Genomic DNA, 56926 nt, shown 5'->3' on the forward strand with positions numbered 1-56926 from the left:
CCGCTTGACCCGGCCATCGGCCTCGAGACGGTAAACAAAGCGCTGCTCACCGGCGTACTCCACCGACTGGGCGGGGATCAGGGTAAGCTGCTGGGCGGGCAGTGCCAGCTCCACATTGAGCAGCATGCCCGGGCGCAACTGGCCGTTGCCATTGGGGATCATCACCCGCGCCTTGATGTTCTGGGTATCGTTGGAGACGCGGCTGTCGAGAGTGGTGAGAGTGCCGTTGAATTGCTGATCCGGCCAGGCAGTGCTGGTGGCGGTAACCGCCATGCCCGGGCGCAGCAGGGAGAGATAACGCTCCGGCACCGCCAGATCGAGGCGCAATTTGTCGAGTTCGTCCAGATGCAGCAGGGTGTCGCCGCTGTTGACCAGCGCCCCTTCGCTGAGATCAATCAGGCTCACGGTACCGGCAAAGGGCGCCTGCAGGGTACGCAGGGAGAGCTCGTAGCGGGCGGCATCGAGGCGTGCCTGCACCTGGGCCACGGTGGCCTCCTGCCCCTCCAGCTCGGATTGGGTCACGGCGCCACGGGCCACCAGCTTGCGCATATCCCCCAGCTTGCGGTTCTCGTCGCGCAGACTGGCGCTCTGCTCGGCCAGCTCCGCCTGCTGCTTGCCCGCATCGAGCGCGATCAGGGTCTCCCCCTTCGCCACGCTCTGACCAGATTGCACCGCAATCTTGACGATGCGGCCGGTCACTTCGGGGCTGATGATGACGGAACGATTGGCCGCCAGCTTGCCCACCAGCTTGAGGGTCGGCTCGGCCAGACTCTGTTTGACGGTTTGAGTGCGGATATTGACCTGTCTGGTCGGTGCTTTGGCGGCGGGTTCGCTGTGACGCAGCGCCCAGACGCCGGCAACCACGATTAGAAGAAGGCCCAAGCCGAGCCAGATACGCATTTTCATCGAACAGTCCATGAAGAGTGAGAGGGTAAATCCAGATTGGGGCCATTTTAGCCCCAGACTATGCCGTGACTATGTATAAATGTGACAAAACGTAACAAGAGCGGGATAAGCTCACTCTGTTTCAGGTCGCGCCGTTTGTTTTCACGCCACATCGCATACACTAACGACAATTTCCTTCGCAACCCGACTGACTGCCTATGCCCAAAATGTCTGACCACCGCTTTCTCACACGCCTGACCTGGCTCCTGTTTGCCGTGGTCATCCTGCTGATTGGTCTGACCTTGCGGCAAAGCCTGAAACAGATAGAACGCCTCTACCAGAGCGATACCCTCAACAGCGCCATCTACCTGCGGGATCGGTTCAAACAGACCGAAGTGTTTCTGGAGGCGATGCGCGGTCAGGCCGAAGAGCGACTGCGCAGCGACCCCCAGTCGGTGCTCACCCGCCAGCTCTATGGCCATATCGAGGCGCTGCCAGAGGGGCTGGCCCTCAACAAGCTCCCCGGGGATTTACCGGCCGGACTGGCGGGCAACCTCACCGGTGACGGTCCGCTGCCGCCCCCCGGCAGTGCGCGGGAGGCGCAACTTCATTTGGCCCTGAGCCTCTCTCCCTTGCTGTCCACCGCAAGCCAGCGCCTGGGCAGCGAGATCGCCTGGGCCTACTTCACCGGCGTGGACAATTTTATCTACCTCTATCCCTGGATCCCCTCCAGCCAGTTTCGCTTTGCCCGCAGCATCTATGACAAGCACTACTGGCAGGATGCGCTGATGTCACCCAACCCCAGCCGGGACACCATTCTCTCCCGCCCCTACGAAGATTTTGCCGGACTGGGCACCATGGTCACCATGTCCCAACCTCTCTACAAGGACGGCTCGCTGGTAGGAATGATCAGCATGGACATCCTGCTCTCACGCTTGCAATCGCAGCTCAACCAGCTGGCGCCGGCGCTGGGTGAGTATCTGCTGCTCAATCAGTACCATCAGGTGCTGGCCAGCAGCGCACACCAGCCCGTGGTGCCGCAAGACCCCGAGCCGACCGACGAATACCAGTGGCAGCAAGGGGCATTGCAGCTAACCATGGCAATTCCCGATACCCCGCTGCGACTGGTGCACAACGTCACCCTGCTGCCGCTGGTGTGGGCCATGCTCTGCCAGTCCACGCCGACCCTGCTCGCCATTCTCTTCATGCTGCTGGCCGCCCTCTCCAACCTGAGATCCCATCGCCTCAACCAGCGGCTCAATTACCTCTCCTGCCACGATGCCCTCACCGGTGCCTTCAACCGCCACTATCTGGTGCTGCTGGAGCAGGCGGGAGATCTGGCCCGGTTGCAAGCGGGGATCCTGATGTTCGATGCGGATCACTTCAAACGGGTCAATGACAACTTCGGCCATGCGGTCGGCGATATCGTGCTGATCCGGCTGGTGCAGATCTGCCAGCAGCAGCTTAGGCCCACAGACCGCCTGATCCGCTGGGGGGGCGAAGAGTTTCTGCTGCTGATTGGCCGCGCTGATGCAACTCAGCTCGGCGAGCTGGCGGAGCGGCTGAGAAAAGCGGTGGCAGATCACGACTGGGCCGCCATCGAACCCGGGCTGGAGGTCACCATCAGCCTCGGCTATCTGCCCCACCAGGAGAACCTTCCCCTGCACGAAGCGGTGCGCCGTGCCGATGTGGCGCTCTATCAGGCCAAGGCCAACGGCCGCAACCGTAGCGAAAGATGGCAGGGTGACGCCTCCTGACTCTCGGAGTAAGCTGAGCCCTCAACCCCTTTTTTGGAGGACTGTCGTGCCACGTAAACCCCGCGTAGGGCTCGCTCTCGGGAGCGGCGCCGCCAGAGGATGGGCCCATATCGGCGTCATCCGCGCCCTTGAACGTCTCGGCATCAAACCGGATTTGATCGCTGGCTGCTCCATCGGCAGCTTTGTCGGTGCCGCCTATGCCGCCGGAGAACTGGATCGGCTGGAAACCTGGGTGCGCGGCTTTACCCGCCTGCAGGTGGTCAGCCTGCTCGACCCGGCCCTCTCCGGCGGTCTGTTTCGCGGCGAAAAGGTGTTTGGTCTTGCCGCCAGCCATCTGGGGGACCCCGATCTCGAGAGCCTGCCCATCCCCTTCGCCTGCATCGCCACCGAACTCGATACCGGCCGCGAGATCTGGCTGCAACAGGGCCCGCTGCGCCAGTCGGTGCGCGCCTCCTGCGGCATGCCGGGGATCCTCACCCCGACCCGGATCAACGACCGCTGGCTGGTCGATGGCGCCGTGGTCAATCCGGTGCCCATCTCGCTGGCCCGCGCCATGGGGGCCGAGGTGGTGATTGCGGTCAACCTCAACACCGATATGCACCAACCCTGGACCGACGAGCCGGATCAACCCGGCAGCGGCGGCCTGCTCAGCCAGTGGCTCAATCGCGGTGAATCCGCGCCAGCCACCCCGGGTCTGTGGAGCGTGATGAGTGGCTCCATCAACATCATGCAGGAGCGGATCACCCGCGCCCGGATGGCCGGTGACCCGCCGGAGATCCAGCTCTGCCCGCGCCTTGGCAGCTTCTCCATCATGGATTTTCATCGCGCCAGCGATGCCATCAACGAGGGGGAAGCCTGTGTCGAGCGCAACCTCGATCAGCTCAAGGATGAACTGGGCCGCCTCGGGTTGCTGGGCAGTTAGTTGTCGACATGCCGTGGTTTACACATGAAAAAAGCGCCATTCGGCGCTTTTTTTTCGACTCACTGACCCGGTCACTCCTTACGATAGAAGAGCAACCCGAGCAGAATCACCCCCACAGAGACCAGCAGATAGAGTCCCAGACTGGGGTTGGTGATACCGCCATACAGAATGATGAGTGCGCCCAGGGTGGCGCAGGTCGGGATCACAAACCGCTTTATCCAGTCCAACTCGGTAAAGGTGCGCATGTACCAGACATAGAGGAACAGATAGAGGCCATAAATCAGCACGATCGGCATCTCGTCCAGAGCGATGTAACGACCGAATGTCTCGTTGATGCTGCAGTACCACAGCACTGAGTAGATCACCGACAACAGCGCTGCCGCGAGGGCCGAGTTGATTGGCATGTGGTGATGCGGTTCGATACGGCTCATCCACTTGGGGGCTGGCCCCTGATTGCGGATCGCCAGCGAGTAGGGAATGCGCATGGTCGCCAATACCAAACCATTGAGAGTGCCGAGGCAGGAGATAATCACGAACACGGTCAAAATGGTCGAGGCAGTCCCGCCAAACAGGCTGGTTGTCGCGAGATTAACCGCGTTATCCCCTTGCGCCACTATCTCGTCCGTCGGCAAGACGCTGGCGATCCCCAGAAAATAGGTGACATAGACCACAAAGACTATCAGGGTGCCAATCACCAGCGCTCTGGGCAGATTCTTCTTGGAATCGCGAATTTCACTGTTGATGGTCACGGCGGCGATCCACCCCTCATAAGCGAAGGCGGTAGCAACCACGGCCGTGGCCAGCGTGCCTCCGGTGCTTCCTATCCCATCCATTGCCTGCACAAAGTTGGTCACGGTGACACCGTTGAGCAAGCCTGAAATGGTGCCCACAATGGCAACCAGGATCAGCGGGATCAACTTGATCAGGGTAGAGCCCACTTGCAGCTTGCCCGCCAGGACCGGGGTATAGAAGTTGATCAGATAGGTGACCGTCATATAGACAGCCGCCAGTATCCAGGTCGCACCAGAGTTGGTCGGATTATCACTACCGAGCAAGATCATCGTGTACAGAGCGGCGACCCAGGCAAGGATGGCGGAAAGAGGGGCGTAATAGAGTACGCCTTTGAACCACCCCACCAGATAACCAAACATTTTGCCGTATGCCGCTTCGGCATAATCGACGATACCGTTGGACTTTTCGATCCGCTGGGCAAACTCGGCAAACACCAGCGCGCCGAAGATCATCGAAAATGCTCCCAGCGCCCATGCCAGCAGCGCAATGGCCAGATTACCGCCAGTCAGACGCAGTACATCATCGGCCTTGAAGAAGACACCGGAGCCGATCACCACGCCGACCACCATCGCAATGGCAGTCATCAGGCCATAGCGTTTATCCAACTCATTACTGCTCATACCCATACTCCATACGATTGCTCATATCATCCTGAATGTAATAGTGTTCGGGTGGCCAGATACCACCAGGGGCCCACTTTTCGGGGCCGCTTATTCTCGTTGGCCTGCATGGATAATTCAAAGCGTGTTAGATCAAAATATCGATCGGCAACCCAAAAAAATACCGCCCGAAGGCGGCATTTCTATTCACATCGATGATCACGCCTTGGCGAGGTCATCCGGGCCAATCTGGCCGATTTCGGCGACTTTCTTGTCTGCCAGCAGCCAGAGGGTGAACTTGTGCAGATCCGGGTGGTGCGCCAAGGCAACCAGGAAGGCGCCCCCAACTTCACGGTAACCCAGCTCGTAGTTTTTCAGCGTGGTGGGAGGAACACCCAGCAAATCTGCAAACTTCGGACGGCTCAAACCGACCGCTTCACGGATCTGACGGATCTTCTTGCCAACAGTGACGATATTTGAATTCATAATGTTCCATACTCCGTTTGGCGGATTTACTCCGCCTTTTATTTTTCGCGACGACTCGTAGTCAAGTGTATCAGTTTTGTTCGGACTCGTTATGGTCGAGCCTCTATCTTATGAGCGCCTTTCGGCGACAACCCTTGCCTTCAAGGGGGGATGGTAATCGCTCAGCCGCCTCAGGTAAACAGTCTCGAAAAGAAACCTTTATTGTGGCCCCCCAATAACTCGTATAATCCGCCGGATACCCATTAAGAGGAATAAGTATGGCGTTTCCCGGCATTATCTCTCGCCTGCACCCCGTATCCAGCACAGAAGAACTGGCACAACAGCGCCTGCAAGGTGAACAATATCGCGCCGAGGCATTCTGGCTTCCGGCCTTGATGTCCAGCCACGCCAGCGAACTGCTGGCCGCCCTGCCGGAGAGCTGCAGCCTGTTTCTTGAACAGGCATGCCCGGACCTGACCCTGCGCAGCCACGACGGCACCCTGCATAACAATGAGCAGCTCGTCACGGTAAATGGTCAGGCGATTGCTCTGGCAACCACTCAAGGTGATGGTGGTCTGGTGCCCGAATCGGGCATGTGCGAGATGGCCAACTGGCTGGAGGCGGGACATCGCCACTTCATCTGTTCAGCTGCGGTTCAGCCTGTGGCTCGCGCTATCCTCAACATCTGGCCCCTTGACCCCTATCTGGCCCGACATTTCTTGATGACATTTACCCCCCTGCTGCAGAGCGCAACCCAGACAGATTACCTCGCGGTCTTTGCCGCCAGAGCGAATCCAGCCAACCCGCATAGCGACTGGGTTCAGGCCTATATGAAGCTGGAGAAGAAACTGCACAGGGCCTATCTGGATCACTAATTAATCTGGATAAACAGCCAGTTAAGGGCACGACACAATTTGCCACAAGGCTCATTTGTGAGCTTGATCATGTTTTAAAATCGGCATAGAGTGCGCCTCGTCATCGGAATGACATCAGTTGCCTGGCAGTGGTTTCTCACGCATTGCGTGCCATGCCAGCGCACTCGACACACCAGGAGAGTGTGCAACCCGGTTATACCGGGTCATCTGCCAGACTCGACGCCAGCCGTACGGCGGAGCCTGCAGCTTACATAAATTACAAAGTGTGAAGCACGTGAATAACGTGCGATCTCAACGAGGATTTTTTTATGATGAAAATGGCTCCTTCCATGATCGCCATCGCCATGGCTGCTCTGGGTGCTACCGCTGCTCACGCCGCTGACGACATCTACTTCGGTGCCGGTGTCGGTGCTACTCACTTCAACGGCCTGAACAAGCTGGAAAGCACCAATGTAGGCCAGGAAGACGCGGCTGCTGCCAACGCCTTCATGGGTTACAACTTCACCGAGAACTTCGGTACCGAACTGGGCTACCAGTACACCGGTCGTGGCAACACCGACGGCAACCGTTACGAGAGCCAGGGTGCCACCCTGTCCGGTATCGCCCGTATGCCGGTTGGCAACGACTTCTCCCTGTTCGCTGAAGGCGGCGCCTACTGGGGTCACACCGATGGTCTGGGCACCAGCGACACTAAAGTTTCCCCGCTGGCCGGTGCTGGTGTGACTTACAAGGTAAATGACGCGCTGGATCTGCAAGCTCGCTACCGCTACATGTGGGACGTGGCTGACCTGCACGCCAACGGTGAGCGTTACAAAGCCAACCAGAGCATCGCTACTCTGGAAGCGGTATACCACCCGTTCCGTACTTCCTACGTAGCTCCGGTAGCTGCTCCGGTTGTTGAAGAAGCGCCGGCTCCTGCTCCACAAGTGGTAGAGAAGAACTTCGCCCTGAACTCAGACGTGCTGTTTGCCTTCGGCAAAGACACCCTGAAGCCTGAAGGCGTTGCAGCCCTGAACGGTCTGTATCAGCAAATCGTTGAGTTCCAGCCGAAAGATGGCAACGCTGTTGTTGTTGGTTACACCGACCGTATCGGTTCCGACGCTTACAACCAGAAGCTGTCTGAAGCCCGTGCCCGCACCGTTGCCAACTTCCTGGTAAGCAAAGGTATGGCTGCCAGCAAAGTTGCCATCGAAGGTCGTGGCGAAGCCAACCCGGTTACCGGCACCAAGTGCAACGGCGTAACCGCTAAAGCTCAACTGATCTCCTGCCTGGCTCCGGATCGTCGCGTAGAAGTTCGCGTATCTGGTGTACAAGAAGTTCAGCAATAATCTGACCTCGTTCAGATAGTGCGAAAAAAAGGGATGCTGCGGCATCCCTTTTTGTTTGTCTAGTTCTCGCTTGCATCCCTCACTCCCGCCTCCCTGCCCTTGCCTGCCCCGTCTCGAAAGCATAAAGTAGTTGCGCCTGTAAGGTATTGGATAAGCACTAAAAAGCGCTTCTTGTCCGGTCTGTTGTCCATGACGCCAATGCATCATGAGAGTCCAAAGCCTTCGCTATCCACTTTGCTGGCGATTTTTCGCAGCAATAAAAACAAGTGCATTGCCCGACATGGGCTAACACAACGAGGATAAACCGATGAAACTCAAAATGGCTCCTACCCTGATTGCACTGGCGCTCGCCGCCGCAGGCACCACAGCTCAGGCTGCCGATGACTGGTACACCGGTGTTGGTGCAGGTTGGGCATATGCCCACGGTCTGGATGATTTTGGCAAAGACACTGACAAAGACGCCACTGCGCTGAGCCTGTTCGGCGGTTACAACTTCAACGACTACTACGCAGCTGAACTGGGCTACCTCTACGCCGGTAAAGCGGGCGTTGACGGTGCCGATTTCAAAACCCAGGGTGCCACCCTCTCCGGTATCGCCCGCCTGCCGCTGGGCGACATCTTCTCGGTGTTTGCTGAAGGTGGTGCCTACTTCAATCACGTCAACGGCAATGGCAACAGCGACAACGGCACTGCGCCGCTGGCGGGTCTGGGTCTGACTGCCAAGCTCTCCGACCTTATCGATGTGCAAGCACGCTACCGCTATCTGTGGAATCTGGGTGACGAGCAGAAAACCTGGGAGAGCGACATGAGCGTCGCGACCCTGGAGCTGGTGATGCACCCGAATCGCACCTCTTATGTTGCCCCGGTTGCCGCCCCTGCGCCTGAGCCGGTTCCCGAGCCGGTACTGGTCGACAAGAACTTCGCCCTGAGCTCTGACGTGCTGTTTGCCTTTGGCAAATCCACCCTCAAGCCAGAAGGTGTCGCAGCGCTGAATACGCTGTATCAGCAGATCGTTGATGTTCAGCCGAAAGATGGCAGCGCCGTGGTCGTCGGTTACACCGACCGTATCGGCTCTGACGCCTACAACCTGAAACTCTCCGAAGCGCGTGCTCGTACCGTAGCCGACTTCCTGGTTGGCAAAGGTCTGCCTGCTGGCAAAGTGGCCATCGAAGGTCGCGGTGAAGCCAATCCGGTCACCGGTACCCAGTGCAACAGCGTCAAGGGCAAGGCTCAGCTGATCTCCTGCCTGGCACCGGATCGCCGTGTAGAAGTACGCGTCACCGGCGTGCAGCAAGTACAACAGTAATCCTGCAGTCCGACATAACAAGGAGGCCACCTGGCCTCCTTTTTCTTGCCGCTTATTTAACCCACCTTGTAACCCTCTTTTGCCCCCTTCCTCTTCCCGTCTCGCGCCATGGTTCACGGCGTGTCGCCCCCATACCTCTTTGGTGGTTAAAAACAGCCCGTCACCTATACATAAGTGTGGGGTTTGACCAGCAGGCAACCTCACTACACCAAACATCGACGAGGATACGCGATGAACATAAGAGTAAAACCTGTGTGGATTGCACTGGCATTGGCGAGCACAGGCGCACAAGCGGAACCGGTTCACGACTGGTATGCCGGGGTTGGCGGTGGCTGGGCCATTGCCCACAATCTGAATGATTTCAGTCAGGATGTCGGCAAGGATGCGACTGCGCTCTCCCTGTTTGGCGGCTACAACTTCACGGAAAACCTGGGGGCCGAGATTGGCTATCTCTCCACCGGTGACTGGGATATCAGCGGCCATGACTTCAACAGCAAGGGAGCCACACTGTCAGTCATTGGCCGCCTGCCGCTCAGCGAGATGTTCTCGCTCTTTGCCGAGGGTGGTGGCTATATCTATCATGTCGAATCGGTCAATGGCGGGGACGACAACCTGGCGCCGCTGGCGGGTCTGGGAGTGACGGCCCGGCTCCATGACTGGGTCGATCTGCAGGCACGCTACCGCTACATAGTGCGCGTTGGCGATGATCCGGATAACGGCAAAGCCAACAGCGGCACCCAGCGCTGGGTCAGCGACATCAGCACCGCCACGCTGGAGCTGGTGATCCACCCGAACCGCAGCCAACCCAAAGAAGCAGCCCCCACGCCCGCCCCGGTCGTGGTTCCCCCGCCACCGGCCGAACCGGAGGTGGTGGATCAGACCTTTAACCTCAGTTCAGATGTGCTGTTCGCCTTTGGCAAAGCGGACCTCAAACAGGAGGGGATGAGTGCGCTGGACGATCTCTACCAGCAGATCGTCGACGTGCAGCCCAAGGATGGCAGTGCGGTCGTGATGGGGTATACCGACCGTATCGGCTCGGATGCCAATAATCAGAGGTTGTCAGAAGCTCGGGCCCAAACCGTTGCCGACTTTCTGATCAGCAAGGGATTGCCTGCCGACAAGGTGAGCATCCAGGGCAATGGCGCGAGCAATCCGGTCACCGGCAACCAGTGTAATGCCATCAAAGCTAAGGCGGCGCTCATCGACTGCCTTGGGCCGGATCGCCGGGTAGAGGTGCGTGTCACCGGCGTACAGGGCGGCAGCGAGTAGTTGATCTTGAGGCGATAACCATGTCAGACGTGCAGTAAAAAGGGATGCCGAGGCATCCCTTTTGCTTTGCGTCTTTGCGCAGAAATCAGAACGAGGTGCGACGGTAGCGGCGATATTCCGGATGCCAGAAGTTGGCGTCGATGGCCTGATCGATCACCTCGTCCGGGGTCTGCACCGCTTTGCCCTGCAGCATGGCGGTCTTGGCCACCATCTTGGCGATGTAGCGGGAGACCTGATGGATATCCGCCAGATCCGGCAGCAGAGAACCCTCCTCCCCTTTCACCAGCGGCGAGCACTCCGCCAGCGCGCGACTGGCCGACATCAACATGGCGTCAGTCACCCGGGTGGCACCGGAGGCGATAACACCCAAACCGATCCCCGGGAAGATGAAGGAGTTGTTGCACTGGGCGATGACGTAGCGCTTGCCCTTGTGCTCCACCGGTGCAAACGGACTGCCGGTGGCCACCAGCGCCTGACCGTCGGTCCAGCGGATAAGGTCTGCCGGCGTCGCCTCGACCCGGGAGGTGGGGTTGGAGAGCGGGAAGATGATGGGACGGGCACAGTGCTTGTGCATGGTCTTGACCACCTCTTCGGTAAACAGCCCCGGCTGACCGGAGACCCCAATCAGGATGTCCGGGCGACCGTGCTCCATCACCTCCAGCAGGGAGATATTGTCCCCCACCGGCCAGTCAGCGATCCGCTCCACCGGCTGGGAGAGGCGGCGCTGAAAGTCGAGCTGGTTGGGGATCTTGTCGGTGATAAGACCGAAGCGATCCACCATAAAGACCCGGCTGCGTGCCTGGGCATCGGTCAGCCCTTCAGCCTTCATCTGTGCCACGATCTGCTCGGCGATGCCGCAGCCGGCGCTGCCCGCGCCGAGGAATGCAACCCGCTTCTCGGAGAGCTTGGCGCCGGAGGCCTTGCAGGCGGCGATCAGGCTGCCCAGCGTCACCGCCGCAGTACCCTGAATATCGTCGTTGAAGCAGCAGAGCTCGTTCTTGTAGCGGTTGAGCAGTGGCATGGCGTTGTTCTGGGCGAAATCCTCAAACTGCAGCAGGATATCGGGCCAGCGGCGCTTGACCGCCTGAATGAAGGCATCGACAAACTCGGCGTACTCATCCCCCGAGATACGCGGATTGCGCCACCCCATATAGAAGGGGTCATTCAGCAATTGCTGGTTGTTGGTGCCGACATCCAGCACCACCGGCAGGCAGTAGGCGGGCGAAATGCCGCCACAGGCGGTGTAAAGCGACAGCTTGCCGATGGGAATGCCCATGCCGCCGATCCCCTGATCACCCAGACCCAGGATCCGCTCGCCATCGGTCACTACGATCACTTTGACGTTCTGCTTGGTGGCGTTTTGCAGCATGTCATCGATCCTGTCCTTGTCCGGATAGGAGATAAACAGGCCACGGGCGCGGCGATAGATGTTAGAGAACTCCTCGCACGCCTTGCCCACCGTCGGGGTGTAGATGATGGGCAGCATCTCGGTCAGGTGGTTGTGCAGCAGACGGTAGAAGAGCGTCTCGTTGGTATCCTGGATGTTGCGCAGGTAGATGTGCTTGTCCATGTCGTTGCCAAACGCCATGAACTGGCGATAGGCACGCTCGGCCTGCTCTTCGATGGTCTCGATATTCTGGGGCAACAGACCTTCGAGGTTGAAGTTGCTGCGCTCTTCGCTGGTGAAGGCGCTGCCCTTGTTGAGCAAAGGGGTCTCCAGCAGGGCGGGACCGGCGTAGGGAATGTAGAGAGGACGTTTCTGGTTATTATCTTCAAACATGGATCTTGGTACCTAAACGGTTAGCTAGACGCAGGGACCCGCCGATCCTAGGGGCTTGTCTCATTAATTTCAAAGAGTTTGCACATCCGTTGCAAAAGGTTTGCGACCCAGTCGACGAAAGGCGCCGGGGGTCTGACCAGTCAGACGACGAAAGCGGTTGGCAAAGTTGGCCCCATCGCTGTAACCGACCCGGGCCGCCAGCTCGCCAAGTGGCCAGTTGGTATAGAGCAGCAGCTGGCGCGCCTTGTTCATTCTGAGCTCGGTCACCCTCGCCATCGGCCCCATACCGAACGCTTGCTGACAGAGGCGATGCAGATGGGGCACCGAGCAGGCCATCTGCCGGGCCAGCAGGGCGACACTCCAGGGTTCGTCCAGGCGCGCCTCCACCCGGCGAAACAGTGCCTGCAATCTGAGTTCAGGGGTGCCGCGTACCTCCCCTTGCAGGGTGCGCTCCAGCAGCGCCAGCAACAGGCTGAGCAGTTGAGGTTGCAGCGGGGAGCGAACCCCTTCCCCCTGCATCAGGCTGAGCAGATGGTAGAGCTGATCGCCGCCATCCCCTTGCCAGATACGGTGCCCAAGACGATGCAGGTGCTGCCAGCGCGGCACGTCATCGAGCAAAATCCAGCTGATCTGCCAGCTTTCGCCAATCAGCTTGAGACCACCGGGCACGGCGGCGGGCAGGAAAATCAGTGACCCGGCCGGAATGGCTTGCTCACCCTCGTCGGTGAGCAGCGCGCCCCCCTCATCGTGACTCACCATCAGGATGTGAAACTCGGGGCGATTGCGACGGATGAGGTAGTGATCCCGCACCCGTGAGAGGCCGGTCAGGAAGATCCCAGCCTCGCCGAGCAGGGGCAGCCCTTCACGTCCCAGCATCTGCTCTTCACAGGCTGGCGCTATCTCCAGACACTCGCTGGCAAATGGCATAACACCTCAACAGGATAGTTTTACACAAGAAAATCGAGAGCTACTCACAGTGAGAAGAGCCTCGTCAGCCCCTATCATACCCCTGACAAACCTTGCTTTTCTCATACCCGGTTAACAACTATGAATTATTGGCAAGCGATTTTAAAACAAACCACCGATCGCGAGTTCATGACCCGATTGTGGCGGCTGGCCCTGCCTGTCTCGCTGCAATCCATGATGTTCTCCCTGCTCGGCCTCATCGATATCATGATGGTGAGCCAGCTTGGCACCACGGCTGTGGCGGCGGTCGGCTTGGGTAACCGGGTCTTCTTCTTCAATCTGCTGGTGATAGCGGGCCTCTCGGGCGGGGTCTCGGTATTGGCAGCACAATACTTCGGGCGCGGGGAGATGGCCGGGGTGCGCCGCTCCCTGGCGCTGGCCATAGTGGGCGCCCTGCTGGTTACCCTGCCCTTTGCCTTCATCTATGTGTTATCACCGGGCAGCGTGCTGGGTTTTGCCAGTCAGGATCCGGCACTGCGGGCTCTGGCGGATCAATTCTTGATGATCACCGGCGCCACCATCCTCTGTACTGCCATCGTAGTGCCGCTGGAGTCAGCCCTGCGCTCGGTCGGCAATGCCGCCGCGCCGACCCGCATCGGCATTATCGCCATCATCGCCAACGTCATCCTCAACTACGCCCTTATCTTCGGTCACTTCGGCTTCGAGGCGATGGGGGTCGCCGGCTCGGCCTGGGGCACCACCATTTCCCGGCTGCTGCAGACAGCCCTGCTGCTGCTCTACGTAAAGCGTTACGAGGCGCGCCTGATCCCGCGCGCACCAGACTGGCTGGCCGCCTTCAAGCGCAAGGAGGTGGTGCGCTTTACCCTGATCGCCCTGCCGCTGCTGTTCCATGACGGCCTCTGGGCCTTCGGCATGCTGATTTACGGCTTTCTCTATGCCCATCTTGGCACCGATTCGCTGGCCATCATGACCACACTCGGCACCCTGGAGAGCATCCTTATCTCCCTCTTCTTCGGACTGGCGGTGGCCTGCTCCACCCTGCTCGGCCACCGGCTCGGGGCCGAGGAGTACGAGATTGCCTGGCAGCACTCCCAGCTGTTCCTGCTGCTGGCACCGATTGGCGCGCTGCTGGTGGGGATCATCGTCTGGCTGCTGCAAGCCAACCTGTTGCAGTGGGTCGGCAACCTGCCCCCCGAGCTGATGACAGAAGCGGGACAGGTGCTCGGCATCATGTGCCTCGGGATGCTGCTCAAGGTGTTCAACATGGTGGGGATCATCGGAGTGCTGCGCTCTGGCGGTGATGTGAACTACAGCATCTTTATCGACATCGTCGGCATGTGGTGCATCGGCATCCCGCTCGCCTGGGTGGCGGTCACGCTGCTCGGCTGGCCCCTCTCCTGGGTGGTGGCGGTGGTCTTGCTGGAGGAGCTCAGCAAGGTGTTGCTGGTGCAGCGCCGTATTCGCCAACGCTGCTGGTTGAAGAATCTGGTGATCGGATAAACAGCCACAAATCGGGGTCATATCAATGACAGAAAAACCCTGTTTGCAGTATGCTGGGCGCCTCTTCAATCAGAGACAGGGATCCACGATTTCCCTGTCCAGTAGTCGTTTAAGGAGACGAGCATGCAACCACAGAAAGAGCTGATCACCGAGACGGCCCTGCTTGAGATGGCCAACAAGATCATCAAAGAGCATGAAGACTTCATCCACGGTATGCGCGCCGATTCGGTGGAGCAGAAGGGGGATATTCTGGTGTTCAAGGGGGAGTATTTCCTGGCCGAAGATGGCACCCCGACCGGCAAGACCATGGCGGTCTTCAACATGTTCAAGCTGCTGGCTCAGCAGCTCTCCGGCAAGTACAAGCTGGCCTGATCTCGCCAGCTCATTGCCAACAGATGCCGCCCTCAGGCGGCATCTGTTTTTGCGCGGTTCTGCCCCTCGACCACCACGCAGTTGCGTCCCGCCATCTTGGCCTGATAGAGACACTCGTCGGCACGGTTGATCAGAATATCGATGGTGTCATCGGAACGAGCCATGGCAATCCCGATACTCACCGTCACCTCCAGCAATTCGTCCGAGGTGGGGCTCTTCACCAGCCGCGCCTCGACGGCAATGCGCAGCCGCTCAGCCATTTTGCTTGCCAGCGCCGGATCTGCGCAGTTGTGCATCAGGATGGCAAACTCTTCGCCGCCATAACGCCCCAGCACCATGTCAGGCTCCAGCTGCTCCCCCAGGGTGGTAGCCACCTCCTTGAGCACCGCATCCCCCGCCAGATGGCCGTAGATATCGTTGATCCGCTTGAAGCGATCGAGATCCAGCAGCATCACCGCGAAGGGCTTCTTCTTGAGTTGCAGCCGGATTCTGGCCTGCTCCAGCTGCTTCATCAGCAGGCGGCGGTTCATCATGCCGGTCAGCTCATCGGTGGTCGATTCCCGATAGAGCCGCAGCAGCATATTGAGCTGGCCGCACTGCACCCAGCAGCTGGCCATGGTAAACATGCCGAGCACCCACACCTGATTCAGGGTGGCCTGACTCCAGATGCTCTGCCCCACCAGCAGCCAGTGACCCAACAGCATGGTCACCAGCACCACACCAGCCAGTTGCAAGCCGAGGGAGAGAGGGATGGGGAAGATGGCAAACAGGGTGATCAGCAGATAGGGAAAGGCAGCATAGCCCGCCTGCAACTCCTGTCCGGCGCCAAAGCTGTTCAGGCAGAAGAGGGAGAAGAGCATCATCACGGCCATCAGGTAGCCAAGGGCCAGCTTCATCCGTTCCCGCTTGAAGTGGATGAGGTACGAGAGCGGAATAAGTGGCGAGAGCGCCAGGGTGCAGAAGATCCTGGCCTGGAATAGCTGCTCGAAATGAACGGCGGGCAAGGTCAACCAATCCACCACGGCCCAAGCGGGCAATCCGAGCATCAGCAAGCAGGTCAGCAGGCGCAAACGCACCGTCATAAAGCCCATGCGAGTACGAGTAAAGTCTTCGGAGTGAACCCTCGCACTCCAGAACTCTGACAACTTGAGCATCCAGAGTCTCCACGATGAATACTGAGGGCTCATTCTACACCTACAAAGTGGTAAAATTGTCATTAGCGGGGAGAATAAAAAGGAGAGGTCGGTCACACAAACCGACAGATGATAATCGCAGCACGCAAACGTTTCAACCCATCAAAAAATAAACCTTTTTTTGCATAATTAGCTCTGGTCAGCCTCATTTCAATCACTACAATAGCGCCCAATTTTCTCCCCCTCCCCACACAATTCGAGGTACTTATGGAACAGGCTGCTGTCACACGCGCCAATCGAGAGGCACATCCACCCAGGCGAGCCCATAGCGAACTGGTCTATGGCATAGAGGATGTCCCGCCTCTGCCCCAGACGCTGTTCGCCGCCCTGCAGCATATGCTCGCCATGTTTGTCGCCATCATTACCCCGCCCCTGATTATCGCCAATGCCCTCGGCCTCCCTGCCGCCGACACTCGCTATATCGTCTCCATGTCGCTGGTCATGTCCGGCATTGCCTCCTTCATTCAAACCCGCCGCTTCGGCCCCATCGGTTCCGGCCTGCTCTCGGTACAGGGCACCAGCTTCAACTTCCTCGGCCCCATCATCGCCTCCGGTCTCGCCCTCAAACAGGCGGCCATGCCCACCGAGGAGCTGTTGGGCACATTGTTCGGCACCATGATGGTTGCCGCACTCACTATCGTGGTGATGAGCCGCTTCCTCCATCTGGTGAAACGGATCATCACCCCGCTGGTCACCGGCATAGTGGTGCTGCTGATCGGCCTGACCTTGATCAAGGTAGGTCTCATCAGCATGGGCGGCGGCTATGCAGCCCTCTCTGATGGCAGCTTCGCCAGCCACACCAACCTCTTCCTCTCCCTGCTGGTGCTCGGCCTTATCGTGTTGCTGCAACGCAGTCGCAACCCCTGGTTGCGCCTCTCCGCCATCATGATCGCCATGCTGGCGGGCTATGCCGTGGCCCTGCTGTTGGGCAAAGTGAGCGCCCCCACCTTCGACGGCCCGCTGGTGATGGTGCCCATTCCGCTTCACTACGGCCTCGGCTTTGACTGGCAGCTGTTCGTGCCGCTCGCCATCATCTTCGTGGTGACGGCGCTCGAAGCGATCGGCGACATGACCGCCACCTCGGATATCTCCGGCGAGCCACTGGAAGGGCCTGTCTATATGGAGCGGATCAAAGGCGGCGTGCTGGCCGATGGCGCCAACTCCATGCTGGCGGCAGTTTTCTCCACCTTCCCCATGTCCACCTTCGCCCAGAATAACGGCGTCATCCAGCTGACCGGCGTCGCCAGCCGTCACGTCGGGCTCTTTATCGCCGCCATGCTGGCCCTGCTCGGCCTGTTCCCGGCGGTCGCCAGTCTGGTGCAGCAGATCCCCGAGCCCGTGCTGGGGGGCGCCACTATCGTGATGTTCGGCACCATCGCCGCCGCTGGCGTGCGCATCATTGCCCGCGAGGAGCTGGATCGCCGCGCCCTGATGATCCTGGCAGTGTCGCTGGCCATGGGGCTGGGAGTCGCGCAGGTGCCGGAAGTGCTGCAACACCTGCCGGAGCTGGCCAAGAGCGTGCTCTCCTACGGCGTCGCCACCGGTGGCATTACCGCCATCGTGCTCAACCTGCTGCTACCAAAGCGCGAAGCGCGTCACTCCTGAGACATCGTCCACCGATAGCCAACCCAAGCCCCGCACTTGCGGGGCTTTACCTTGCCTGTCGCCACGGGTAGTGTGCTGGGCAGCCTTTTTTGAGGATGCCGCCATGCCCTATCGCCTGCTCTCCCACCTCCCCGATACCGCTTCACCCGCACAGATACTGGCGCAAGAGCTGCACTGGCTGCGCGACTGTGCCCATGACGGCCAGCCCCGCGCTCACCTCTGGCAGGCGCCCCAATGCCTGATTGTCACTCGCAAAGATACCCACCTCCCCCATTACGAAGCCGCCTGCCAGCAACTTGCAGCTGAAGGCTGGCCGGTACATGTGCGCGACAGTGGCGGTACCGCCGTGCCCCACGGGGCGGGGATCCTCAACCTATCCCTGCTGCTGCCCCGCACCACCACAGATCTCGCCCACTACTACCGGCTGCTGGGTGCGCCGCTACTGACCCTGCTGGCAGAGTACGGCCTGGAGGGAAGCTATGACTTCGTGCCCGGCTCCTTTTGCGATGGTCAGTACAATCTGGTGATCGGGGGACGCAAGATCACCGGTACCGCCCAGCGCTGGCTGGCGCCGGGGCAGGATCACCAGGGCGCCGTGCTGGCGCAAGCCATGCTGCTGGTGGCGGGTGATGTGGATGAGGGAACCAGGATGGCGAGCCGCTTCTACGAGCTGGCGGGCGGCGAACTGCGTTTTATGGCGGGAACCTCCACCACGCTGGCAAGGTGCATCGGCTGGAGCGGTAGCGATCAGGCACTGGTGGAGAAAGTGCGAGCACGTCTGGATAGCCTGCTGAGCGAGCGGCTATCCCCCTCATCCTGACCTTATCCCGAAGGGAGAGGGAAAGTACCCATCCATAGACACAGCGCACAAAAAAGCCACGACCGGAGTCGTGGCTTGTTCTTTTCAAGGGGAGCGTGAAACGGGCCGAGGCGCTCAGGCCGTCTGCGGCTCCGGTTCAGCTTCGCTATCCAGATCCCGGCTAAAGTAGGCGCGGGTCTCGGCGATCACCACATGGCGCAGGCCAATCAGGCCGATGAGGTTGGGCACCGCCATCAGGCCGTTAACGATATCGGCCAGCAGCCAAATCATATCCAGATGGAGGAAAGCACCGCTCGCAACCAGCGCCAGATAGACCAGACGATAGGGCTTGATTGCCTTCACCCCGAACAGGTACTCGGTGCAGCGCTCGCCGTAGTAGTTCCAGCCAAGGATGGTGGTAAAGGCGAAGAACAGCAGGCCAATGCTCACCAGATACTGGCCGACATGGGCATCAAGCCCCTGGGCAAAGGCCAGACTGGTCATGGCGGCGCCGCTTGCATCGCCGCTCCACACGCCGGTCACCACCAGGGTCAGGCCGGTCATGGTGCAGATGATGATGGTGTCGATGAAGGTACCTGTCATGGAGACCAGCCCCTGCTCCACGCAGGAATCGGTCTTGGCCGCCGCCGCCGCGATGGGTGCAGAGCCCAGACCTGACTCGTTGGAGAAAACCCCGCGCGCCACCCCGGACTGAATGGCCAGCATGATGCTGGCACCGACGAAGCCGCCGGTCGCCGCATGGCCGGTGAAGGCACTCTCGATCACCAGCATAACTGCATCGGGCAGGGCGCTGGCGTTGTTCACCAGCACGCCCAGACAGGCGACGATGTAGAAGATGGCCATGAAGGGCACCACCTTGCTCGACACGCTGGATATCGACTTGATCCCCCCCAGGGTCACCAGCGCCACGATCAGGGTCAGCACTACGGCGGTCGCTTCACGGGGCACCGAGAAGGAGAGGCTCATGGCATCACTGATGGCATTGACCTGAGGGAAGGTACCGATGCCGAAGAAGGCCACGCCGATACCGAACAGGGCAAACAGCTTGGCGAGTGGCTTGGAACCGAGCCCCTTCTCCAGATAGTACATGGGGCCGCCAGCCATCTGGCCGTTGGCATCCTGCTCGCGGTATTTGACCGCCAGCAGACACTCGGCGTACTTGGTGGCCATGCCGAACAGCGCCGCCATCCACATCCAGAACAGGGCACCGGGGCCGCCGAGCTTGATGGCGGTAGCCACTCCGACGATGTTGCCGGTACCGATGGTGGCAGAGAGGGCGGTACAGAGGGCGCCGAAGCTGGAGACATCCCCCTGCTTGCCATGCCCCTGATCGCGGCCAAAGACCAACCGCAGAGCGAGCGGCAAGCGCACGACCTGAAGCAGACCCAGACGCAGGGTGAGATAGATACCGGTCCCGACCAGCAGGATCAGCAGGGGCGGCCCCCAGATAAAGCTATCGATGGCGGTTAACGCCGATTGAATTGATGACATGCATCCTCCTTAAGAAACAGAAATTAAGGAGGAGAAGGATGATCTTCCCATAGGTGTCGCGATCGGCCAGAGGCGATCGGATGCGGGCCAAGCCCAGGTACAACCATCCCATCCCCTCTGTCCTTTTGCCTGAGAGTTTCCGGCGCTAGCCTGCCCTTGCGGGTAGTCGTGGTGCCTTGCTCCTTCGGCGCCCGATTTAACGGGTCTCTCCAGAGTATCGTCCAGTAGCAGTCCACACCGGTTGCCCGGTACCTGAAAGATTCACTTCTTCGGTGGATGGTTGCCCATCGCTCTCCTGCTACCTTCATCCGAACTAGTTTGGATTAGGAAGTCGGCATGTTAATCCAAAAAATGTGAGCTGTCTCGCACTTGGCCGCCCCCATTTATATTTTTTTAGTGACCACCAGAACCGCAGCAAGAATGTTAAATGTTAGTTAACTATCAACAAGTTAGGCTCTCACGGATCAAATGTGACCCAAACGGGAAAAATGGCGGATAGAGAACAGTGATCCCTCTCGTTTCGCCAAGAAAATCTTGACGACATATCCAATCAAAATGCTTGCACACAGAATCAATAAGCCGATAATCCGCTGCATAACCAAGCACTTTGTTATCAATTTATGCACTGTGTTCGGTTGGTCCCACCGGACCGCTCGCCTGACCCGGCCGTTGCCGGTTCAATCGCATATGGCTTGGGCATATCACGCCCCCTAAGGATGACCAAAAGAGAATGAACGAGACCCTGGTTGCAAAAGATGTGGTCGCACAAGATTACCGTCAGCTGGTTGAACAATTCGGCTCCCCCCTGCTGCTGCTCGACAAGGCAGCCGTCCGCAAACAGTATCGGGCCCTGGCCGCCGCCCTGCCCGATGTACGATTGCACTATGCACTCAAACCCCTGCCCCATGAGGCGGTGGTCTCTGTCTTGAAGGAAGAGGGGGCCTGTTTCGATCTGGCCACCAATGGCGAAGTGGATCTGGTGCGCAGTCAGGGGGTTCGCCCGGGGCGTTGCATTCATACCCATCCCATCAAGCGCGACAGCGATATCCGTTATGCGCTCGAGTTCGGCTGCACCGTGTTTGTCTACGACAACCCACTGGAGCTGGAAAAGTTCATTCCCTACAAGGACGAAGTGAAACTGCTGCTGCGGGTCAGCTTCCCCAACCCCGAGACCAAGGTCGATCTCTCCAAGAAGTTTGGCTGCACCCCGGAGCAGGCGCTGCCGCTGCTGCAACTGGCCCACGCCAAGGGGATCAAGGTGATGGGGCTGTCGTTCCACGTCGGCTCGCAAGTGCCTCATGCCCGTCGCCATGTGCAGGCCATCGACGCCTGCCGCGAGATCATGGAGCAGGCCTGGGCGCTCGGGCTCAAGCCCTGGGTGCTGGATATCGGTGGCGGTTTCCCGGTGGATTATGAAGGGGGCGAGTTCGATATCGACGGTTTCTGCGCGCCGATCCGCGAAGCACTGGCCAAGCTGCCCGCTACCGTGCAGAAGATTGCCGAACCGGGCCGCTTTATCAGCGCGCCAGCCATGACTTCAGTCTCAAGCGTGATGGGCAAGGCCCACCGCGGCGACAAGATCTGGTACTACCTGGATGACGGCCTCTACGGCAGCTACAACGGCCAGCTCTATGACCACGTCACCTATCCGGTGAGCACGCCTTATGCCAGTGGCGAGCAGCACAACTCGGTGCTCTCCGGCCCCACCTGCGACAGCGTGGATGTGATCCGCGATGGCATCATGCTGCCGGACCTGGCTATCGGCGAGTTGGTGGTTGGCAAGGTGATGGGCGCCTACACCTGGGCCTCCGCCTCCACCTTCAACTTCTTCCCCAAGGCCAGCATCCTCATTCTGGACAGCAGCCAGAAAGGGCAGAAGCTGGTGGCAGTAGCCTGAGCACACCGCTCGCCAACAGGTTCAGTGGGCAAAAACAAGAGGGGGAAGCTTGAGCTTCCCCCTCTCTCATTTCACCAACCTCTATCAGATAAACTGACTGGTCAGCAGCCAGCCGGTGTAGGCGACGAAGCAGGTGAGCAGCACGCCCCCCTCCAACCGGTTGATACGGCCCTGCCCCTTGCGGCCCAGACACATCACCAGCAGCAGCAGGGTCAGCCCCATCATGATGCTCCAGTCACGGGTGAGTACCTCCGGCGCCACATCGAGCGGGTGGATGCCCGCCGCAATCCCCACCACCGCCAGGGTGTTGAACAGGTTGGAGCCGAGCACGTTGCCAAGGGCCAGATCGTGCTCGTTCTTGCGAATGGCGATCAGCGACGAGGCCAGCTCCGGCAGGGAGGTTCCCACCGCGACTATGGTGAGGCCAATCACCAGATCGCTGATACCGAGCGCCTGAGCGATGGTCACTGCCCCCCAGACCAACAGGCGGGAAGCGCCGATCAGCAGCACCAGCCCGACCACCAGCCAGAAGATGGCGCTCTTGAGGGACATCCCCTCGCTCTCGATATCCTCGGCGGTCTCGGTATCCAGCGCATCTCCCTTGCCATTCATGCCAGCCCAGATGGACCAGCCCATCAGGGCAACGAAGACGGCCCCCAGAATGACCGCATCCATCCGGCCCAGATGCCCATCAATCAGCAGGGCGCCAGAGAGCAGGGTAATACCGAGCAGAATGGGGATCTCCTTGCGCACCACCTGAGAGGCCACCGCGATAGGGCTGATCAGTGCCGTCAGACCCAGGATCAGTGCGATATTGGTGATGTTGGAGCCATAGGCATTGCCGAGCGCCAACCCGGGATTGCCCTGGGACGCCGCCAGCGCCGAGACCACCATCTCCGGGGCCGAGGTACCAAAACCGATGATCACCATGCCGATCAGCAGCGGCGGCATCCCCGCATAACGGGCAGTGGCGGCGGCACCGTCGACAAACTTGTCTGCACTCCAGACCAGCAGCGCCAGTCCGGCAATCAGGGCAACAAAAGCCAGGGTCATAGGATCTTCATCTCTTGTTATCTGCAACGAAGCGCCAGCCCAAACGGGCAGGCACCATGGGAAAGTGGCGCCAGTGTAGCTGTGCCACCTCCCATTTCAAGGGAAATCAAACCGTGATTAACATTTCACAGTGCAGCCAGCAGGCTCGCGGCATCGGAGACCTCGAACTTGCCCGGTGCCTCCACAAACAGCTGCTCGACTACACCATCGTTGGCGATCAACGCAAAGCGCTGGGCACGGATGCCGCCAAAGGCGCCGGTATCCTTGGCCAGGCCCAGCGCCCGGGTCCAGCTGCCATCGCCATCCGCCAGCATGGTGATCGCCTCAGCGTTCTGGGCCATCTGCCAGGCCCGCATCACGAAAGCATCGTTGACCGAGAGGCAACAGATGGCATCCACCCCTTTGGCCATGAACTGATCGGCCAGCACCACATAACCGGGCAGATGGGCATTGGAGCAGGTGGGAGTAAAGGCGCCGGGTACCGCAAACAGCACTACTTTTTTACCGGCGAACAGCGTCTTGCTATCCCGCAGCTGCTTGCCCTCGGCGGTGATAAAGGTAAATTCGCCAGCAGGCAGGGGTTGTCCTACAGCAATCATGATTTCTCGTCCTGAGTCGTGATGGGAAGTCGCCAGTTTATCCCAGAGTGACGATGCCGCCTAACAGCGGCTCTGAGCCTGACCATGGATAGCGGCAGGCATTTTCCCCTTGGGCAGACTACTCTTGAGCTGGTTTCACGGCGCCAGGAGGCCCCATGCAACACTATTACGATGGTCTGGAAATTCGTCCCCCCGCCATGCGCGAACAGCAGCAACTGGACCAGCTCAATCATCAGCTTACCCATGTCAGTCAATATTGCGCCGGTTACTCCAGCGCCTATCGCCAGTGCCGCCTCGAGGATCTGGCAGAGCTGGCCACCCTGCCGCTACTCGACAGCAAAGAACTCTTTGCCGCTCAGCAAGCTCATCCCCCCTTTGCCGGTCTCACCGGCCGCCCCGCCAGTCAGGCGCTGCGGGTCTTCTCCTGTCCGGGCCAGCTGGCCATCCCCGAATATGCGGGGGCTGACTGGTGGGGGGCCGCCCGGGCGCTGTTTGCCGCCGGTTTCAAGGCGGGGGAAGTGATGCTCAACGGCCACGACTATCATGCTGGCCCCACCGCCTTTATCTTCGATAACGGCGCCCGCCAGCTGGGGGCTCCCGTGGTACCCTGCGGGCCCCACGATACCCAGCGCCAGCTGGAGGCACTGCTGCGCTATCAACCCACCGGCTATGTCGGCCCGCTGGTGACCCTGCTCGACCTGCTGGAAGCGGCCGAAGCAGCGGAGATCCCGAGCGACTCGCTGCGCCGCGCCCTGTTGTGCGAAGCCACCCATCCTGAAACGGCACCACTGCGCGCCATTCACGGCATTGCAGCCCTCAACTGTCTGGTGTGGCAGGATGTGGGGGTGGTGGCCTACGAGAGTCAGCCCGGTCAGGGCTTTATCGTCAACGAAAGCTGCATCGTCGAAATCATCGATCCCGCCAGCGGCAATCCTGTGAGTGGCGACGAGACTGGCCAGCTGGTGGTGACCCGGCTCGATCTGGAGTATCCGCTGCTGCGGCTAGCCACCGACTGGCAAGGTCACTGGCTCGCCAAGCCGAGCGCTTGCGGGCGCACCAACCGACGCCTCAAGCTGGTGTAGCAGACCAACTAAATGCACAAAGGCAGACGGGCAGCCATCAGGCTGCCCGTCTTGTCTCTGAACTGGAAAAGAAAATATCTAAAGAGAGACGTTAGCGTCTCGCCTGCCAAGTGGCGATGGCGAGCAGGGAGTCGGGGGTAAATTCGCTGGCACGCTCGGCAATCTCGGCCAGGCTCATCCAGTGCACCGCGCTCACCTCTTCGGCCTGCAACTGCAGCGGCCCCTGATAACGGCAACTGAAGAGGCCACCCCAGACCCGGTAGCCCTCCCCTTCCGCATAAAAGCTGCCAAAGCCCTGCAGGGGTACATCCATAATCCCCAGCTCTTCGGCCAGCTCGCGGCGGGCGGAGCGCTCCATCTCCTCACCGGTGGTGACCACGCCACCGGCGCAGGCATCCAGCATGCCGGGGCAGAAATCCTTGCTGAGGGTGCGTCGCTGCACCAGGATCCGATCCGCGTCGTCGAGCACCAGAATATAGCTGGCACGATGGCAGAGATTCTCCCGCCGCACCTCGGCTCGCTCGGCCACACCAATCACCCGGTTGTTCCCGTCCACCACATCAACCCATTCCACGCACAGGCCCTTTTATTTGTTCCATTCAAGCCCGCAGTATATCGGTGCGGTGGTTTGCCATGGCACAACTTTTTCGATGATGCCGTCAATTTGCCGAGCTCACTGGCAAAATAAGGATTCATGCAAATCTTTATAAACCGTCATATCAGTGTCATCGACCGACACCATAGTGTGCCCTGTCCAGGCAATCAGGGAACCGTGTGATGAAGGTATTCAAGCAGTTATCCCCACGGCAGATCGCTCGCTACATCAAGAGCTTTCATCGAGGCTATTTTGCCATCGAGTCGCTGGGGACATTTGAATTCAACGCGGGCAGGATCAGCCTCCATGGCCTGACCTGCCGCCAGCGGCTAAGACTGGCTCGCCAGATCAATCTGGCTGTAAGACAACTTGGTCACCGCGACCCCTTGCCGGACATGTGAGTCAAAGGGTCTTGCCCTACTGTCTGTTGTGCATCCATGCTTTGCCCGCCGGCTACTGGCCGCGCGGGCCGTTTTCGATGTCAGTCACCTTTCCATTGCGCACCGTCACAAAGCGCATGAACTCGTTCTTGCCGAAGTTGTAGGTCCAGCGTTCGCCATATTTGACCTCAACCACAGTGCCGTGCAGATTCTCCTCGTTACGGGTAATATCTTCCCGCAACATCGGCTCGCCGCACTTGAGCAGCATCTCGGCGGTGCTGTCACCCTCGCTGATCAGGGCGTTCTTGCAGCGCATGGCGTCGGCACTGGCCGGAATGCTTAGCAGCAACAGAGCAAGCCCCGCTACATTGTTCATCTTATTGCTCATCGGGTTCTCCTTATCCTCTCTAATGAGTCGCAGTATGCCTGTTCCCGTTTCTGAAAAAACCAGTCAATAGCGCAAAAAAGCCGCCCTTTTCTGCTCTCCAACCTACTGACCGCGACAAATACTGTCTATCACATAACCCAAAAACAAACGGCGACCCGAGGGTCGCCGTTTGCATCAAGCCAGCAGGATCACAGGATGTCCAGCAGCTCGACTTCAAATACCAGTGCAGAGTAAGGCGGGATGGAGCCCGCGCCACGGGCACCGTAGGCCAGATCGTGGGGGATGTAGAGCTTCCACTTGGAACCAACCGGCATCAGCTGCAGCGCTTCAACCCAGCCAGCGATCACGCCGGTCACCGGGAATTCAGCCGGCTGGCCGCGAGCAACAGAGCTGTCGAATACGCCACCGTGGGTGAAGGTACCGTGGTAGTGCACACGCACGGACTGACCGGCTACCGGAACGGCACCGTTGCCTTCTACCAGCACTTCGTACTGCAGACCGGAGTCGGTCACCTTCACTTCAGCGCGCTTGGCGTTGTCAGCCAGGAAGGCTTCGCCGTCAGCAGCGGCGGCCTTGGCGGCGGCTTCCTGCTCTTCTTGCATACGCGCAGTGATCACCTGGAAGGCATCATTGATATCGTCACGGCTGACCGCGAACTCCAGACCATTCAGGGCATCTGCCAGACCTTGTTGCAGGGCCGGGATATCCAGACCGGCAAAGGCTTGCTGCGCCAGCTGATCACCCATGTTGCGGCCGATGCCATAGCTGGCCTTCTGTTCGATAGAGTCGTATTGGGACATTGAGATGTTGCTCCAGATCCATGTAGTAAAGAGGCGGGATAATATCAGACTTTTGGCCGGGGTGCTGCCGGGGGTGCCCCTGATTTCCCCGTCAGTGGGAGGAACTTCACACAAGATGCCGATGAACGCCGCCCAACGGCGGCGATCTGCTTAACCGCGATCCAGCAAGGCTCTGACCGCGGCCACCTTGGCGCCATCGGTGATATTGACCCGGCCATCATCCGAGGTGCCCATATTCACTCCGTGCGGCACCATGCCGCCGCGCCAGCCAATGCCGGACATATGCACTTCGCTCACCCCGGTGAACTCGATGATGGTACGCACGTTGTCGGCATTGACCCCGGCCCCCGGCATCAGGCTGGCACGCCCCGCCAGCGCCTGCTGCATCTCCTGCAGGGTTTCCAGCCCAGCCAACGCGGTCGGCGCATGGCCCGAGCTCAGAATGCGCTCGCAGCCGGCAGCGACTATGGTCTCCAGATCGAGGCGCCAGTCGGAGGAGAGGTCGATGGCGCGATGGAAAGTGACCCCCAACGATCCTGCTGCATCCACCAGCTGTTTGAGCTTGGCGGCCGGCACCCGCCCCTCCTCATCCAGCAAACCGACCACCACCCCTTGCAGCCCCGCAGCACGTGCGGCCGCGATATCTTGCAGCATCATCTCGAACTCGCCGTCGTTGAAACAAAAATCCCCGGCGCGCGGGCGGATCATGGCATAAACCGGCACTGTGGCATGGCGGGCCGCCTGCTGCATAAAACCGTAGGAGGGGGTCAGGCCCCCCAGACCCAGCGCAGAGCAGAGCTCGATGCGATCCGCCCCGGATTGCTGGGCGGTGAACAGGGATTCCAGGTTGTCGATACAGATTTCAAGACGGGTCATGAGGACTCCTTTTTCGGGGAGATCAGACCCCACATCTGATCTCATAGATTGAGCAAGGCTGCGCCGCGCACACCACCGGCACCGCCGAAGCGGGCCTGGCGGATCTCGGGCAGGGCGACCCCGGGCAGCAAGTGACCGGGCAGACGCAGCGGCAGCTGTTCATAGAGGGCGGGCAGGCCGCTCAGGCCGCCCCCCAACACCACCACCTCGGGATCAATCACCGAAATGGCGGTGGCAAGCCCGGCGGCCATGATCTCCAACCAGCAGTCGACCGTCTCGACCGCATGGGGTTCATGGGCCTCGAAGCGTCCCACAATCTGGTGACCCGTGGCGCGCTGGCCATGGAAATGGTGATAGAGACGCTCCAGACCGGTGCCGGAGGCATAGGCTTCAAAACAGACTAGACGGCCGCAGCCGCAACGGGGACGGGGCAACTCGGGGTACTTCATCAGCATGGTCGCGGGCAAGGGGTAGTGACCAATCTCGCCAGCCAGCCAGTTGCGCCCCTGAATAAGCTTGCCCGCCAGATAGACGGCGCCGCCGATGCCGGTGCCGATGGTGACGCCGAGCGCACTGCCTGCACCGTCGGCTGCCCCTTGATGCACTTCGGACCAGAGGAAGCAGTTGGCGTCGTTATCCACTTTGACCGGCCGCTCCAGCAGCTCGGCCAGATCAGCGCCCAGATGGCGACCATTGATGGAGGGCAGATTGGCCGCCACTATGCTGTGATCGTGGCTGTTGATGACACCGGGGAAACCGATGCCGACCGAGCCCCGTGCGCCGAAGCGGGCATCCGCCTGCTCGACCCGGGAGCGGATCAGCTGCTGCAGCCCCTCATAATCGTTGCCCGGGGTACTCATGCGCTCCTCGTGGCAGAGGTTCAATGCACCGTCATAAACCGCGAAGGCGATCTTGGTGCCACCGATATCAAAGCCGTAATACATGCCAGCACTCCCTTGTCAGCCCGTGTTTATCCAACTCTGTTTCAAGGGGGACATTGTATTAATTCGCAAAAAAAATAAAGTGACCGAAGGCGAAAAACGGGAGAGTGATCAGAGCAAACGGCTCATTTGTCGCTGCAGGCAGGGCTGCCCGAGGCTTATCAGGGTGCGCTCTGCACCATCAAAGACGAAGCCGCGGCGCAGGTAGAACCCCTCGCCGATGTGGTTGCCATCAAGCAGCCACAATTTGACGCTATGGCAGCCGGCGCGGCGCATCTGCATCGCCACCGCCTGCCACAGCCGTTTGCCATAGCCTTGTCGCCAGTGGTCGGGATGGAGGTAAAAAGCGCGGATCAGGGCGCTGCTCTGCCCCGCTTCCTGCAGTGGTTGCCAGTAGAGCAGGCCAATCACCACCTCATCGAGACAAAGCAGCATGGGCCTTGGGCCCGGCTCGGCCAGACGGCTCTGCCAGATCTGCAGATGAGCGGTGACGTCCAGCTGCTCCAGCAGGTCGGCACCGAGCACCTGGCCATAGGCAGCGAGCCAGCTGGCTCGCTGCATCACCGTCATGGCGGCGGCATCGTCGCTGCGCGCCATGCGCAGGCTTATACCTTGCATTGGGGCACCAGACCGTTGGCGCGAGCCTGCTCATAGAGCGGCAGCACTTGCGCCTGTTGCGCCTGCAACTCGGCGATCCGGTTCTCGTTGCTCGGATGGGTGGAGAGCAGTTGCGGCGGGGTGTTGCCACCGGCGGCGGCACTCATGTTTTGCCACAGGGGGATTGCCTCGGCCGGATTGAACCCGGCGCGCGCCATCAGCTCAAGTCCGAGCCGATCCGCTTCGCTCTCCTGAGTGCGGCCATAGGGCAACATCACCCCCACCTCGACCCCGAGGCCAAGGGCGGCCATGGTGGCGCCGCGGTACTCGCTGGTGCCCATGGCAATGTCGGCGGCCGCCAGACCGATCCCCGCCAGCTGGCTGCGCGAGAGTCGCTCGTTGGAGTGCTGGGCCAGTACGTGAGTCAGCTCGTGACCGATGACGGTCGCCAACTGATCCTGATTCTTGGCCACCTTGAGCAGGCCGCTGTAGACACCAATCTTGCCGCCGGGCAGGGCGAAGGCGTTGACCTGTTTGGAGTCAAACACCACCACTTCCCAGTTGGTGATGCCATAGCTGGCCGGCACCTGGGCGGTCACCGCCTTGGCGACACAGGAGACATAGGCGTTGAGTTTGGCATCCTTGCTCACCTTCTCCTGCTTCTTCATCTGCTCGAAGGAGTCGGCGCCCAACTGGTTCATCTGCTGGGGAGAGTAGAGCAGCATCTGGCTGCGGCCGGTCGGCGACTGGGCGCAGGCGACCAGCAGGGAACTACAGAGGGCTACCATGCCAAACTTGGTGAGGGACGCAATCATGAAGGGATCCTTTGCCATAACGTTGCCCTATTCTCGGAAATGCCGCCCTGCTGCGCAAGGGAGCCAGCCCCCGGCTGGCGGAAAAATATCCATCCTGCGCTATTAACAAAACTGACAGCCGACAAAAACAAAACGAGCCCGCTTGGGGCTCGTTTTATCAGGGCATGCTGACTGCAGGCAGTTACATGATACCCAGCTTTTTCAGGTCAGCCTGTACCACCTTGGCCGGCACCGGCACGTAGCCATCTTTGGCAACGATGTTCTGGCCTGCTTTGGAGAGCATCATCTTGACGAACTCTTGCTCCATCGGGGAGAGCGGCTTGTTCGGATGCTTGTTCACGTAAACGTACAGGAAGCGTGACAGCGGATACTTGCCGGTGATGGCGTTATCGGAGGTCGCTTCGATGAAGGTCTTGCCATCTTTGGAGAGCGGTACTGCACGCACGCCGGAGGTGACATAACCGATACCGGAGTAGCCGATGCCGTTCAGGGAGGCAGAGACAGACTGCACCACGGAGGCAGAACCCGGCTGCTCGTTCACGCCGCTCTTGAAGTCGCCGTTACACAGGGCGTGCTCCTTGAAGTAACCGTAGGTACCGGATACGGAGTTGCGACCGAACAGTTGCAGATCCTTAGAGGACCAGTTGCCGTCCAGACCCAGATCAGACCATTTGGTGGCAGCCTTGGCTTCGCCGCACTTCAGGGTGCTGGAGAAGATGGCATCGATCTGCGGCATGGTCAGCCCCTTGATGGGGTTGTCCTTGTTGACGAACACCGCCAGGGCATCGACTGCAACGCGGATGGCAGTCGGCTTGTAGCCGTAACGCTTCTCGAATGCTTCCTCTTCACCGGCCTTCATGGCACGGCTCATCGGGCCGAACTGGGCAACACCTTCGGTCAGGGCAGTCGGGGCGGTAGAAGAACCGGCGGCCTGGATCTGCACGTTGACGTTGGGGTACAAGCGCTTAAATTCTTCGGCCCACAGGGTCATCATGTTGGCCAGGGTGTCAGAGCCGACAGAGGACAGGTTGCCCGAAATGCCGCTGGTCGGTGTGTAATCCGGCAGGTCTTTATCCACACCGGCAGCCAGGGCGCTGACAGAAAACAGGGTTGCTGCGGTGAATCCGATTACACCAGCCAGTTTGTTGAGTTTCATCCAATCTCTCCAAAGTTACAGAAGGTCCGTTCTTAAGACGGCGCCAGTATCTGACCTGGCAGTGACAAATTTATGGATTTAATGTGACACTTTAATGACATGGCGACAGATTTGAACAAATGAAAAGAGGGCCCGTTCAAAGGCCCTCTTTTTGCAGCTAACTCATTGCCATAAAAGACTATTTAATCACCACCATACGGCTCGGGATGAGAAAGCTGAAGCGGCTGCCAAGGCCGACCCGGCTCTCGATATCGAGCTGGCAATCGTGATGACTGAGGGCATGCTTGACGATGGCAAGGCCCAAGCCTGAGCCGCCGGTATGGCGCGAGCGGGCCTTGTCGACCCGATAGAACCGCTCGGTCAGCCGCGCCAGATGCTCGGGGGCAATCCCCTCCCCTTCATCGCTCACGGCAAACAGCGCCATCGCCCCCTGCTTGCGCCACTCCACGGTAATTTTGCGCCCCGCCGGGGTGTAGTGGATGGCGTTATAGACCAGGTTGGAGACGGCACTGCGCAGCTGCTCCTGATCCCCGCGCACCAGCAGATTGGGCTGCACCACAAATTCGATCTGGTGGGCCCGTTCGCCCGAGAGCGCCCGCGCCTCCTGCTCCAGCAGCCCCAGCATGGCAGGCATGTCTACCAGATGGGAGAGATCCACGGTCGGAGCCGCCTCGATACGGGAGAGGGTGAGCAGCTGATTGACCAGATTATCCATCCGGATGGTCTGCTCCATCATCACCCGATGCGCCTTGGCCCACATGGCGGGCGGGGGCGGCTCCTCGGTCATCTCCAGATAGCCCTTGAGCACGGTCAGCGGGGTGCGCAGCTCGTGAGAGACGTTGGAGACGAAGTGCTTGCGGGTCTTCTCGAGACTGCGCAAGCGGGTGACATCCCGTACCACCAGCATCGCCTGATCCGAGGCGTAGGGCATGATGCGAAACTCGAGAAACTTCTCCTCGTTGACCGGGGAGTGCATCTCGAGGGGCTCGTCATACGCCCCCTTGCCCAGATAGGCGTTAAAGGCAGGATTGCGAATGAGGTTACCGATATGCTGGCCGGCATCCTCCGGCCAGCGAAAACCGAGCAGTTGCTCCGCCAGCCGGTTGCACCAGAGGATGCTGCCATCGGTGCGAAACACTACGGCGGCATCGGGCAGCGCCTCGGCACCCTCCCGGAAGCGGCGGATCAGCCCCGCCAGCTCGCGGCGACGGGCGCGGTGGCGCTGCTGCAACTTGTAGATACCGTTGAAGATGTACTCCCAGCTGCCATTGCCGCTGGGGGGCACCAGGCTGCGATCGTGCCACAACCAGTCAGAGAGCCGCTTCTGGAAGCGATAGTGCCAGCCCAGATGCAACACGGCCGCCACCAACAGGCAGAGGGCAAGATGATCAATCAACCAGCCAACCAATGCGAAAGGGGCGTAAAAAAACGCCATTCGCCACAACTGTCGCCGCCAGGCGTAAGGTTGCAACATAACTGCCTCTAGAGACGGGTTGAGAAGCGGTATCCGGCTCCACGCACCGTCTGGATCAATCTGTCGTGCCCTGTCTCTTCAATCGCCTTGCGCAGGCGACGAATATGCACATCCACGGTTCTGTCCTCGACGTACACATTGGTACCCCAGACATTGTTGAGCAGCTGTTCACGGCTGTAGACCCGCTCGGGGTGAGTCATAAAGAAGTGAAGCAGCTTGAATTCGGTCGGCCCCATGTCGAGCGCCTTCTCTTCGGCACTGACCCGGTGGGAGACAGGATCGAGTTTCAGCCCCTGCACCTCGATCACCTCATCCACCGAGGTGGGCGACACGCGGCGCATCACCGCATGGAGGCGAGCGGTCAGCTCCTTGGGCGAGAATGGCTTGGTAATGTAGTCGTCAGCACCGGCCTCCAGACCACGCACCTTGTCCTCCTCTTCACCGCGAGCGGTGAGCATCACCACCGGGATCTGGCGCGTCACCTCATCCTGCTTGAGCTGCTTGATAAACTGGATGCCACTGCCGCCCGGCATCATCCAGTCGAGCACGATGAGTTCGGGGTAGGGTTCGCACACCTTCGCCAGTCCATCGGCGTAATCTTCCGCTTCAATCGTCTCATATCCCTTCTGCTCCAACACGAAGCAGAGCATTTCGCGGATCGGTGCTTCGTCCTCGACCACCAGAATTCGCTTAGCCATTCCCTTCTCTCTCCTCTGTGAAGATGGGTGCGCCAATTATTAGAATTTTCTGTGACACTTTTATGACTTTATGACAGGCGGGATGATAAACGTTTTCAGATTCAGTTGGCAGCAGTACGTTGCAACAAGTCCCACCGGTTGCCACTGATATCCTCAAACACCACCACGGTGCCATAAGGCTCGTCACGGGGCTGTTCACAAAAATGAACACCGTACGCCTGCATGCGCTGGTAATCCCCCCAGAAATCAGTGGTCTCGAGGAACAGAAATACCCGGCCACCACCCTGCTGGCCGATGGCGGCCTGCTGCTGCGCATTGGCCGCTTGTGCCAGCAGCAGTGCAGAACCGGAGGCACCTTTGGGGGCAACCCGCACCCAGCGCTTGCCCGGTTTGCCCGGTTCATCAAGCCGGGTGTCTTCCAGGAGCGCAAAGCCAAGTCCCTCGGTAAAAAAGCGAATGGCCTGATCGTAATCAGCCACCAGCAGGGTCAGCGCCCCTATGTGTTGTGAGATGGCAGAAAAACCTCAACGGATGAGTCAACGGGCGCAATGCCCCGGCCAGGGCGCATCATAGCGGCTGGACGGGCAGGGCTCCAGCCGTCATGTGCGTCTTGAAAACAACCGGTGAGGGGGAGTGAGCACTCAAGGCGCTTCGCGCAGCGTCCGGTAGAGGGTGGTGCGGCTGATCCCCAGCTGGCGCGCAGCCTCGCTGACGTTGCCGCCGCATGCCGCTAGCGTTTGCTGCACCTGCCGCCGGGTTTGTTCACGCAAGCTGGTCGCCTCCCCCATCGGCAAGACGCCGGGCTCTGTGGCCACACTGGGCAGATGCAGGTGGGCGGGTTCTATCCAACCCAACCCCTCTGCCAGCACACAGGCCACTTCCAGTGCCTGCTTGAGCTGGCGCACGTTGCCGGGCAGCGGATGGGCCAGCAGCTGTTGCTCCGCATCGCGGGTCAGACGCAGGGTCGGGTCCATCTCCGCCAACAGTCGCTGGATCAGCTCCAGACGCTCAGCGGCAGGCCAACGGCGCAGCGGCATCAGCTGCTGACGCCAGCCGCAGATCCGGTAATAGAGGTCTTCGCGAAATGCGCCACTCTGCACCATGGCCGCCAGATCCCGGTGGCTGGCACTGACCAGCCAGAAATCCACCGCCTCCGGCTTGTGACTGCCAACCGGCGTCACGCTGCGCTCCTGCAATACCCGCAGCAGTCGGGTTTGAGCCTGCAGCGGCAGTTCGCCAATTTCATCGAGCATCAGCATGCCGCCGTGGGCTGCGCGCAGATAACCCTGACTGCCCTGGCTGCGGGCACCGCTGAAGGCCCCGCCCACATAGCCAAACAGCTCTGCTTCCACCAGATCTGCTGGTAACGCGCCACAGTTGACGCACACCAGTGGCTGCTCCCGCCGACTCGACGCTCGGTGCAGGGCCCGCACCAGATGCTCTTTACCGCTGCCGGTCTCCCCCTCGATAAGCAGCGAAATGCCGCGCTCCAGCATCTTGAGCGGCACCTGCTGCGGATGTGGCACCGGGCTTGAGTGACCCGGCAGCACGGCGCGGGAAGAGGTCACGTCCGCTTCTGGCTCCAGCCGCAAGCCACGCCCCTCGCGCAGCAGTTGCCTGCCATCGAAAGGGTGCTGGCCGAGCCAGAGCCGGCCTGCCCGGTTGGCGCCGAGCAGTTCCCCCTCCTCTCCCAGCAACAGGCGAGCGGACCAGAGGCTCTGGGGCTCGAGATCCACCAGCCAGCCCGGCTGACGCGCCAAGAGTGCATTTTCGAGGGTCATGGCCAGCAGCCGCACCGTGCCCAGCATGTCGCCGTCGTGGTGGGCCGCATCGGTGGAGATATCGAGCACACCGAGTAATTGCCCATCCGGCCCGAGCAGCGGACAAGCGCTGCAACTGAGGAAGCTGTGCTGGGCGAAGAAGTGCTGATTGCCGAGCACCTGCACTTCGCTCTGCTCGGCCAGCGCGGTACCGATGGCGTTGGTACCTTTGCTCGCCTCCCCCCAGCGGGCGCCACTGCGCAAAAAGATACGCTCGGCATGGCGGGCGAACCCCTCATCACCACTGGCGGCCAGAATGGCCCCCTCACCGTCACACAACAACAGGCGACAGGGGCGACCCGCCAGCAACTGGGCAAACAGCGGCAGCACGAAGCGCTGGAAGCAAGCAATCAGCGCCCTGTGCTGCTCCTGACGGGCCGACAGCTCCCCTTGGGGCAGCAAGTCCAGATCGGCACTCTGCTGGCGGCTCAGCCCCTGATGCAGGCAGCGCTGCCAGGAACGCTGGATCGGACCGGGACCGGGACCGGGTTGAAGTGACTCACTCATCACGCCTCCTGTTCACAAACAGCACGACTGTCTCGGCCACTGTCCAGAAACGGTACAGTTTTATCGCAATAGCCGTGGTCATTGGTTAACCAAGATACGCTGCCACACCCCGTTTGGTAACGTTTTTGTAACCTTTTGCCTGCTGGTCAGACCCTTTGGCACGCCCCTTGCGATATCAGCTGGCAATCGGTCTGTCAGCCAGTCCGGTCAGGATCACACACATAAAGGATGATGAGATGATTTATACCGCTCCCGGTCAGGCAGGTGCCCTGGTCAGCTTCAAATCCCGTTACGACAACTTCATCGGTGGTGAGTGGGTGGCTCCTCGCGCCGGCCGCTACTTTGAAAACATCTCGCCGGTGGATGGCAAAGTATTCTGCGAGGTCGCCCGCTCCGACGCCGCCGATATCGAACTGGCGCTGGATGCCGCCCACAAGGCGTTCACCAGCTGGAGCAAGACCAGCGTCACCGAGCGCAGCAATCTGCTGCTGCGCATCGCCGATCGCATCGAGCAGAACATCGAGCGACTCGCCATCGCCGAAACCTGGGAGAACGGCAAGGCGGTGCGCGAAACCCTGGCGGCAGACCTGCCGCTGGTGGTGGATCACTTCCGCTACTTCGCTGGCTGCATTCGCGCTCAGGAGGGCTCGGCCGCCGAGCTGGATCAGAACACCGTCAGCTACCACTTCAAGGAGCCCATCGGCGTGGTCGGCCAGATCATCCCGTGGAACTTCCCGCTGCTGATGGCCGCCTGGAAGCTGGCCCCGGTGCTGGCGGCGGGTTGCTGCAGCGTGCTCAAGCCCGCCGAGCAGACCCCGGTCACCATCATGCTGATGATGGATCTCATCAAGGACATCCTGCCTGCCGGCGTAGTCAACGTGGTCAACGGCTTCGGCGCCGAGGCAGGTCAGGCGCTGGCCACCAGCAATCGGATCCAGAAACTGGCCTTTACTGGTTCGACCGAAGTGGGCGCCCATATCCTGCGCTGCGCCGCCGACAAGCTGATCCCCTCGACCGTGGAGCTGGGGGGCAAGTCCCCCAATATCTACTTCGCCGACGTGATACAGCACGAGAGCAGCTACATCGACAAGGCGGTAGAAGGGATGTTGATGACCTTCTTCAACCAGGGGGAAGTATGTACCTGTCCCTCCCGCGCGCTGGTGCAGGCCAGCATCTATGACGACTTCATGGACAGGGTGCTGGCCCGCGCCCGCACCATTGTTCAGGGCAACCCCCTCGATACCGCCACTCAGGTGGGTGCGCAGGCGTCCCGCGAGCAGTTCGACAAGATCCTGGGCTACATGGAGATCGGCCGCGGCGAAGGGGCCAAGATGCTGATCGGCGGCGGCCCGGCCAAGGTGAACGGACTGGAGGGGGGGTTCTACATCCAGCCCACCATCTTCTCCGGTCAGAACAAGATGCGGGTATTCCAGGAGGAGATCTTCGGGCCGGCACTCGGGGTCACCACCTTCAAGGACGAGGCGGATGCTCTGGCCATTGCCAACGACACCCAGTACGGGTTGGGGGCAGGCCTGTGGACCCGCGACAGCAATCTGGCCTGGCGCATGGGGCGTGGCATTCAGGCTGGCCGGGTCTGGGTCAACTGCTACCACGCCTACCCGGCACACGCCGCCTTTGGCGGTTACAAAAAGTCGGGGATCGGCCGTGAGACCCACAAGATGATGCTGGACCACTACCAGAACACCAAGAACCTGCTGGTAAGTCACGACATCAACCCGCTCGGCTTCTTCTAGCGTAAGCAAATTTCATCAGAAAGGGCGCCTGCGGGCGCCCTCCTTGTTTTGCTTCATCAGATGACATGTCCGGCGATTTGTTATCGGGCTGACTGTAGGCGATAACGCTGGGGGGAGCAGCCCAGCTCCCGGTTGAACATGGCGATAAAGGCCGAGGTGGAGCCGTAACCGAGCCGCCAGCTGATCTCCTGAATGGGCATGTCCCCCTTGAGCCAGGCCAGCGCCTTGAGTAGCCGCAACCGCGCCCGCCACTGACCGAAGCTCATCCCCAGCTCCCGCAGGCAGCGCCGCGCCAGGGTGCGCTCTGTGGTATGCAGTTGTCCGGCCCACTGGGCCAGAGTTCGGGGATCGGCAGGATCGCTGTGTAACGCCGCCAGCATGGGAGCCAGCTGCTTGTCCTGACTCATCGGCAGGTAGCTCTCCTGACAGCGGGTGCGCGCCAGTCGCTCCACCAGCAACTCGGCCTGACGCTGATCCCACTCATCCGCCATATGGCTCACCCGCCGTTCGCAAAAATCGCTCAGCAGGGCGCGGATCAGCGGGGTGAGCAGCAGCAATCTGGGCTCTGGCGGCAGCTTGGCCGCCAGCTCGTGGCTGACGTAGATGGAGGTGTAGTCGAGGGTCTGCTCGTTGTAGGAGGTGTGCTCGAGATCCGCCGGCACCCAGATAAGATAGTCGGCAGGGGCCACCAGTCGCTGATCCCCCAGCTCTATCTCCATGATCCCCAGACTGATCATGTTGAGCTGGCCCCAGGGGTGGGAGTGCAGCACGGTCGCGCTGTCGGCCAGCATCTGCTGGTAACTGAAATAGAGCGGATTGGGAGCGGGCAGAACGACATCTACCGGCTGAAACTGGTGAGTGGCCATCAGCGCCCCTTGTCAGCGAGAGAGAGGAGCTGGCGTGATGCAACGCCCTGTTGGCTCGGTCTCCGGCACAGGTCAAAAGCAGCCATCAGTTGCGGGCAGACGCAGCCCGTGTGGGCCGGAATAAGGTGCATCAGAAAGAGTTGTCTTTTCTGCTGGGTCATCTGTCTGTTTTACGCTACTTGATAATATAAAGACAAGGGTAGACTTGGCCCCCTGTTAATAAGGAGCCTCTGATGCGAATCTTTTCCCCTCTTCTCTTTCCGCTGATGGCTGTGCTGATCTGGGCTACCAATACCGTGGTTTCCAAGGCGGCCGCCAGCGTGCTCGACCCCGCGGCTATCTCCTTCTATCGCTGGGTGATCGCCGCCCTGGCGCTGACCCCCTTCTGCCTGCCCACCCTCTGGCGGCGACGCAGTGAGATTCGCCCCTGGCTCGGCAAGCTGCTGGTGCTGGCGGCGCTCGGTATGGTGCTCTACCAGTGCCTGGCCTATTACGCCGCTCACAGCACCTCTGCCACCAATATGGGGGTGATCGGCTCCCTCATTCCGCTGCTCACCCTGCTGCAAGGAGCGCTCTTCTTCGGCCAGCGTCCCGGCAAACAGGCACTGCTCGGCATGAGTCTCTCCCTGTTCGGGGTGCTCTGGCTGCTTGGCAAGGGCGAACCACTGGCCCTGCTCCACAACGGCATCAACCCGGGGGATGGCATGATGTTGCTGGGCTCCGCCAGCTACGCCCTTTACGGCCTCTTGATCCGCCGCTGGCACCTGCCGTTTGGCCCCTGGCTCAACCTCTACATGCAGATCCTGCTGGCCGTACTGCTGCTGGTACCGCTCGCTCTCAGCGCCGACTCGATGGCGGTGCCAGCCGAAGGGTGGGGTCTGGTGCTCTTCGCCGGGCTTGCCTCCTCCCTGTTGGCAGCTTACTGCTGGATGCGCGGCCTCGCCTGCATGGGGGCAGAACGCACCTCGGTCTTTATGAACCTGATGCCGCTCTGTACGGCGCTGATAGCCGTCGTCGGTCTGGGGGAACCGATCCATGGCTACCACCTGCTGGGTGGCGGGCTGATCCTGGGCGGGGTGATGACCTCCCAGCTGAAGGGGCGTGCGCCGGTAGCCGAACGGGAAGCGGCCTGAAAACGTACATCATCCGGAAACAACAAGGGAGCCCATGGCTCCCTTGTTGTTTCTGCAATGCACGCCAGTGCGCATCTCAACCGGCCCGGCGCCAGCGGTAGCGCCGCTCCGGTCGCCCCCGCTGGCCATAGTTGAGATCCACATCCACCCGGTCTTCCGACTCCAGATACTCCAGATAGCGGCGCGCCGTGGTGCGGCTGAGGGAGAGTCGCAGCGCCACCGTGTCGGTGGAGAAGACGCTCTCCGGCTCGCCCGCCAGCAGATCCAGCACCTGACGCAGGGTGATGCTGTCGATCCCCTTGGGGGTGACGCGCATCTCCTTGATCTGGGAGCGTCCTCCCTTGCCCAGCAACTTATCGAGATCTTCCTGCTCCAGCCGACCCCGCTCGCAGAGGCGGCTGTGCAGTTGCAGGATCTCGTCCAGACTCTGCTGGATGCGAAACAGCCGCAATGGTTTGATGACGTAGTCATGAACCCCCAGATTGAGGGCCTGCTGGATGGTCTCCACGTCCCGCGAGGCAGTCACCATGATGACATAGGCTTCGCGGTTGTGGCTGCGCAGGCGGCTCACCCACTCAAGGCCAGAGCCATCGGGCAGGGAGACATCCACCAGCAGCAGTTGGGGCACCACACCTGCCATCATGGCATCGGCCTGGGCTAGGGTGCCGGCCCGCCCCAGCAGGGAGAAACCGGGTGTCGCCGCCACCAGTTCTGACAAGATGGCACCGATCCGATCGTCATCTTCAATAACAAGCGTGATTATTGGGTCCATGGCTCACATTAATTTGTTTTTATTCAAGTAGATACCAAACAGGGTGGTCTGCTCGGCGGTTCGCCGCCATTCTATCACACCCTCGTGCCGACCCACGGTCTCCTTGACCAGGAACAGACCCACCCCGTGATCGCCGCTCTGGCGACTCACTCCGTAATCGAACAGGTGATCGGCCAGCTCCTCGTCGACCCCCTCGCCGCTATCCTCCACCTCGATCACCAGTCGCCGCCCCACATCGCACAGGGACAGCAGCACCCGGGGCGGTCGCTGCTGGCGGTTGCGCCAAGCCGCCAGCAAGCCGTTATCCAGCAGGTTGCCAATGAGGGTGATGAGATCGGCCGAGACCGAGGCCGGATACTCCGCCAGCGCCGAATCGGGATCGAGCTCCAGGGTCACCCCGAGCTCGCGGGCCCGGCTGAACTTGCCGAGAATAAGCCCCGCCACCGGCTTGTTGTCGATCAGCCGCAGCAGCTCCTGCAGCATGGTCTGGCACGCCTCATTCTCCTGCTGGATCAGCTCCACCGCCTGATCCACATGGCCCAGTTGCAACAGGCCGGAGAGACTGCTCAGCTTGTTGGCGAACTCGTGGCTCTGCATCCGCAGCATCTCGGCATACTGGCGCAGGTGGGTCACCTGCACCCCCAGACTGGCGGCCACCTCCGGACGGCTGAAGATCAGCAGTCGCCCCGGTGCCTTGCCCTGCACCGCCTGCCAGCGGCCGACGAAAGACTCCCCCTGAATGGTGAAGCTCACTTCCCCACCCTCCTGCTCCAGACAGGGGGCAAGGGGCGGCACCAGCTCCGCCAGCGACTGCCCCTGCAGGGCATGGCGCCCGGTAACCGGCAGCCGCAGCTGATAGCTGGCGGTGCTGTTGATCATGTTGATGTTGCCGCGGCCATCGAGGGCAATCACCCCTTCGGTGATGTGCTCCAGCACCAGATCCTGCAGGGTGAAACGGCGCACGATCGCCTCCGGCTCCAGATCGAGCAGGGTCTTGCGCAGCAGGTATTGCACCCAGAGTGCCAGCAGCAGGCCGCACCCCAGCACCGCCACAATGGCGCTGATGAGCAGGGCCACCCGCTCCATATAGATGCCCTCCACCTGCTGCATCAGGTAGCCCACCACCACGGCCCCCATGACGCGCCCATCCCCGCCCACCACCGGGGAGAAGCAGCGGATCGCCGGCCCCATGGTGCCCCGATCCTTGGAGCAGTAGCTGCGCCGCTCCTGCAGCGCGGGCCAGATATCCTCGCCGCGGAACTTCTGCCCCACCAGCTCGGGGTTGGGGTGGCTGAGGCGGCGACCATGCTCGTCGGTCACCACCATATAGGTGGCATCGGTGCGGTTGCAAACCGCCTCCACATAGTCGCGCAGGGTAGGATCACTGCCCTGACGCAGAGCATCGACCACCCGGGTATCCGCCGCCATGACCCGTGCCAGATCGCTCCCCTTATCCTGCAGATTGCTCTCCAGCAGATGACGGATAAAGAGGGCCAGCAGGCTGCCCAGAATGAGGATCAGCAGCAAGGAGAGCCCAAGAGAGAGGGTGACCAACTGGTGGCGAAGTTTCATGCACATACCTTAAAACGTCAGGACGCAGCCCAATAGTGCGGATGCCACCAGGTCTGGTCAATCAAAGGTGCCGGATCGCCGACAAAATCGGCCAATCCTTCCTCGCGGGCACAGAGTGCCACCGCTCTGGCGACGGCGCGGGCCACCTCTCCCACCTGCTCGATGGGGGGCAACAGCCGACCCGCCACCAACGGATAGGCGCCAACTGCCCGCACCGCTGCCAGCAACATGCCATCGCTGATGCGGCGCGCCTTGACCGCGCAGGCTCCGAGACCAATGCCCGGAAAGACATAGACGTTATTGCACTGGGAGACCACCCGCCGCTCGCCAGCCACCATCACCGGCGCAAAGGGGCTGCCGGTGGCCAACAGGGCATGGCCATCTGTGGCAGCCCACACCTGCTCGGGGGTGGCCTCGGCGCTGCGGGTCGGGTTGGAGAGCGGCAGGATCACCGGCTGCTCGCACACCTCCCCCATCGCCTGCAGCACCTCGCCAGTAAAGAGGCCGCCCTGCCCGCTCACGCCAATCAAAACCGCCGGGCGCACCTGGCGGATGGTCTCCAGCAGCGAACTGCTCCCCTCCTCAACGGCGCGGGCAAACGGCTGCTGGGCGCGAGTCAGGTTGGGACGATCGGCGCAGACCACCCCGTCCTGATCAAACAGCCAGACGCCATCGTGGCTCCCCGCCAGCTGGGCCAGCATGGAGGCGATGCCGCAACCGGCAGAGCCCGCCCCGACGATCAGCACAGGAGCATCGCACAGGGCAGTGCCCGCCTGCTGCAACCCGGCCAGCACGCAGGCGGAGGCGACCGCCGCCGTGCCCTGAATATCGTCGTTGAACATGCAGAGCTCGTCGCGATAGCGGGCCAGCAGGTTGGCGGCGTGCTTGCCGGCAAAGTCTTCAAACTGCAGCACCACCTGCGGCCAGCGCTTGCGAATGGCGGCCACCACCTTGTCCATGAAGTGGTAGTAGCTCTCGCCGTCGATGCGCGGGGATTGCCAGCCGAGGTAGGAGTCATCCTCCAGCAGCTCGGGATTGTTGGTGCCCACATCGACACAGAGCGGCAGGGTGCGCGCCGGATTGATGCCGCCAGCAGCGGAGTAGAGCGCCAGCTTGCCGATACAGATCCCCATACCGCCGATACCGAGATCGCCAAGCCCCAGCACCCGCTCGCCGTCGGAGATGACGATCACATCCACCTCCTGCTCCACCGACTCGAGAATATCGTCGAGATCGTCCCTGTCATGCCAGGAGAGGTAGAGGCCGTGGCTGCGCAGATAGAGATCGCTGTGGCGCTGACACGCCTCCCCCACCACCGGGGTGTAGATGATCGGCAGCAGCTCCGGCAGGTGGTGACGCACCAGATCGTAGAAGAGTACAGGATTGTCCTCCTGCAGCTGGCGCAGCAGCAGATGCTGGTCAAACGGACTCTGCATGGCGCTGACCAATCGGTAGATCCGGCGCCGCTGCTGGGAGAGGGACTCCTCCTTGTGGGGCATACGCCCCCGCACGCCCTGACGCTTGCGCTCGGCATAGGGCAGGCTGGTGCCCATCATGATGTCGTTCATCTTGTTTGTTCCTCAATCCGGTATCAGGCGAGCAGGGAGATAAGGGCGGTGGCCAAGATCAGCATCACGGCGCCGCCAAGGCGAGAGGAGATCTGGGCAAAGGGCATCAGCTTCATCCGCTGGGCCGCCGAGAGCACGGCTACGTCGCCGGTGCCGCCCATGTTGGCCATACAAAGTCCGCCGGTGATGGCCGCCTCGATGGGATAGAAACCGATCATCCGGCCCACCAGCGCCGCGCCGAGGGCGCCGCCCATCACGGTGACCATGACCAGCACGAAGTAGCTGATGGAAAAAGCGCTGATGAGCTCCGGAATACTGGTATAGGCGACGCCGATCCCCACCAGCAGGGAGGGAGTGAGGTTGCTCACTACAAACTGATACCAGTCGGCCGCCGCCTGCTCATAACGGCGCGGCAGCAGGCCGCTCACCTTGATAAAGGCGACCGCCAAAATCATCAGGGCGAAGGGGTGCATGGGGATAAAGTTGCCAAGCAGGGAACCCAGCACAAACATGCTGGAGCTGATAAAAAGCCCCATACCCAGACTCTGCAGGGTCGGCGCTTCGGCCTGCTCATCGGCAATGTTCTGGCTACTCTCTTTAACCATCAGCTTGCCATTGCCAGTCAGGGAGGGGTAACGGCGACCGAGCCGCGCCAGCAGGGAGCCCACCAGAATGGCCAGGGTATTGGCGATCACCACCGCCGGTACCATGCGCGACAAGAGATCCGCACTGGACATCTGCATCGGGCCGGAGAGGATCTCCACCAACGGCACCGCACCGGCGCCCATGCCACCGCCCATGATCGGCAGGCCGATCAGCAGCACCGCATTCTTGAAGCCATACCCCATCAGGGAGCCGACCAGCCCCACGCTCAGCAGCGCCAGTGCGACGCCGCCAAGAATGACCGGCAGATAGCGCATGGCGGCATTTTTCAGCAAAGCGCCGCTCATGCCAAACACGGAGCCAGTCACCAGACTGGCGATAAAGAAGTTGAGAAAGCCCCCCTCCTTCATGAAGTTGGTGATGACCTGCCCCGCCTGCACCGGCAGCAGCTGATATTCGAACAGGGCGGCGCCGCCGAAGATGGCGAGGATGGTTCCACCCCCCAGGTATTCGCGGATCGGCATGATCCGCTCCCCCAGCTCGGTCAGCAGGGTGCCCAGTACAAACATCAGTGCCAGCGCACCGACCATGCCCAGCGGCAGCGAGCCGTTCCAGCCGGAAAAGAGAACGCAGGTCGCCAGCCCCAGAAATATAAAGAGCGGCATACCGGCAATTTGTTGGTCGCCCATAAAGGCGGCCTTTTCATGTGTGGTTTGTAGGGGTGAGAGGTTTTTCATTGTTATGTACTCTGCGTGTGATTGTGGCCGCTACTTTATTGATCCCCCTCTCCCCTGTCGGTTAGCCAGACTGCAAAGCCATATAAAAACATTAAAAACTTAAACATCATGGTGCCTCCAACGTGCGCGGCACAATAGAACACCAGACATCCGATACCCGACCAAGTCAGGAAATAGGGTGATAAAACGAGCGACCATAATGGCGGATATTTGGATGATCAGCAGTAATAACGATGCGATGATCTCCCCCCTTCGGGGAAATAACAGAGCCAGATGACAAGCTCTGCGACCATTTATAGCCACAGATCCTGTGAGTGATAATCAGCGGGCAATGTCATCGCCATGACGCGAGTGCCACGGCATGCCACATCAGGGTTTAAGTCAGCGTGCAGGAAGCACGCACGATGAAAAAGGTTGAGGAGAAAGATGCAAAAAGGGGAGATTGAAATAGTGATGAGTCAAGCCAGCGAATACCAGAGCACTGGCTTGAACTCACAAGGATCACACACGGTCAGGTCTATTCTGCCAACAGCAATGGAATATTGGCGGGGTCAAAATCATGACTGATATCGGTACTTCTGATAGCGCCTTCCCGATTCACGCCATGGTGTGACTCTGCACCATATTCCCCATCACTCAACAGCGCTTCAATTGCCAGATACACACATCCACTGTCATATCCATCCACAACCCGTTTCCCCCTTGTTTTATAACCCCATCAATATTAGCGGATAAAAAAAGAGCTGCTCACTGAAGCTGAAAATTTCATGAAAATAATCGCCGGATATCCTCCATTCACGGCGCAATATCCGAATCGGCAAGAGAGCCTCGAGTGGATCAGCCCCGAGAATAATATCAGGGGCTCGAATGCTGCCAACTCGCACCAACGAAAGATCCGACCAGAAACATGATACGCATCACACTATTTACTTAGCCTGCTAAACAAGTATGATACTTAGCAGGCTAAGTACATTGAGGATGAGAAGATGACGGATCTGGAAAGGTTGCGCGAGCTGTCGCTCGCCGAGCAGATAGCGCGGATGCACCGGCTATGGCGTACTGCCGCCGACCTGGAGCTGGCTCCCCTTGGCCTCACCCATCCCCGCTGGACCGCGCTGTGGAAACTCTCCCGCATGGGGAACCATGTCAGCCAGAAGACCCTGGCCGAAGCCCTCGAGATAGAGCTCCCATCCCTGATGCGCACCCTGGGCCAGCTGGAAGAGCAGGGTCTGATTGAGCGCCACTGCTGCAGTCAGGACAAGCGGGCCCGCATCGTCTGTGTGACCCCGGCCGGCCAGACCCTACTCGATCAGATCGCCGACCGCATCATGAATATCCGCCGGGAGCTGCTGGGGGGCATCGACGAGCAGACCCTGCAACTGTTTGAAGCCACGGTGCAGCGGATCTCGGCCAACGCCCTCAGCAAAATTGAACAACACCACGACCGACAAGCCGGAGGCGATACAAGCCCTCCCGAGACCGACACAGAGAGAGAATAAGATGACCCCGGATCAACAATTTACCCGCTGGATCAAATGGTCCATGGCTGGCTTTGCCACCCTGTTTGCCTATTTTCTGATAGCCGACCTGCTGATGCCCCTCACCCCTCAGGCGATGGCGACCCGGGTGGTCACCAAGCTGGCCCCCCAGGTGAGCGGCAAGGTGATCGAGGTCGCCGTTCACAACAACCAGCAGGTCAAGAAAGGGGATCTGCTGTTCAGGCTGGATCCGGCCCCTTTTGAACTGGCGGTGGAGCAGGCCCGCCTTGCGCTGGCGCAGGCAGAGCAGCAGAACAGTGAACTGGATGCCGCCCTGACAGCCGCCGTTGCCGAGATCAACGCCAAGGAGACCTTGGCCAGCCAGAAGTGGCGCGAGGCTGAGCGGATCGATGCGCTCTACCAACGTCACATGGTTTCGCTGCAACAAAAAGATGAAGCTGACAGCGCCCTGCGCAGCGCCCAGGCCAACCTGCGCGCCAGTCAGGCCAAACTGGCCCAGATCAAGGCCAGTCGTGGCGTAACCAGTGAGGACAATCTGTTGCTGCGCCAGGCCCGCAACAAGCTGGCGCAAGCGCAGTTGGCCCTCTCTTACAGCCAGGTCCACGCGGATCAGGATGGCACCATCACCAACCTGCAGCTCAAGCCGGGCAGTATCGCCAGCGCCGGCAGCCCGCTGCTGGCGCTGGTGTCGGAACAGGTGGACGTCATAGCCGATTTTCGGGAGAAGAGCCTGCGCCATGTCGGCGCGCAAACCCGCGCACTGGTCGCCTTCGATGGCGAGCCGGGTCAGCTCTATCCTGCTCGGGTAAGCAGTCTGGATGCCGGAGTGAGCGCCGGTCAGTTTGATGCCAATGGTCGACTGGCGGCGCCGGTGGAGTCGGATCGCTGGGTACGGGATGCCCAACGGATGCGGCTGCACCTCGAGCTGGAGCAGCTCCCCGATCATCTGCCAGCCGGGGCGCGGGCCACGGTACAACTGCTGCCGGACAATGCCCTGACCGCCATACTGGCACGGGGCCAGATCCATCTGCTCAGCCTGCTCCATTATGTCTACTAACCACGCCACTCACCCGTCGGCCAATACCGCCGCAGCACACCCCGCCGGTGGTGCTGCCACTCACCTCTGGTATCGGCCCCTCACCGGCAACGAGTTGCGCCAGTGCCTGCGCATCGCCTTTGGCTGCACCACGGGCTTTCTGCTCTGCAAGCTGTTTGGCTGGAATTACGGGGTCTTCTATACGGTCACGCCAGTGCTGCTGCTGGGGATGGTGCCGGTGATGAATGGCCATGCCGCGCGCCAGCTGATCGCGGCAGCGGCGGTCTGTGGGGTGGAGGTCGGGCTGCTGGGGGGACTGTTTGGCAGCCACCCGGCGCTGATGACCCCTATCGCCTTCATGCTGTTTCTCTACCGCTTCGCCGCCATGTCGCGGGGCAGCCTGTTTCTGTTCGGGGCCAACGGGGTGCTGAGCCTCAGCATCATGCTGCACTTTGCCAGCTATCCGCAGACCGACCTCAACGACCTGATCCTCAACAATATCTGGGCGAGCGTGCTGTCGGTGCTGATCGCCTACCTGATGACCATGCTGATCCCGGATGTGGAGGCCAGACCCAAGCCCGCCTCGGCCCCCAAGGCGCCGCACCGGATGCGCCATGAAGCTCTGCTGGGGGCCACGGTGGCCACCCTGTCGTTTCTGGTATTTCAGGTGTTTGACCTGCGCGACTCCATGTCTGCCCAGGCCACAACCCTGCTGGTGCTGTTCCCCATGCACTGGAACGGCGCCCTCAGTTATGCCCGCAAACGGGCGATGGGCACCTTGCTGGGGGTCACCTTCGGCTTGCTCGGCCAACTGCTGCTCTATGACTGGTCAGGGCAACTGCTGCTGGTCGCTCCACTGCTGTGGCTCGGCGCCATGCTGTTCAGCCATGCCCACGTCAAGGAGGCAGGCGGCTCCGGGGTCGGCTTTGGCGCCCTCACTACCCTCGGCATCCTGTTTGGCCAGTACCTCACCCCGGGCAACGATCTGGTGTTCAGCGCCCTCTACCGGGTGAGCAGCATCCTGTTTGCCATCGTGGTCACCCTGCTGGCCTGCTACCTCGTCCACCGGTTGCTCAACCGCTTCGAGGCGACCCGCTTCGGTTATTGATTTCCTGTTGTAAGCACTGTTGTCAGCCCATGGATGAGCTCTCTTTCGCCCCGTCGCCTGCCGGGGCTTTTTTCTCGCCCTCGTTTACCTCCCTCACCAATACTCCTGCAACTACAAGTCAGCGCAGAAGTGTGGCTATGCTTGTAAGGCTGCTGTCGATGAGGTGTACCTATGGTTCCGTTGTTAAAGAAATGGCTGGTTTGTCTGGTACTGTTGGCTACCAGCCCGCTCGGGGCCACCCCGCTTGTCATTGGTGCCGAAGATGACTGGGCCCCCTACTGCGAGCGCGACAAGGACAATGAGGATGACCAGCCCCACGGACTGGCGCCTGAGCTGGTCAAGGCGGTGTTCGCCGCCGAAGGGATCGAGATTGTCTTTCGCACCCTCCCCTTCGCCCGCTGCATGCACGATGCGAAAAGCGGCAAACTTGCGGGGTGCTTCAACGCCACCATCACCGAAGAGAACCGCTACCAGTACCACTGGCACGATACCCCCATGTTCGAGGAGGATCTTGCCATCTTCGCCCTCGCCAGCGAGCCGCAACGGGATCTCAAGCTCACCTCGCTGGAGGGCAAGCGGGTGGGCATCACCCTCGGCTACACCTACCCCACCGATTTTATGGAGAACCCCAGAATCACCCGCTTTCAGGCCAAATCCGATGCCCAGATCCTCGAGATGCTGGTACGTGGCCGGGTCGACTACATCCTGATGAACGGCATGCCGGGCTACCTGAAGATCCAGCAGAAACAGCTGACCGGCAAGGTGGTCAAGGTTGGCAAACTCTCCACCGATGGCTTCTGGCTCGCCTTCTCCCGCCACCACCCGCAAGGGGAAGCGCTGGCCAAACAGTTCGAGCAGGGGCTGCAGAAGATCAAGAACAACGGCATCTATGAGACGCTGATCCGCCAGTTTGAAACCAGACTTGGCCTCTACTGATGGCGATTCCTTCCTGATAGCGCCCCCTCATACTCGCGCGGTATGCCGGACAGCCAGCGACGCACCGAATAGCCCCGCTGATTGCACAATAACGGCAACCTGTTAGGCTCACGCCCGTATGACACCAATGGAGCTGTAATCATGAATAAGGCACATATGATGGCCGCTGGTGCGCTGGCCCTCGGTCTGCTCGCTGGCTGCAATCAGGGCAATACCCTCTCCGTCACTGGTGGCGAACCGGTCAGTTACCAGTGCGAGCAGGGCAAGAAGGTGCAGGTGCGCTACTTCTCCCTCTCCGACGAGAGCCTCAACTTTATCAAGCTGTCTCTGCCGGACGGCAAGGATTACACCCTGCCCCAGGCCATTTCGGCCTCCGGTGCCCGCTACACGGACGAACACGAGGCCGTCTGGTGGAACAAGGGGGATGAGGGCTTTGTCGAGCTGCGGGATCAGGATGGCGAGTGGCAGACCGCCTACAACGACTGCAAACAGCAATAAACGTGACCCCGGCCTGGCCGGGGTCTCTCTTTCTCTGGCATCAGAGTGGTGGGGGATCAGTTGATCTCGATTTCGAAACGGTTGGTCACCTCGACCGGAATGGCATCCGGGTTGCCCTCTGCCGGGCTGTAGCGGATCCGCGAGAGGGTCGCCAGCGCGCTCTGCTCCAGCTCGCCGGGAGGCTCGGCCGCCACCACTTCCGGCTTGACCGGCGTGCCGCTGGCGTCGATTTGATAGCGAACTTCCACATACCCCTTGACCGGTTTGGCCGGCAGGGCCGGCTCGTCATTGCCAAGCCATGACCACTGCTTCTCCTGAACCCAGTAGCTGGACAACTGCTCGAGAGGGATAGCGATCGGAGTGCGCTCGTGCGCCACCTCCTGACGGGATGAGCACCCCAGCAACAGTGTCACTGCCAGACCTGACCATACTGCGACTTTCCACTTCATGTAACGCTCCTTGTTCTTTGCCGGTGCTTGTTGCCGGACTGCGGGCCGCTCAACACGCGCCCTTTTGGTCAGTCACCCATCCTAACGAAAAAGTATTCGTATGAACATTAACAAAAGGGCCAACCCCGAGAGGTTGACCCTTTTATCGTCAATAAGCTCACTAACCAGCCGAAGGCATCAGCCGCGCTTGTCACTCACCACCAGCCAGAGCGCATGGACCATGCCCGGCAGGCCGCCCATCAGGGTCAGCACTATGTTGATTAAAAAGTGCAGGCTAAAGCCCACCTGGATAAACGCGCACACAGGGGGCAGGAAAATGGCCAGCAGGATCTTGAGCAGATTGTTCATCTCGGCTCTCCTTTTCAAAAATGTCGTCAGGATTGGAATGGGCTAACCATAAACATCCCGGACTTCAACTGCAAACCAGACAGGGAATTCGCTCACCCGCATCACGCCAGGCGTTGAGGTCGTGGATCTGCTGATTGCTGCTGCCACGCCAGAGCAGGCCCGGGTCTGCCAACTCCTTTTCAAACTTGCCATCCACCAGCACATCCAGCAAGGCCACCAGCTCGCGCTGGGCCTCTGACAGCTCGCCGAGCCGGTAGCCGGTCCAGCACCAGATATCCCTGCCCGGACACTCGGCGCGCACCCGTTTCACCAACGCCAGCACGTGGGGCACGTTGGCAGGGTGGAGCGGATCGCCGCCGGAGAGCGACAGACCTCGCCGTTTGATGCGGCTGTCGTTGAGATCCGCAATGATGCGATCGCTCATCGCCTGATCGAACGGCTTGCCGCCATCGAGCCGCCAGGTGCTCTGGTTGTAGCAACCCGGGCACTGGTGCTCGCAACCGGAGACAAACAGGGTGGCACGGGTGCCAGGGCCGTTGATCACATCGACCGGATAGTATTGGTGGTAATTCATGACTGAAGGTTCTGGGTGTATTTGAGATATTCCAGCAGACCACTCATAAAACGGACTCTTTCACTAGCAAGTGTCTGGAAATACTGATCTTCACTCCGGTTCAACATGAATAAGATCTTATCCCGCAGCAATTCTTCATCTAGTGCGTAGCCATGCTCTGTCACATAGGCATGAATAAAACGATAGAAAAATTGGGTGTCATTAATATGCACTTCATGCCAAGTATCTCGCGCTACCCATTGCCTCAGCATTTTCTCCGACATCGGTTTTAGAAACATAAGTTCAACCTTCATAAAGTAAGACTCCCTGTATCACAGGGAGTCTTTAGCAATTTACATATGTTTGACGCGGCGCTTCACCTCTTCCTGCTTGCCCGCATTGAAGGGGCGCGCATCGGGGCTACCGAGGTAGCCGCAGACACGGCGGGTCACCGACACCTTGGCAGGGTCATGGTTACCGCAGCGCGGGCAGGTAAAGCCCTTGGAGGTGCACTCGAACTCGCCGGTAAAGCCGCAGTCGTAGCACTCGTCGATGGGGGTGTTGGTACCGTAGTAGGGCACCTTGTCATAGCTGTAGTCCCAGACGTTCTCCAGCGCTTCCAGATTGTGCTGGATGTTGGGGTACTCGCCGTAGCAGATGAAGCCGCCGCTGGCGATGGGCGGATAGGGCGCCTCGAAGTCCAGCTTGTCGTACGGATTGACCTGCTTCTCCACATCGAGGTGGAAGCTGTTGGTGTAGTAACCCTTGTCGGTCACGCCGGATACCACGCCAAACTCCTTGGCGTCGATGCGGCAGAAACGGGTGCAGAGGTTCTCGCTCGGGGTGGAGTAGAGGCTGAAGCCGTAGCCAGTCTCCTCTTTCCACTCGTCAATGGCTGCCCTGAGACGGGCGATGATGGCGATGGCCTTCTGTTGCAGCTCGGCGCTGTCAAACAGGTGCACCTTGTCACCAAACAGGGCGTTGATGGTCTCGTGAACCCCGATATAACCGAGGGAAATGGAGGCACGACCGTTCTTGAAGATCTCGCTGACGTTGTCGTCCGCCTTCAGCCGCACGCCGCAAGCCCCTTCCATATAGAGGATCGGTGCAACCCGCGCCTTCACCCCGTCCAGACGGGTGATGCGGTACATCAGCGCCTTCTTGGCGACCCGCAGGGAGGCATCGAGACGATCCCAGAAGTCCGCTTCATCACGGGATTTCAGGGCAATGCGCGGCAGGTTGAGGCTCACCACCCCCAGGTTGTTGCGACCTTCGTGGATCAGCTCGCCATTCTCCTCGTAGGCACCGAGGAAGGAGCGGCAGCCCATGGGGGTCTTGAAGGAGCCGGTCACTTTCACGACCTGGTCGTAGTTGAGGATGTCCGGATACATCCGCTTGGAGGCACACTCCAGCGCCAGCTGCTTGATGTCGTAGTTGGGATCGCCCTGCTTGTGGTTGAGGCCATCCTTGATGGCAAACACCAGTTTCGGGAACACGGCGGTCTTCTTGTTCTTGCCAAGGCCAGCGATGCGGTTGCTGAGGATGGCGCGCTGGATCATCCGCGACTCCCAGCTGTCCCCCAAGCCAAAGCCGAAGGTGACGAACGGCGTCTGACCGTTGGCGGTGTGCAGGGTGTTGACTTCGTACTCCAGCGACTGGAAGGCGTCGTAACACTCTTTCTCGGTGCGAGCCATGGCGTAGGCTTCTACGTCGGCAATGCCCCACTCTTCGGCCACTTCACGGTGTTTCTGCCAGCTGATGGTCACATAGGGTGCCAGCACTTCGTCGATGCGGTTGATGGTGGTGCCGCCATAGATGTGGCTCGCCACCTGAGCGATGATCTGGGCGGTCACGGCAGTGGCGGTGCTGATGGATTTCGGGGTATCGATCTCCGCATTGCCCATCTTGAAGCCGTGGGTCAGCATCCCTTTCAGATCGATCAACATGCAGTTGAACATCGGGAAGAAAGGCGAGTAGTCGAGATCGTGGAAGTGCAGATCACCGCTCTCATGAGCCTGAACCACATCACGGGGCAGCATGTGGCTGGTGGCATAGTGCTTGGCGACGATACCGGCCAGCAGGTCGCGCTGGGTCGGGATCACTTTGGAGTCTTTGTTGGCATTCTCGTTGAGCAGGGCGGCGTTGGTCTGCTCGACCAGACCGCGGATCTCCTGCGCCAGACGGCCGCGCGCCTCGCGGGCCTGATCCCTGTCGTGGCGATATTCGATATAGGCACGGGCGATGGCCTTGTCGTCGGAAGCCATCAGGTGGTTTTCGACCCGGTTCTGGATCTCGTGGATATCAACTTCACCACGCCCTTCCAGCTCCTGACTCACAGCATTGGCAATGCGGGAGGCGAGTGCCGGATTGGCCTGATTGACCGCTTCCGCCGCTCGGCTGACCGCCTCTGCAATCAGCTGGGCATTGAATGGTGCGCGACATCCGTCACGTTTGATCACAACCGGTTTCATGGATTTTCCCCGTTAAAAGGCCAGGCATTTGCCTCTGGCTCACCCTTGTTGGGCCCCCCTCCCGGCATCTCGTCCTGGACGCAAATAAATTCAGCCGAGGCTTGACAAGCCTGGGCTGAAGATAGGAGGGGAACAGCTTATACACAGCTTAATAACACAACATATAGGGATTAAAAACGAATACATCCCTATATGTGGTGTCTATTAGGCACTAAAGCGCAGCCTCATTTCTTGATCCAGAACAGGTTTTTCAGCGAGCGGGACAGTTCACGACCAACCAAAAAGAGCCCCATTCAAATCCAGCCTCAAGCAGGGTGCGGGCTGGAGTCCGATCCATCAACCCGAAAAAAATCGCCCCCCGCCGCACCGGTTTCGAGATGACAGCGTCAACCAAAACCGCCCATACTGAACAAGAACTCTCTCCCCTCGACAAGGGACAACTCATGCGCACCTCCCTGCTGTTGCTACTGCTATCAACCCTCTCACTGCCGCTCTGGGCTGCCAACATTCTGGTGATCAGCAGCTACCATCCCGAATACCTGTGGGACCAAAGCTACAACAAAGGGCTGCTCGATGGCTTGCAGGGGGAGCACAAGATCACTCACTTCTATATGGACACCAAACGCCATCCACGGGAGAAGTTCGACGAAATAGCCCAGCAAGCCATCGCCTTTTATCTGAAGAGCAAACCGGATCTGGTAGTACTGGGGGATGACAACGCTATCAACTATCTAGCCAACGAGATCGCCTCGCTGGGTACCCCGGTGGTATTTCTTGGCATGAACGAGAATCCGCGCCTCAAGGGCTTTGTCGGCCACCCCAAGATCACCGGCGTGCTGGAGCGCCCCCTGCTCAAGCGCAACATCAGCGAAATAAGCCAGATGATGGGGGGGCTCGACAAGGCACTGGTGCTGTTTGATTCCAGCAATGTGGCCCTCACCGCCATCGAGGATGAATTCAAGACCCAGACCGAGCTGCGGGTCGGCCAGACCCGGATCAACAGCCAGCTGATGGGGGATTACAGCCTCTGGCAGGAGGCGGTGCTCAACGCCAAGAAGAACGGCTATCAGGCAATCTTCCTCGGCCTCTACCACACGCTGGTCGATGACAATGGCAAGCATGTGAGCGAAAAGACGGTGCTGGAGTGGACCAGCGCCAACACGCCGGTGCCGCTCTTCTGTTTCTGGGAATTTACCGTCGGCAAGGGGATGGCCATCGGTGGGCTGGTGCTGGACGGCCACGATCAGGGGATACAGGCAGCCAGCCTCATCAACACCATACTGGCGGGCACCCTGCCCCGTACCATCTCCCCCCGCGCAGCCCTGCGCGGCGAATATGTCTTCAGCAAGAGCGAGCTGGCCCGCTGGCAGCTCACCGTGCCCGACAAATGGCGCCACAAGATCCTCTGGCGTGAGTGACCGCCGAAACAAAAAAAGAGAACCCGGCCATGCCGGGTTCGCTTTTATCGGGTGCTGCGGTTAGCAGGCTTGGTGAGGGCTATCAGCCCTGCAACGCCTGTTGCAGCTCCTCTTCGGTCCAAATGGTAATGCCGAGCTCCTGCGCCTTGGTCAGCTTGGAACCGGCCGCTTCCCCCGCGACCAGCACATCGGTCTTGGCAGATACCGAACCCGCCACCTTGGCCCCCAGCGCCTGCAATGCCGCCTTGGCGTCGTTGCGCGACAAGGTGGTCAGGGTGCCGGTCAGCACGAAGGTCTTGCCGGCAAAGGGTTGCTCCGCGGCCTCTTTCTTCTCGATGGCTGGCCAGTGGATGCCGGCAGCCAGCAAGGCTTCCAGCACCTCCACGTTGTGGGGCTGACGCAGGAAGTAGTAGACATGCTTGGCCACCACATCGCCCACGTCAGCCACTTCGAGCAGTTGCTCCACCGATGCAGCGCGCAGGGCATCCAGGGTGAGGAAGTGGTTGGCAAGGTTGAGCGCAGTCGCCTCCCCCACTTCGCGGATCCCCAGGGCAAACAGGAAGCGCGGCAAGGTGGTACTGCGCGCAGCATCGATTGCGGCTACCAGATTGAGGGCCGATTTTTGCCCCATCCGCTCAAGACCGGCCAGCTGGATGGCGTTGAGGCTAAACAGATCGGCGGGAGTCTTCACCAGCCCCTTGTCCACCAACTGCTCGACAATCTTGTCGCCAAGGCCATCCACGTCCATGGCGCGACGGGAGGCGAAGTGCTTGATCGCCTCCTTACGCTGCGCCTCGCAGAACAAGCCACCGGAGCAGCGGGCAACAGCCTCTCCTTCCAGCCGCTCCACCGCAGAACCACACACCGGACACTCGGTCGGGAATAGAATTTCGCGCGCATCAACAGGGCGCAGTGCCTCTACCACGGCCACGATCTGCGGGATCACGTCCCCTGCCCGGCGCACGATCACGGTATCGCCGACCATGACGCCAAGGCGCTCAATCTCGTCGGCGTTGTGCAAAGTGGCGTTGGAGACAGTCACGCCGCCGACAAACACCGGTTTAAGCTTGGCCACCGGCGTCACGGCGCCTGTGCGACCAACCTGAAACTCGACGTTCTCAAGCAGGGTCATCTCCTCCTGCGCCGGGAACTTGTGGGCGGTCGCCCAGCGCGGGGCGCGGGCCACAAAGCCGAGCTCCTCTTGCAGAGCGATAGCATCCACCTTGTAGACCACGCCGTCGATCTCATAAGGGAGCTCGCCACGACGGGCCAGAATGTCGTCGTGGAACGACTGACAACCGGCGGCCCCCTCTTTGAGCTTCACCTCGGGACTAAGCGGCAGCCCCCACACCTTGAGCTGGGTGAGACGGCCAAAGTGGGAGTCGTCCAGTTGCTCGCCGCCAACACCGACACCGTAAGCGTAAAAGCTCAGGGGACGGCTGGCGGTGATACGTGAATCGAGCTGACGCAGGCTGCCGGCGGCGGCGTTGCGCGGGTTGACGAACACCTTCTCGCCTGCGGCCAGCGCCTTGGCGTTCATCGCCTCAAAACCTGCTTTGGGCATAAAGACTTCGCCACGCACCTCCAGCCGATCGGGCCAGCCAGAGCCGCGCAGCGCGAGCGGAATGGCCTTGATGGTGCGCACGTTCTCGGTGATCTCCTCACCGGTGGCGCCATCGCCCCGGGTGGCCGCCTGCACCAGCTGACCATTTACATAGAGCAGGCTCACCGCCAGACCATCGAGCTTGGGCTCGCAGCAGAAGGTGAAACGCACGTCACGCTTGAGGCGATCGCTCATCCGTTGTTCGAACGCCTGCAACTCTTCGCTGCTAAAGACGTTGTCCAGACTCAGCATGGGGATCTCGTGGCGCACCTGTTTGAAGGCGGTCAGCGGCTGACCGCCGACCCGAACGCTCGGGGAAGCCGGGGTTTTCAGCTCGGGGTGGTCAGCCTCCAGCGCAATCAGTTCGCGCATCAGGCGATCGTATTCAGCATCCGGCACTGTGGGGTTATCCAGCACATAGTACTGGTGACCATATTC

54 protein-coding genes and 1 riboswitch (2 of these 55 cut by a window edge) are annotated in these 56926 nt (G+C 60.4%); of the genes, 21 read left to right on the forward strand and 33 right to left on the reverse strand.

What is annotated here, in order from left to right; genetic code table 11:
• Positions 1-906, reverse strand: partial view of an efflux RND transporter periplasmic adaptor subunit gene (locus OKC31_RS02950; protein ID WP_040065810.1) — the 5' portion only. Its footprint begins 144 nt before the window's first position; 906 of the gene's 1050 nt are visible here — the first part of the coding sequence; it begins with the start codon at positions 904-906; the stop codon falls past the left edge of the window.
• Positions 907-1103: 197 nt separating this feature from the next.
• Between OKC31_RS02950 and OKC31_RS02955 the strand changes: the two genes are divergently transcribed.
• Positions 1104-2642, forward strand: a complete 1539-nt coding sequence (locus OKC31_RS02955) for a sensor domain-containing diguanylate cyclase (RefSeq protein WP_270656242.1) — start codon at positions 1104-1106, stop codon at positions 2640-2642.
• A gap of 46 nt (positions 2643-2688) precedes the next feature.
• The gene (locus tag OKC31_RS02960) at positions 2689-3564 is read left to right on the forward strand and encodes a patatin-like phospholipase family protein (protein WP_100654262.1); all 876 of its coding nucleotides are present in this window, start codon (positions 2689-2691) and stop codon (positions 3562-3564) included.
• Positions 3565-3635: 71 nt separating this feature from the next.
• Here the strand turns inward: OKC31_RS02960 and OKC31_RS02965 are convergent, their stop codons facing one another.
• Both OKC31_RS02965 and OKC31_RS02970 read right to left on the reverse strand, forming a co-directional pair.
• Entirely contained in the window at positions 3636-4976 is a 1341-nt protein-coding gene (locus tag OKC31_RS02965) for an APC family permease (protein WP_270656244.1), read from the reverse strand.
• A 198-nt stretch (positions 4977-5174) separates the two neighbouring features.
• Positions 5175-5441: a helix-turn-helix domain-containing protein gene (locus tag OKC31_RS02970; protein WP_005338367.1), complete on the reverse strand. Its 267-nt coding sequence runs from the start codon at positions 5439-5441 to the stop codon at positions 5175-5177.
• A gap of 257 nt (positions 5442-5698) precedes the next feature.
• On the opposite strand from OKC31_RS02970, the gene OKC31_RS02975 reads away from it, so the two are divergent.
• The 4 genes from OKC31_RS02975 to OKC31_RS02990 all read left to right on the forward strand — a co-directional run bounded on the left by OKC31_RS02975 (position 5699) and on the right by OKC31_RS02990 (position 10198).
• Complete coding sequence (locus tag OKC31_RS02975; RefSeq protein WP_219263350.1) at positions 5699-6295, forward strand: hypothetical protein; 597 nt, start codon at positions 5699-5701, stop codon at positions 6293-6295.
• Between the two features lie 308 nt (positions 6296-6603).
• A complete protein-coding gene (gene ompA / locus OKC31_RS02980; RefSeq protein ID WP_013723997.1) occupies positions 6604-7623 on the forward strand; it encodes a porin OmpA in 1020 nt (339 codons plus the stop codon).
• A gap of 307 nt (positions 7624-7930) precedes the next feature.
• Positions 7931-8929: a porin OmpA gene (gene ompA, locus OKC31_RS02985; protein WP_005358919.1), complete on the forward strand. Its 999-nt coding sequence runs from the start codon at positions 7931-7933 to the stop codon at positions 8927-8929.
• A 231-nt stretch (positions 8930-9160) separates the two neighbouring features.
• Positions 9161-10198, forward strand: a complete 1038-nt coding sequence (locus OKC31_RS02990) for an OmpA family protein (protein WP_270656246.1) — start codon at positions 9161-9163, stop codon at positions 10196-10198.
• A gap of 85 nt (positions 10199-10283) precedes the next feature.
• Here OKC31_RS02990 and OKC31_RS02995 read toward each other — a convergent pair whose 3' ends face one another.
• A complete protein-coding gene (locus tag OKC31_RS02995) occupies positions 10284-11978 on the reverse strand; it encodes an NAD-dependent malic enzyme (RefSeq protein WP_005338379.1) in 1695 nt (564 codons plus the stop codon).
• A gap of 69 nt (positions 11979-12047) precedes the next feature.
• Complete coding sequence (locus OKC31_RS03000; RefSeq protein WP_040066718.1) at positions 12048-12905, reverse strand: helix-turn-helix transcriptional regulator; 858 nt, start codon at positions 12903-12905, stop codon at positions 12048-12050.
• A gap of 120 nt (positions 12906-13025) precedes the next feature.
• Here OKC31_RS03000 and OKC31_RS03005 point away from each other — a divergent pair, with 120 nt between their 5' ends.
• Together OKC31_RS03005 and OKC31_RS03010 are read left to right on the forward strand one after the other, a co-directional pair.
• Positions 13026-14405 (forward strand): MATE family efflux transporter, encoded by a 1380-nt coding sequence (locus OKC31_RS03005; RefSeq protein WP_042079813.1) that lies wholly within the window; start codon positions 13026-13028, stop codon positions 14403-14405.
• 123 nt (positions 14406-14528) lie between these two features.
• Positions 14529-14777, forward strand: a complete 249-nt coding sequence (locus OKC31_RS03010) for a YciN family protein (RefSeq protein ID WP_005338382.1) — start codon at positions 14529-14531, stop codon at positions 14775-14777.
• Between the two features lie 32 nt (positions 14778-14809).
• Here OKC31_RS03010 and OKC31_RS03015 read toward each other — a convergent pair whose 3' ends face one another.
• A complete protein-coding gene (locus tag OKC31_RS03015) occupies positions 14810-15931 on the reverse strand; it encodes a GGDEF domain-containing protein (protein ID WP_005349944.1) in 1122 nt (373 codons plus the stop codon).
• Positions 15932-16177: 246 nt separating this feature from the next.
• Here OKC31_RS03015 and OKC31_RS03020 point away from each other — a divergent pair, with 246 nt between their 5' ends.
• Together OKC31_RS03020 and OKC31_RS03025 are read left to right on the forward strand one after the other, a co-directional pair.
• On the forward strand, positions 16178-17575 hold the full coding sequence (locus OKC31_RS03020; RefSeq protein WP_257697549.1) for a nucleobase:cation symporter-2 family protein: 1398 nt from the start codon (positions 16178-16180) through the stop codon (positions 17573-17575).
• Between the two features lie 103 nt (positions 17576-17678).
• Positions 17679-18395 carry a lipoyl protein ligase domain-containing protein gene (locus OKC31_RS03025; protein ID WP_257697550.1) on the forward strand — a complete coding sequence of 239 codons (717 nt, stop codon included), beginning with the start codon at positions 17679-17681 and terminating at the stop codon, positions 18393-18395.
• A 114-nt stretch (positions 18396-18509) separates the two neighbouring features.
• Here OKC31_RS03025 and OKC31_RS03030 read toward each other — a convergent pair whose 3' ends face one another.
• Complete coding sequence (locus OKC31_RS03030; RefSeq protein WP_021229128.1) at positions 18510-19886, reverse strand: alanine/glycine:cation symporter family protein; 1377 nt, start codon at positions 19884-19886, stop codon at positions 18510-18512.
• A 107-nt stretch (positions 19887-19993) separates the two neighbouring features.
• Positions 19994-20109: riboswitch (glycine riboswitch) on the reverse strand.
• A 507-nt stretch (positions 20110-20616) separates the two neighbouring features.
• Between OKC31_RS03030 and OKC31_RS03035 the strand changes: the two genes are divergently transcribed.
• Complete coding sequence (locus OKC31_RS03035; protein WP_043818871.1) at positions 20617-21783, forward strand: type III PLP-dependent enzyme; 1167 nt, start codon at positions 20617-20619, stop codon at positions 21781-21783.
• A gap of 84 nt (positions 21784-21867) precedes the next feature.
• On the opposite strand, the gene OKC31_RS03040 is transcribed toward OKC31_RS03035, so the two are convergent.
• Positions 21868-22836 (reverse strand): calcium/sodium antiporter, encoded by a 969-nt coding sequence (locus OKC31_RS03040; RefSeq protein ID WP_005343920.1) that lies wholly within the window; start codon positions 22834-22836, stop codon positions 21868-21870.
• A gap of 125 nt (positions 22837-22961) precedes the next feature.
• Positions 22962-23435, reverse strand: coding sequence for a peroxiredoxin (locus OKC31_RS03045; RefSeq protein WP_257696451.1), 474 nt, complete (start codon positions 23433-23435; stop codon positions 22962-22964).
• Positions 23436-23590: 155 nt separating this feature from the next.
• On the opposite strand from OKC31_RS03045, the gene OKC31_RS03050 reads away from it, so the two are divergent.
• Positions 23591-24517: a phenylacetate--CoA ligase family protein gene (locus OKC31_RS03050; RefSeq protein WP_058056707.1), complete on the forward strand. Its 927-nt coding sequence runs from the start codon at positions 23591-23593 to the stop codon at positions 24515-24517.
• A gap of 91 nt (positions 24518-24608) precedes the next feature.
• On the opposite strand, the gene yfcD is transcribed toward OKC31_RS03050, so the two are convergent.
• A complete protein-coding gene (gene yfcD / locus OKC31_RS03055; RefSeq protein WP_088869894.1) occupies positions 24609-25091 on the reverse strand; it encodes an NUDIX hydrolase YfcD in 483 nt (160 codons plus the stop codon).
• Positions 25092-25294: 203 nt separating this feature from the next.
• On the opposite strand from yfcD, the gene OKC31_RS03060 reads away from it, so the two are divergent.
• Entirely contained in the window at positions 25295-25513 is a 219-nt protein-coding gene (locus OKC31_RS03060) for a DUF1107 family protein (protein WP_005338403.1), read from the forward strand.
• 52 nt (positions 25514-25565) lie between these two features.
• Here OKC31_RS03060 and OKC31_RS03065 read toward each other — a convergent pair whose 3' ends face one another.
• The 11 genes from OKC31_RS03065 to OKC31_RS03115 form a co-directional block, all read right to left on the reverse strand.
• Entirely contained in the window at positions 25566-25880 is a 315-nt protein-coding gene (locus OKC31_RS03065) for a DUF2845 domain-containing protein (RefSeq protein WP_257696452.1), read from the reverse strand.
• A 188-nt stretch (positions 25881-26068) separates the two neighbouring features.
• Positions 26069-26680, reverse strand: coding sequence for an FKBP-type peptidyl-prolyl cis-trans isomerase (locus OKC31_RS03070; protein WP_005338405.1), 612 nt, complete (start codon positions 26678-26680; stop codon positions 26069-26071).
• 150 nt (positions 26681-26830) lie between these two features.
• The gene (locus OKC31_RS03075) at positions 26831-27556 is read right to left on the reverse strand and encodes a copper homeostasis protein CutC (RefSeq protein WP_270656248.1); all 726 of its coding nucleotides are present in this window, start codon (positions 27554-27556) and stop codon (positions 26831-26833) included.
• Positions 27557-27597: 41 nt separating this feature from the next.
• A complete protein-coding gene (locus tag OKC31_RS03080) occupies positions 27598-28500 on the reverse strand; it encodes an ROK family protein (RefSeq protein ID WP_270656250.1) in 903 nt (300 codons plus the stop codon).
• Positions 28501-28608: 108 nt separating this feature from the next.
• Positions 28609-29115 carry a GNAT family N-acetyltransferase gene (locus OKC31_RS03085; RefSeq protein ID WP_150390418.1) on the reverse strand — a complete coding sequence of 169 codons (507 nt, stop codon included), beginning with the start codon at positions 29113-29115 and terminating at the stop codon, positions 28609-28611.
• Positions 29103-29909 carry a M48 family metallopeptidase gene (locus OKC31_RS03090; RefSeq protein WP_108542472.1) on the reverse strand — a complete coding sequence of 269 codons (807 nt, stop codon included), beginning with the start codon at positions 29907-29909 and terminating at the stop codon, positions 29103-29105. The genes OKC31_RS03085 and OKC31_RS03090 overlap by 13 nt, the downstream gene beginning before the upstream one ends.
• A gap of 181 nt (positions 29910-30090) precedes the next feature.
• Entirely contained in the window at positions 30091-31065 is a 975-nt protein-coding gene (locus OKC31_RS03095) for a PstS family phosphate ABC transporter substrate-binding protein (RefSeq protein WP_005338411.1), read from the reverse strand.
• 178 nt (positions 31066-31243) lie between these two features.
• A complete protein-coding gene (phoR, locus tag OKC31_RS03100; RefSeq protein ID WP_021229135.1) occupies positions 31244-32539 on the reverse strand; it encodes a phosphate regulon sensor histidine kinase PhoR in 1296 nt (431 codons plus the stop codon).
• Between the two features lie 8 nt (positions 32540-32547).
• On the reverse strand, positions 32548-33237 hold the full coding sequence (gene phoB, locus OKC31_RS03105) for a phosphate regulon transcriptional regulator PhoB (RefSeq protein WP_042020121.1): 690 nt from the start codon (positions 33235-33237) through the stop codon (positions 32548-32550).
• Between the two features lie 101 nt (positions 33238-33338).
• Complete coding sequence (locus tag OKC31_RS03110; RefSeq protein ID WP_021229136.1) at positions 33339-33749, reverse strand: VOC family protein; 411 nt, start codon at positions 33747-33749, stop codon at positions 33339-33341.
• Positions 33750-33878: 129 nt separating this feature from the next.
• Positions 33879-35564: a sigma-54-dependent Fis family transcriptional regulator gene (locus OKC31_RS03115; RefSeq protein ID WP_270656252.1), complete on the reverse strand. Its 1686-nt coding sequence runs from the start codon at positions 35562-35564 to the stop codon at positions 33879-33881.
• 236 nt (positions 35565-35800) lie between these two features.
• Here OKC31_RS03115 and exaC point away from each other — a divergent pair, with 236 nt between their 5' ends.
• Positions 35801-37318 carry an acetaldehyde dehydrogenase ExaC gene (gene exaC / locus OKC31_RS03120; RefSeq protein ID WP_270656253.1) on the forward strand — a complete coding sequence of 506 codons (1518 nt, stop codon included), beginning with the start codon at positions 35801-35803 and terminating at the stop codon, positions 37316-37318.
• Positions 37319-37398: 80 nt separating this feature from the next.
• On the opposite strand, the gene OKC31_RS03125 is transcribed toward exaC, so the two are convergent.
• Positions 37399-38184 carry a helix-turn-helix transcriptional regulator gene (locus OKC31_RS03125; RefSeq protein WP_270656254.1) on the reverse strand — a complete coding sequence of 262 codons (786 nt, stop codon included), beginning with the start codon at positions 38182-38184 and terminating at the stop codon, positions 37399-37401.
• A 233-nt stretch (positions 38185-38417) separates the two neighbouring features.
• On the opposite strand from OKC31_RS03125, the gene OKC31_RS03130 reads away from it, so the two are divergent.
• Complete coding sequence (locus tag OKC31_RS03130; protein WP_270656255.1) at positions 38418-39317, forward strand: DMT family transporter; 900 nt, start codon at positions 38418-38420, stop codon at positions 39315-39317.
• Positions 39318-39393: 76 nt separating this feature from the next.
• Here the strand turns inward: OKC31_RS03130 and OKC31_RS03135 are convergent, their stop codons facing one another.
• From OKC31_RS03135 to OKC31_RS03155, 5 genes are all read right to left on the reverse strand, one after another.
• Complete coding sequence (locus tag OKC31_RS03135; protein WP_075115718.1) at positions 39394-40089, reverse strand: response regulator; 696 nt, start codon at positions 40087-40089, stop codon at positions 39394-39396.
• A 3-nt stretch (positions 40090-40092) separates the two neighbouring features.
• Positions 40093-41661, reverse strand: coding sequence for an ATP-binding protein (locus tag OKC31_RS03140; protein ID WP_270656258.1), 1569 nt, complete (start codon positions 41659-41661; stop codon positions 40093-40095).
• A 17-nt stretch (positions 41662-41678) separates the two neighbouring features.
• Complete coding sequence (locus tag OKC31_RS03145; protein WP_257696461.1) at positions 41679-43229, reverse strand: NAD-dependent malic enzyme; 1551 nt, start codon at positions 43227-43229, stop codon at positions 41679-41681.
• 23 nt (positions 43230-43252) lie between these two features.
• Positions 43253-44569 carry a 2-hydroxycarboxylate transporter family protein gene (locus OKC31_RS03150; RefSeq protein ID WP_257696462.1) on the reverse strand — a complete coding sequence of 439 codons (1317 nt, stop codon included), beginning with the start codon at positions 44567-44569 and terminating at the stop codon, positions 43253-43255.
• Between the two features lie 517 nt (positions 44570-45086).
• Complete coding sequence (locus OKC31_RS03155; protein WP_162838752.1) at positions 45087-45257, reverse strand: hypothetical protein; 171 nt, start codon at positions 45255-45257, stop codon at positions 45087-45089.
• A 298-nt stretch (positions 45258-45555) separates the two neighbouring features.
• Between OKC31_RS03155 and OKC31_RS03160 the strand changes: the two genes are divergently transcribed.
• The 5 genes from OKC31_RS03160 to OKC31_RS03180 all read left to right on the forward strand — a co-directional run bounded on the left by OKC31_RS03160 (position 45556) and on the right by OKC31_RS03180 (position 49646).
• On the forward strand, positions 45556-46068 hold the full coding sequence (locus OKC31_RS03160) for a MarR family transcriptional regulator (RefSeq protein ID WP_005349886.1): 513 nt from the start codon (positions 45556-45558) through the stop codon (positions 46066-46068).
• 1 nt (position 46069) lies between these two features.
• Positions 46070-47125 (forward strand): HlyD family secretion protein, encoded by a 1056-nt coding sequence (locus OKC31_RS03165; RefSeq protein WP_236301722.1) that lies wholly within the window; start codon positions 46070-46072, stop codon positions 47123-47125.
• The gene (locus tag OKC31_RS03170; protein WP_216955003.1) at positions 47115-48212 is read left to right on the forward strand and encodes a DUF2955 domain-containing protein; all 1098 of its coding nucleotides are present in this window, start codon (positions 47115-47117) and stop codon (positions 48210-48212) included. The genes OKC31_RS03165 and OKC31_RS03170 overlap by 11 nt, the downstream gene beginning before the upstream one ends.
• Positions 48213-48383: 171 nt before the next feature.
• Positions 48384-49148, forward strand: a complete 765-nt coding sequence (locus tag OKC31_RS03175) for a substrate-binding periplasmic protein (protein WP_118854192.1) — start codon at positions 48384-48386, stop codon at positions 49146-49148.
• Positions 49149-49289: 141 nt separating this feature from the next.
• Entirely contained in the window at positions 49290-49646 is a 357-nt protein-coding gene (locus OKC31_RS03180) for an MliC family protein (RefSeq protein ID WP_042055249.1), read from the forward strand.
• Positions 49647-49702: 56 nt separating this feature from the next.
• Here OKC31_RS03180 and OKC31_RS03185 read toward each other — a convergent pair whose 3' ends face one another.
• The 5 genes from OKC31_RS03185 to nrdD all read right to left on the reverse strand — a co-directional run bounded on the left by OKC31_RS03185 (position 49703) and on the right by nrdD (position 53467).
• The gene (locus tag OKC31_RS03185; RefSeq protein ID WP_206900294.1) at positions 49703-50095 is read right to left on the reverse strand and encodes a TonB family protein; all 393 of its coding nucleotides are present in this window, start codon (positions 50093-50095) and stop codon (positions 49703-49705) included.
• Between the two features lie 177 nt (positions 50096-50272).
• The gene (locus OKC31_RS03190) at positions 50273-50443 is read right to left on the reverse strand and encodes a YqaE/Pmp3 family membrane protein (RefSeq protein ID WP_005338440.1); all 171 of its coding nucleotides are present in this window, start codon (positions 50441-50443) and stop codon (positions 50273-50275) included.
• A 64-nt stretch (positions 50444-50507) separates the two neighbouring features.
• Positions 50508-51017, reverse strand: a complete 510-nt coding sequence (gene nrdG / locus OKC31_RS03195; RefSeq protein WP_042079840.1) for an anaerobic ribonucleoside-triphosphate reductase-activating protein — start codon at positions 51015-51017, stop codon at positions 50508-50510.
• Entirely contained in the window at positions 51014-51310 is a 297-nt protein-coding gene (locus tag OKC31_RS03200; protein WP_230599605.1) for a hypothetical protein, read from the reverse strand. Before OKC31_RS03200 ends, nrdG begins: the two co-directional genes overlap by 4 nt.
• A gap of 39 nt (positions 51311-51349) precedes the next feature.
• Entirely contained in the window at positions 51350-53467 is a 2118-nt protein-coding gene (nrdD, locus tag OKC31_RS03205; protein WP_042079841.1) for an anaerobic ribonucleoside-triphosphate reductase, read from the reverse strand.
• Between the two features lie 443 nt (positions 53468-53910).
• Here nrdD and OKC31_RS03210 point away from each other — a divergent pair, with 443 nt between their 5' ends.
• A complete protein-coding gene (locus OKC31_RS03210) occupies positions 53911-54885 on the forward strand; it encodes an ABC transporter substrate-binding protein (protein WP_005338444.1) in 975 nt (324 codons plus the stop codon).
• Between the two features lie 82 nt (positions 54886-54967).
• Here OKC31_RS03210 and ligA read toward each other — a convergent pair whose 3' ends face one another.
• Positions 54968-56926 carry the 3' portion of an NAD-dependent DNA ligase LigA gene (gene ligA, locus OKC31_RS03215; RefSeq protein WP_042079843.1) on the reverse strand. It continues 48 nt past the right edge of the window, so 1959 of the gene's 2007 nt are visible here — the last part of the coding sequence; the start codon falls outside the window, past its right edge; it ends in the stop codon at positions 54968-54970.

The organism is Aeromonas sp. Y293-4 (genome assembly GCF_027705905.1).
GTDB classification, from domain to species: domain Bacteria; phylum Pseudomonadota; class Gammaproteobacteria; order Enterobacterales; family Aeromonadaceae; genus Aeromonas; species Aeromonas veronii.

Bases quoted from the DNA above. Each gene is read 5' to 3' on its own strand.
- OKC31_RS02955 (WP_270656242.1), top strand. From the start codon at position 1,104: ATGCCCAAAATGTCTGACCACCGCTTTCTCACACGCCTGACCTGGCTC.
- OKC31_RS02965 (WP_270656244.1), bottom strand. From the start codon at position 4,976: ATGAGCAGTAATGAGTTGGATAAACGCTATGGCCTGATGACTGCCATT.
- OKC31_RS02970 (WP_005338367.1), bottom strand. From the start codon at position 5,441: ATGAATTCAAATATCGTCACTGTTGGCAAGAAGATCCGTCAGATCCGT.
- OKC31_RS02975 (WP_219263350.1), top strand. From the start codon at position 5,699: ATGGCGTTTCCCGGCATTATCTCTCGCCTGCACCCCGTATCCAGCACA.
- ompA (WP_013723997.1), top strand. From the start codon at position 6,604: ATGATGAAAATGGCTCCTTCCATGATCGCCATCGCCATGGCTGCTCTG.
- ompA (WP_005358919.1), top strand. From the start codon at position 7,931: ATGAAACTCAAAATGGCTCCTACCCTGATTGCACTGGCGCTCGCCGCC.
- OKC31_RS02990 (WP_270656246.1), top strand. From the start codon at position 9,161: ATGAACATAAGAGTAAAACCTGTGTGGATTGCACTGGCATTGGCGAGC.
- OKC31_RS02995 (WP_005338379.1), bottom strand. From the start codon at position 11,978: ATGTTTGAAGATAATAACCAGAAACGTCCTCTCTACATTCCCTACGCC.
- OKC31_RS03000 (WP_040066718.1), bottom strand. From the start codon at position 12,905: ATGCCATTTGCCAGCGAGTGTCTGGAGATAGCGCCAGCCTGTGAAGAG.
- OKC31_RS03005 (WP_042079813.1), top strand. From the start codon at position 13,026: ATGAATTATTGGCAAGCGATTTTAAAACAAACCACCGATCGCGAGTTC.
- OKC31_RS03010 (WP_005338382.1), top strand. From the start codon at position 14,529: ATGCAACCACAGAAAGAGCTGATCACCGAGACGGCCCTGCTTGAGATG.
- OKC31_RS03015 (WP_005349944.1), bottom strand. From the start codon at position 15,931: ATGCTCAAGTTGTCAGAGTTCTGGAGTGCGAGGGTTCACTCCGAAGAC.
- OKC31_RS03020 (WP_257697549.1), top strand. From the start codon at position 16,178: ATGGAACAGGCTGCTGTCACACGCGCCAATCGAGAGGCACATCCACCC.
- OKC31_RS03025 (WP_257697550.1), top strand. From the start codon at position 17,679: ATGCCCTATCGCCTGCTCTCCCACCTCCCCGATACCGCTTCACCCGCA.
- OKC31_RS03030 (WP_021229128.1), bottom strand. From the start codon at position 19,886: ATGTCATCAATTCAATCGGCGTTAACCGCCATCGATAGCTTTATCTGG.
- OKC31_RS03035 (WP_043818871.1), top strand. From the start codon at position 20,617: ATGAACGAGACCCTGGTTGCAAAAGATGTGGTCGCACAAGATTACCGT.
- OKC31_RS03040 (WP_005343920.1), bottom strand. From the start codon at position 22,836: ATGACCCTGGCTTTTGTTGCCCTGATTGCCGGACTGGCGCTGCTGGTC.
- OKC31_RS03045 (WP_257696451.1), bottom strand. From the start codon at position 23,435: ATGATTGCTGTAGGACAACCCCTGCCTGCTGGCGAATTTACCTTTATC.
- OKC31_RS03050 (WP_058056707.1), top strand. From the start codon at position 23,591: ATGCAACACTATTACGATGGTCTGGAAATTCGTCCCCCCGCCATGCGC.
- OKC31_RS03060 (WP_005338403.1), top strand. From the start codon at position 25,295: ATGAAGGTATTCAAGCAGTTATCCCCACGGCAGATCGCTCGCTACATC.
- OKC31_RS03065 (WP_257696452.1), bottom strand. From the start codon at position 25,880: ATGAGCAATAAGATGAACAATGTAGCGGGGCTTGCTCTGTTGCTGCTA.
- OKC31_RS03070 (WP_005338405.1), bottom strand. From the start codon at position 26,680: ATGTCCCAATACGACTCTATCGAACAGAAGGCCAGCTATGGCATCGGC.
- OKC31_RS03075 (WP_270656248.1), bottom strand. From the start codon at position 27,556: ATGACCCGTCTTGAAATCTGTATCGACAACCTGGAATCCCTGTTCACC.
- OKC31_RS03080 (WP_270656250.1), bottom strand. From the start codon at position 28,500: ATGTATTACGGCTTTGATATCGGTGGCACCAAGATCGCCTTCGCGGTT.
- OKC31_RS03085 (WP_150390418.1), bottom strand. From the start codon at position 29,115: ATGCAAGGTATAAGCCTGCGCATGGCGCGCAGCGACGATGCCGCCGCC.
- OKC31_RS03090 (WP_108542472.1), bottom strand. From the start codon at position 29,909: ATGATTGCGTCCCTCACCAAGTTTGGCATGGTAGCCCTCTGTAGTTCC.
- OKC31_RS03095 (WP_005338411.1), bottom strand. From the start codon at position 31,065: ATGAAACTCAACAAACTGGCTGGTGTAATCGGATTCACCGCAGCAACC.
- phoR (WP_021229135.1), bottom strand. From the start codon at position 32,539: ATGTTGCAACCTTACGCCTGGCGGCGACAGTTGTGGCGAATGGCGTTT.
- phoB (WP_042020121.1), bottom strand. From the start codon at position 33,237: ATGGCTAAGCGAATTCTGGTGGTCGAGGACGAAGCACCGATCCGCGAA.
- OKC31_RS03115 (WP_270656252.1), bottom strand. From the start codon at position 35,564: ATGAGTGAGTCACTTCAACCCGGTCCCGGTCCCGGTCCGATCCAGCGT.
- exaC (WP_270656253.1), top strand. From the start codon at position 35,801: ATGATTTATACCGCTCCCGGTCAGGCAGGTGCCCTGGTCAGCTTCAAA.
- OKC31_RS03125 (WP_270656254.1), bottom strand. From the start codon at position 38,184: ATGGCCACTCACCAGTTTCAGCCGGTAGATGTCGTTCTGCCCGCTCCC.
- OKC31_RS03130 (WP_270656255.1), top strand. From the start codon at position 38,418: ATGCGAATCTTTTCCCCTCTTCTCTTTCCGCTGATGGCTGTGCTGATC.
- OKC31_RS03135 (WP_075115718.1), bottom strand. From the start codon at position 40,089: ATGGACCCAATAATCACGCTTGTTATTGAAGATGACGATCGGATCGGT.
- OKC31_RS03140 (WP_270656258.1), bottom strand. From the start codon at position 41,661: ATGAAACTTCGCCACCAGTTGGTCACCCTCTCTCTTGGGCTCTCCTTG.
- OKC31_RS03145 (WP_257696461.1), bottom strand. From the start codon at position 43,229: ATGAACGACATCATGATGGGCACCAGCCTGCCCTATGCCGAGCGCAAG.
- OKC31_RS03150 (WP_257696462.1), bottom strand. From the start codon at position 44,569: ATGAAAAACCTCTCACCCCTACAAACCACACATGAAAAGGCCGCCTTT.
- OKC31_RS03160 (WP_005349886.1), top strand. From the start codon at position 45,556: ATGACGGATCTGGAAAGGTTGCGCGAGCTGTCGCTCGCCGAGCAGATA.
- OKC31_RS03165 (WP_236301722.1), top strand. From the start codon at position 46,070: ATGACCCCGGATCAACAATTTACCCGCTGGATCAAATGGTCCATGGCT.
- OKC31_RS03170 (WP_216955003.1), top strand. From the start codon at position 47,115: ATGTCTACTAACCACGCCACTCACCCGTCGGCCAATACCGCCGCAGCA.
- OKC31_RS03175 (WP_118854192.1), top strand. From the start codon at position 48,384: ATGGTTCCGTTGTTAAAGAAATGGCTGGTTTGTCTGGTACTGTTGGCT.
- OKC31_RS03180 (WP_042055249.1), top strand. From the start codon at position 49,290: ATGAATAAGGCACATATGATGGCCGCTGGTGCGCTGGCCCTCGGTCTG.
- OKC31_RS03185 (WP_206900294.1), bottom strand. From the start codon at position 50,095: ATGAAGTGGAAAGTCGCAGTATGGTCAGGTCTGGCAGTGACACTGTTG.
- OKC31_RS03190 (WP_005338440.1), bottom strand. From the start codon at position 50,443: ATGAACAATCTGCTCAAGATCCTGCTGGCCATTTTCCTGCCCCCTGTG.
- nrdG (WP_042079840.1), bottom strand. From the start codon at position 51,017: ATGAATTACCACCAATACTATCCGGTCGATGTGATCAACGGCCCTGGC.
- OKC31_RS03200 (WP_230599605.1), bottom strand. From the start codon at position 51,310: ATGAAGGTTGAACTTATGTTTCTAAAACCGATGTCGGAGAAAATGCTG.
- nrdD (WP_042079841.1), bottom strand. From the start codon at position 53,467: ATGAAACCGGTTGTGATCAAACGTGACGGATGTCGCGCACCATTCAAT.
- OKC31_RS03210 (WP_005338444.1), top strand. From the start codon at position 53,911: ATGCGCACCTCCCTGCTGTTGCTACTGCTATCAACCCTCTCACTGCCG.